At 70.8% G+C, this 56,596-nt stretch carries 49 protein-coding genes, 1 tRNA gene and 1 pseudogene (1 of these 51 cut by a window edge); 17 read left to right on the forward strand and 34 right to left on the reverse strand.

Annotated features, from left to right (window positions below; translation table 11 throughout):
* The 3 genes and pseudogenes from G3I60_RS08990 to G3I60_RS09000 form a co-directional block, all read left to right on the forward strand.
* Positions 1-802: pseudogene (locus tag G3I60_RS08990) on the forward strand (hypothetical protein); the annotation flags it as partial.
* An 82-nt stretch (positions 803-884) separates the two neighbouring features.
* Positions 885-2,096 carry an LCP family protein gene (locus G3I60_RS08995; protein WP_164296754.1) on the forward strand — a complete coding sequence of 404 codons (1,212 nt, stop codon included), beginning with the start codon at positions 885-887 and terminating at the stop codon, positions 2,094-2,096.
* Positions 2,097-2,205: 109 nt separating this feature from the next.
* Positions 2,206-3,402, forward strand: a complete 1,197-nt coding sequence (locus G3I60_RS09000; RefSeq protein WP_239069669.1) for an acyltransferase — start codon at positions 2,206-2,208, stop codon at positions 3,400-3,402.
* 92 nt (positions 3,403-3,494) lie between these two features.
* On the opposite strand, the gene G3I60_RS09005 is transcribed toward G3I60_RS09000, so the two are convergent.
* A complete protein-coding gene (locus tag G3I60_RS09005) occupies positions 3,495-4,670 on the reverse strand; it encodes an acyl-CoA dehydrogenase family protein (RefSeq protein WP_138356131.1) in 1,176 nt (391 codons plus the stop codon).
* Between the two features lie 93 nt (positions 4,671-4,763).
* Complete coding sequence (locus G3I60_RS09010) at positions 4,764-5,981, reverse strand: LCP family protein (protein ID WP_343241724.1); 1,218 nt, start codon at positions 5,979-5,981, stop codon at positions 4,764-4,766.
* A 148-nt stretch (positions 5,982-6,129) separates the two neighbouring features.
* Here G3I60_RS09010 and G3I60_RS09015 point away from each other — a divergent pair, with 148 nt between their 5' ends.
* Positions 6,130-7,473, forward strand: coding sequence for a UDP-glucose/GDP-mannose dehydrogenase family protein (locus G3I60_RS09015; RefSeq protein ID WP_138356129.1), 1,344 nt, complete (start codon positions 6,130-6,132; stop codon positions 7,471-7,473).
* 411 nt (positions 7,474-7,884) lie between these two features.
* Here the strand turns inward: G3I60_RS09015 and G3I60_RS09020 are convergent, their stop codons facing one another.
* Positions 7,885-8,439 (reverse strand): CGNR zinc finger domain-containing protein, encoded by a 555-nt coding sequence (locus G3I60_RS09020; RefSeq protein ID WP_164296760.1) that lies wholly within the window; start codon positions 8,437-8,439, stop codon positions 7,885-7,887.
* Positions 8,440-8,530: 91 nt separating this feature from the next.
* Between G3I60_RS09020 and G3I60_RS09025 the strand changes: the two genes are divergently transcribed.
* Positions 8,531-8,893, forward strand: a complete 363-nt coding sequence (locus G3I60_RS09025; RefSeq protein ID WP_164296762.1) for a VOC family protein — start codon at positions 8,531-8,533, stop codon at positions 8,891-8,893.
* 245 nt (positions 8,894-9,138) lie between these two features.
* Here G3I60_RS09025 and G3I60_RS09030 read toward each other — a convergent pair whose 3' ends face one another.
* Genes G3I60_RS09030 through G3I60_RS09040 form a run of 3 tightly spaced genes read right to left on the reverse strand, consistent with a single transcriptional unit; the run spans position 9,139 to position 12,048 of the window.
* On the reverse strand, positions 9,139-10,323 hold the full coding sequence (locus G3I60_RS09030) for a dipeptidase (protein WP_138356126.1): 1,185 nt from the start codon (positions 10,321-10,323) through the stop codon (positions 9,139-9,141).
* 13 nt (positions 10,324-10,336) lie between these two features.
* Complete coding sequence (gene purE / locus G3I60_RS09035; RefSeq protein WP_138356125.1) at positions 10,337-10,912, reverse strand: 5-(carboxyamino)imidazole ribonucleotide mutase; 576 nt, start codon at positions 10,910-10,912, stop codon at positions 10,337-10,339.
* Positions 10,909-12,048, reverse strand: a complete 1,140-nt coding sequence (locus tag G3I60_RS09040) for a 5-(carboxyamino)imidazole ribonucleotide synthase (RefSeq protein WP_138356124.1) — start codon at positions 12,046-12,048, stop codon at positions 10,909-10,911. The genes purE and G3I60_RS09040 overlap by 4 nt, the downstream gene beginning before the upstream one ends.
* A gap of 160 nt (positions 12,049-12,208) precedes the next feature.
* On the opposite strand from G3I60_RS09040, the gene G3I60_RS09045 reads away from it, so the two are divergent.
* Positions 12,209-12,730: a GtrA family protein gene (locus tag G3I60_RS09045; RefSeq protein ID WP_138356123.1), complete on the forward strand. Its 522-nt coding sequence runs from the start codon at positions 12,209-12,211 to the stop codon at positions 12,728-12,730.
* A gap of 10 nt (positions 12,731-12,740) precedes the next feature.
* Here G3I60_RS09045 and G3I60_RS09050 read toward each other — a convergent pair whose 3' ends face one another.
* On the reverse strand, positions 12,741-14,027 hold the full coding sequence (locus G3I60_RS09050; protein WP_138356122.1) for an ATP-binding protein: 1,287 nt from the start codon (positions 14,025-14,027) through the stop codon (positions 12,741-12,743).
* Positions 14,028-14,049: 22 nt separating this feature from the next.
* Positions 14,050-14,724 (reverse strand): response regulator transcription factor, encoded by a 675-nt coding sequence (locus G3I60_RS09055; protein WP_138356121.1) that lies wholly within the window; start codon positions 14,722-14,724, stop codon positions 14,050-14,052.
* A gap of 344 nt (positions 14,725-15,068) precedes the next feature.
* Between G3I60_RS09055 and G3I60_RS09060 the strand changes: the two genes are divergently transcribed.
* Positions 15,069-16,598 (forward strand): peptide MFS transporter, encoded by a 1,530-nt coding sequence (locus G3I60_RS09060; RefSeq protein WP_138356120.1) that lies wholly within the window; start codon positions 15,069-15,071, stop codon positions 16,596-16,598.
* An 80-nt stretch (positions 16,599-16,678) separates the two neighbouring features.
* On the opposite strand, the gene G3I60_RS09065 is transcribed toward G3I60_RS09060, so the two are convergent.
* Both G3I60_RS09065 and G3I60_RS09070 read right to left on the reverse strand, forming a co-directional pair.
* Entirely contained in the window at positions 16,679-18,100 is a 1,422-nt protein-coding gene (locus tag G3I60_RS09065; protein ID WP_164296764.1) for a hypothetical protein, read from the reverse strand.
* A gap of 78 nt (positions 18,101-18,178) precedes the next feature.
* Entirely contained in the window at positions 18,179-18,337 is a 159-nt protein-coding gene (locus G3I60_RS09070; protein WP_164296766.1) for an Arc family DNA-binding protein, read from the reverse strand.
* Positions 18,338-18,365: 28 nt separating this feature from the next.
* Here G3I60_RS09070 and G3I60_RS09075 point away from each other — a divergent pair, with 28 nt between their 5' ends.
* Entirely contained in the window at positions 18,366-19,550 is a 1,185-nt protein-coding gene (locus tag G3I60_RS09075) for an RNA-guided endonuclease TnpB family protein (protein WP_164296768.1), read from the forward strand.
* A 50-nt stretch (positions 19,551-19,600) separates the two neighbouring features.
* Here the strand turns inward: G3I60_RS09075 and G3I60_RS09080 are convergent, their stop codons facing one another.
* The 6 genes from G3I60_RS09080 to G3I60_RS09105 all read right to left on the reverse strand — a co-directional run bounded on the left by G3I60_RS09080 (position 19,601) and on the right by G3I60_RS09105 (position 25,239).
* Positions 19,601-20,791, reverse strand: coding sequence for a hypothetical protein (locus G3I60_RS09080; protein WP_239069681.1), 1,191 nt, complete (start codon positions 20,789-20,791; stop codon positions 19,601-19,603).
* A gap of 5 nt (positions 20,792-20,796) precedes the next feature.
* A complete protein-coding gene (locus G3I60_RS09085; RefSeq protein WP_203672578.1) occupies positions 20,797-21,876 on the reverse strand; it encodes a DUF916 domain-containing protein in 1,080 nt (359 codons plus the stop codon).
* Positions 21,877-21,915: 39 nt separating this feature from the next.
* Entirely contained in the window at positions 21,916-23,223 is a 1,308-nt protein-coding gene (locus G3I60_RS09090) for a beta-xylosidase (RefSeq protein ID WP_232485697.1), read from the reverse strand.
* Positions 23,224-23,461: 238 nt separating this feature from the next.
* Complete coding sequence (locus tag G3I60_RS09095; RefSeq protein ID WP_239069670.1) at positions 23,462-24,163, reverse strand: LPXTG cell wall anchor domain-containing protein; 702 nt, start codon at positions 24,161-24,163, stop codon at positions 23,462-23,464.
* Between the two features lie 104 nt (positions 24,164-24,267).
* Complete coding sequence (locus tag G3I60_RS09100; RefSeq protein ID WP_138356117.1) at positions 24,268-24,747, reverse strand: ATP-binding protein; 480 nt, start codon at positions 24,745-24,747, stop codon at positions 24,268-24,270.
* 123 nt (positions 24,748-24,870) lie between these two features.
* On the reverse strand, positions 24,871-25,239 hold the full coding sequence (locus tag G3I60_RS09105; protein WP_138356116.1) for an STAS domain-containing protein: 369 nt from the start codon (positions 25,237-25,239) through the stop codon (positions 24,871-24,873).
* Positions 25,240-25,531: 292 nt separating this feature from the next.
* Here G3I60_RS09105 and G3I60_RS09110 point away from each other — a divergent pair, with 292 nt between their 5' ends.
* Entirely contained in the window at positions 25,532-26,422 is an 891-nt protein-coding gene (locus tag G3I60_RS09110; RefSeq protein ID WP_164296770.1) for an RNA polymerase sigma factor SigF, read from the forward strand.
* A 24-nt stretch (positions 26,423-26,446) separates the two neighbouring features.
* On the opposite strand, the gene hutI is transcribed toward G3I60_RS09110, so the two are convergent.
* From hutI to hutU, 4 genes are read right to left on the reverse strand one after another with little or no spacing between them, the layout of a single operon-like run.
* Entirely contained in the window at positions 26,447-27,622 is a 1,176-nt protein-coding gene (gene hutI, locus G3I60_RS09115; RefSeq protein ID WP_164296772.1) for an imidazolonepropionase, read from the reverse strand.
* 53 nt (positions 27,623-27,675) lie between these two features.
* Positions 27,676-29,013, reverse strand: a complete 1,338-nt coding sequence (locus G3I60_RS09120; RefSeq protein ID WP_138356113.1) for a formimidoylglutamate deiminase — start codon at positions 29,011-29,013, stop codon at positions 27,676-27,678.
* Entirely contained in the window at positions 29,004-30,194 is a 1,191-nt protein-coding gene (locus G3I60_RS09125) for an allantoate amidohydrolase (RefSeq protein WP_164296817.1), read from the reverse strand. Before G3I60_RS09125 ends, G3I60_RS09120 begins: the two co-directional genes overlap by 10 nt.
* An 11-nt stretch (positions 30,195-30,205) precedes the next feature.
* Positions 30,206-31,870, reverse strand: a complete 1,665-nt coding sequence (gene hutU / locus G3I60_RS09130; RefSeq protein WP_164296774.1) for a urocanate hydratase — start codon at positions 31,868-31,870, stop codon at positions 30,206-30,208.
* A gap of 118 nt (positions 31,871-31,988) precedes the next feature.
* Between hutU and G3I60_RS09135 the strand changes: the two genes are divergently transcribed.
* A complete protein-coding gene (locus G3I60_RS09135) occupies positions 31,989-33,323 on the forward strand; it encodes a diaminopimelate decarboxylase (protein WP_164296819.1) in 1,335 nt (444 codons plus the stop codon).
* Positions 33,324-33,826: 503 nt separating this feature from the next.
* Here the strand turns inward: G3I60_RS09135 and G3I60_RS09140 are convergent.
* The 3 genes from G3I60_RS09140 to G3I60_RS09150 form a co-directional block, all read right to left on the reverse strand.
* A complete protein-coding gene (locus G3I60_RS09140; protein WP_164296776.1) occupies positions 33,827-34,336 on the reverse strand; it encodes a hypothetical protein in 510 nt (169 codons plus the stop codon).
* Positions 34,337-34,447: 111 nt separating this feature from the next.
* Positions 34,448-35,392, reverse strand: a complete 945-nt coding sequence (locus G3I60_RS09145) for a MurR/RpiR family transcriptional regulator (RefSeq protein WP_164606973.1) — start codon at positions 35,390-35,392, stop codon at positions 34,448-34,450.
* A gap of 146 nt (positions 35,393-35,538) precedes the next feature.
* Positions 35,539-36,915, reverse strand: coding sequence for an acyl-CoA synthetase (locus G3I60_RS09150; protein ID WP_343241932.1), 1,377 nt, complete (start codon positions 36,913-36,915; stop codon positions 35,539-35,541).
* A 211-nt stretch (positions 36,916-37,126) separates the two neighbouring features.
* Between G3I60_RS09150 and G3I60_RS09155 the strand changes: the two genes are divergently transcribed.
* Complete coding sequence (locus tag G3I60_RS09155; RefSeq protein WP_138356108.1) at positions 37,127-37,555, forward strand: hypothetical protein; 429 nt, start codon at positions 37,127-37,129, stop codon at positions 37,553-37,555.
* A 438-nt stretch (positions 37,556-37,993) separates the two neighbouring features.
* On the opposite strand, the gene G3I60_RS09160 is transcribed toward G3I60_RS09155, so the two are convergent.
* Positions 37,994-39,373 (reverse strand): cystathionine beta-synthase, encoded by a 1,380-nt coding sequence (locus G3I60_RS09160; protein WP_138356140.1) that lies wholly within the window; start codon positions 39,371-39,373, stop codon positions 37,994-37,996.
* Positions 39,374-39,570: 197 nt separating this feature from the next.
* Here G3I60_RS09160 and G3I60_RS09165 point away from each other — a divergent pair, with 197 nt between their 5' ends.
* The 3 genes from G3I60_RS09165 to G3I60_RS09175 all read left to right on the forward strand — a co-directional run bounded on the left by G3I60_RS09165 (position 39,571) and on the right by G3I60_RS09175 (position 43,079).
* Positions 39,571-40,599 (forward strand): SGNH/GDSL hydrolase family protein, encoded by a 1,029-nt coding sequence (locus G3I60_RS09165; protein WP_164296780.1) that lies wholly within the window; start codon positions 39,571-39,573, stop codon positions 40,597-40,599.
* 183 nt (positions 40,600-40,782) lie between these two features.
* Positions 40,783-42,003, forward strand: coding sequence for an acetyl-CoA C-acetyltransferase (locus G3I60_RS09170; protein WP_138356106.1), 1,221 nt, complete (start codon positions 40,783-40,785; stop codon positions 42,001-42,003).
* 263 nt (positions 42,004-42,266) lie between these two features.
* Positions 42,267-43,079: a hypothetical protein gene (locus G3I60_RS09175; protein WP_164296782.1), complete on the forward strand. Its 813-nt coding sequence runs from the start codon at positions 42,267-42,269 to the stop codon at positions 43,077-43,079.
* A 50-nt stretch (positions 43,080-43,129) separates the two neighbouring features.
* On the opposite strand, the gene G3I60_RS09180 is transcribed toward G3I60_RS09175, so the two are convergent.
* Entirely contained in the window at positions 43,130-43,453 is a 324-nt protein-coding gene (locus G3I60_RS09180) for a hypothetical protein (RefSeq protein ID WP_164296823.1), read from the reverse strand.
* A gap of 125 nt (positions 43,454-43,578) precedes the next feature.
* Between G3I60_RS09180 and G3I60_RS09185 the strand changes: the two genes are divergently transcribed.
* The gene (locus tag G3I60_RS09185) at positions 43,579-43,809 is read left to right on the forward strand and encodes a DUF4287 domain-containing protein (protein ID WP_138356104.1); all 231 of its coding nucleotides are present in this window, start codon (positions 43,579-43,581) and stop codon (positions 43,807-43,809) included.
* Between the two features lie 90 nt (positions 43,810-43,899).
* On the opposite strand, the gene G3I60_RS09190 is transcribed toward G3I60_RS09185, so the two are convergent.
* Both G3I60_RS09190 and G3I60_RS09195 read right to left on the reverse strand, forming a co-directional pair.
* Complete coding sequence (locus tag G3I60_RS09190; protein WP_138356103.1) at positions 43,900-44,826, reverse strand: Bax inhibitor-1/YccA family protein; 927 nt, start codon at positions 44,824-44,826, stop codon at positions 43,900-43,902.
* 117 nt (positions 44,827-44,943) lie between these two features.
* A tRNA-Leu gene (locus G3I60_RS09195) sits at positions 44,944-45,025 on the reverse strand.
* Positions 45,026-45,482: 457 nt separating this feature from the next.
* On the opposite strand from G3I60_RS09195, the gene G3I60_RS09200 reads away from it, so the two are divergent.
* Both G3I60_RS09200 and G3I60_RS09205 read left to right on the forward strand, forming a co-directional pair.
* Positions 45,483-46,220: an ABC transporter ATP-binding protein gene (locus tag G3I60_RS09200; RefSeq protein ID WP_138356138.1), complete on the forward strand. Its 738-nt coding sequence runs from the start codon at positions 45,483-45,485 to the stop codon at positions 46,218-46,220.
* 195 nt (positions 46,221-46,415) lie between these two features.
* A complete protein-coding gene (locus tag G3I60_RS09205; RefSeq protein WP_164296784.1) occupies positions 46,416-48,962 on the forward strand; it encodes an ABC transporter permease in 2,547 nt (848 codons plus the stop codon).
* Between the two features lie 303 nt (positions 48,963-49,265).
* Here G3I60_RS09205 and G3I60_RS09210 read toward each other — a convergent pair whose 3' ends face one another.
* The 7 genes from G3I60_RS09210 to G3I60_RS09240 form a co-directional block, all read right to left on the reverse strand.
* Positions 49,266-50,576, reverse strand: a complete 1,311-nt coding sequence (locus G3I60_RS09210) for a cyclopropane-fatty-acyl-phospholipid synthase family protein (protein ID WP_164296786.1) — start codon at positions 50,574-50,576, stop codon at positions 49,266-49,268.
* Positions 50,577-50,742: 166 nt separating this feature from the next.
* The gene (locus G3I60_RS09215; RefSeq protein ID WP_164296788.1) at positions 50,743-52,152 is read right to left on the reverse strand and encodes an NAD(P)/FAD-dependent oxidoreductase; all 1,410 of its coding nucleotides are present in this window, start codon (positions 52,150-52,152) and stop codon (positions 50,743-50,745) included.
* Positions 52,153-52,461: 309 nt separating this feature from the next.
* Positions 52,462-53,406: a Ppx/GppA phosphatase family protein gene (locus tag G3I60_RS09220; RefSeq protein ID WP_138356099.1), complete on the reverse strand. Its 945-nt coding sequence runs from the start codon at positions 53,404-53,406 to the stop codon at positions 52,462-52,464.
* Positions 53,403-53,951 carry a DUF501 domain-containing protein gene (locus G3I60_RS09225; protein WP_138356098.1) on the reverse strand — a complete coding sequence of 183 codons (549 nt, stop codon included), beginning with the start codon at positions 53,949-53,951 and terminating at the stop codon, positions 53,403-53,405. Before G3I60_RS09225 ends, G3I60_RS09220 begins: the two co-directional genes overlap by 4 nt.
* 44 nt (positions 53,952-53,995) lie before the next feature.
* Positions 53,996-54,499 carry a septum formation initiator family protein gene (locus G3I60_RS09230; protein WP_138356097.1) on the reverse strand — a complete coding sequence of 168 codons (504 nt, stop codon included), beginning with the start codon at positions 54,497-54,499 and terminating at the stop codon, positions 53,996-53,998.
* A 115-nt stretch (positions 54,500-54,614) separates the two neighbouring features.
* Positions 54,615-55,898: a phosphopyruvate hydratase gene (eno, locus tag G3I60_RS09235; RefSeq protein WP_138356096.1), complete on the reverse strand. Its 1,284-nt coding sequence runs from the start codon at positions 55,896-55,898 to the stop codon at positions 54,615-54,617.
* A gap of 243 nt (positions 55,899-56,141) precedes the next feature.
* A protein-coding gene (locus G3I60_RS09240) for a transglycosylase family protein (protein ID WP_164296790.1) crosses the window boundary here: on the reverse strand, positions 56,142-56,596 show its 3' portion. It continues 244 nt past the right edge of the window; the window shows 455 of its 699 coding nt (coding positions 245-699); the start codon falls outside the window, past its right edge — the gene reads right to left on this strand; its stop codon occupies positions 56,142-56,144.

Here is a 56,596-nt window from a genome sequence, read left to right on the forward strand (position 1 = left end):
CCCGGCGCGGCGGCTGTTCGCGCTCGCGGGCGAGCTGGCGTGCCTCGCCGGCCGCGCCTGTTTCGACACCGGTCACGAGGCCGCGGCCGAGCGGTACTTCAGCGCCGCGCTCTCGGCCGCGCACGCGGCAGCCGACCGGCCGCTCGGAGCACGGGTCCTCGCCGCCATGAGCCTGCAGTGCCTGAGCGCCGGGCGCCCGCAGGAGGCGCTGGCCGTGGCGCGGGCCGCCCGTGCGGGCCTCGCCAGGGAAGCGGCGGGCGACGGCCGCGCCGCCGCCCCGGCCGTGACCACCGCCAAAGTCACCGAAGAGCCCGCCGGCTCCGTACGTCACTCCTCGGCGCTGCTCATGGCCCGGCAGGCCCGGGCCCACGCCGTACTGGGACAGGCCGACGTGTGCCAGCGGCTGCTCGCCGCGGCGGGCGCCATCCTGACCCCGGACGCCCGGAGCAGCGCCGACCACCGTGCCGACTACTGCGCGGAGGCCGCGGCCTGCGAGCTGGCGCTGGGCCGCCCCGCCGCCGCCGACCACTGGCTCCGGCGGACCCTCGCCGCGCTGCCCGAGGGCCGGGCCCGCGACCGGGCCGGCACCCTCGTCCTGCGGGCCGTGGCCGCGCTCGACCAGGGGGCCGCGGACCGGGCGCGGGGGCTGGCCGGCGACGCCGGACGGGCGGTCGAGGGCATCGACTCCCCCCGGGTGCACCGGGCCCTGGCGGCGCTGTGGGAGCGGCTGCACGGCCGTCCCGAGCGGCACGGCGGTGGCCGGGAGACCCCTGGCCGGGACTTCGCGATGACCGCCCTGTGACAACCCGGGGGAAATGCATCGGGTCTGCCACAGAACCGCCTGCGATTGCCGGAGTGCGGCTTCCAGCGGGCACACTTTGGCTATGAGCGGATGGACCAACGAAGCAGAGCAGCGCCGGCGCACCGAGCCGCCACTGCCCCCCGAGCTGTCGCCGCGCCGTGGCGCGGCCGCTTCCCGGGCGGGCGCGGGCGCCGTGGGCGGGGTTCCCCCGCAGCCTTCGTACGGCGGCGGATCCGGCGGCGACGGCTACGGGCCGCCCAGCACCGGCGGCGGACGCGGCCGGGGTTCCGGCCGCCGGCCCGGCAGCCGGGCCCGCATCGTGAAGTTCACGTTGCTGGGTCTGGTCGTGGCGCTGCTGGTGGTGTCCGTGAGCACCTACTTCTGGGCCGACGGCAAGGTGCGCCGCGAGGTGGACCTCAGCAAGGTCGAGGACCGGCCGACCGGCGGCAAGGGCACGAACTACCTCATCGTCGGCTCCGACAGCCGCGAGGGGCTCTCCAAGGAGCAGGAGCAGGATCTGCACACCGGCGCCGCCGAGGGCAAGCGCACCGACTCGATGATGGTGCTGCACGTCGGTGACAACGGGAACACGATGCTCAGCCTGCCGCGTGACTCGTACGTCACCATCCCGGCCTTCACCGGCCAGCAGTCCCACAAGCGCTACCCCGCGGCCACCCACAAGCTGAACCGGGCCTACGCGGACGGCGGCCCCGAGCTGCTCACCCGGACCGTCGAGTTCAACACCGGTCTGCACATCGACCACTACGCCGAGATCGGCTTCTCCGGCTTCGTGAACCTGGTGGACGCGCTCGGCGGGGTCGACATGTGCCTCGACAAGCCGCTCAAGGACAAGGCGTCGGGCGCGGACTTCCCGGCCGGCTGCCAGACGCTGGACGGCAAGCAGGGTCTCGCCTTCGTCCGGCAGCGGCACCAGGAGGCCGACCAGGACCTGGGCCGGATGCGCAACCAGCAGAAGTTCCTGTCGTCGCTCGCCCACCAGGCGGCTTCGCCGGCCACCGTGCTGGACCCGTTCACGCTCTACCCGGTGATCAGCTCCGGCCTCGACACCCTCATCGTCGACAAGGACATGAGCCTGTGGAACATCACCTCGATGTTCTGGGCGATGAAGGGCGTGACCGGCGGCGACGGCAAGTCGATGACCGTTCCGATCTCCACCGCGAATCTGCCGACGCGCAACGACGGTGTCGCGGTGAAGTGGGACTCGGCGAAGTCGAAGCAGCTGTTCGCTCAGCTGAAGAACGACGAGACGGTCACGGTCTCCGGAAAGCAATAGCAGACGTTCCGCCCGATTTGGTCGCTTCATCACCTAGGTGACCCACAGAGTCCGCACAGCATTCCTATATGCTCAGCCGTTCGAACCGGCGGCTCTATAGGGGTGAGGCATGAAGACGGATGTTCCCGTCATAGTTCCCGTACTGGACAGACCGAGGTCCGGGAACGACGCCTCGGCGGCGCCGACGGGAAAACAGCCCGCCGACCGTACCGTCACTCCCATAAGAGTGGACTCGGTAACAGCGCTTCGCTGGTTCGCGGCCGCCGGTGTCTTCTCTTTCCACACCAAGGGCTATTTCAACGAAATACCCTCGCTGACCTCGCTCATGCAAATCGGATACGAAGGAGTGCCTTTCTTCTTCGTACTCTCCGGATTCGTCATGGCGTGGTCGGCGAAGCCCGGCGGGACCGCGCGCCAGTTCTACTGGCGGCGGTTCGCGCGCATCTGGCCGCTGCTGGCGGTGACCGCGGTCGTGGCGGGCCTCCTGGAGAAGCAGTGGTACGGCACGCCCTTCTCGTTCACCGGCCTGCTGTACACCCTGAGCTTCACCCAGGCGTGGACCACCGACCACTTCTTCACCGTCAACATCGTCACCTGGACGCTCTCGGTGGAAGCCTTCTTCTACCTGGCGTTCCCCCTGCTGTACAAGCTGCTCGACCGGTGTGCCTCCTGGTGCCTGGGCCTGATCGCGGTCCTCATGACGGCGGCCACGGCGGGCACCCGGCTGTGGCCCGTGTGGCACCACTACCCGGCCGCGACCGAGCGTCTGATCTTCGCCTCGCCGCTCGCGCTGACCCCGATGTTCGTCCTCGGGATCTGCGCCGCGGTGGCCGCCCGGCGCGGCTGGCGGCCGCCGGTCGGCGCCCGGGTCTCCATCGCCCTGCTGGCCGGAGTGATCGCCCTCTGCTGGGCGTGGACCAGGCATCCGCACTGGGTTTCCCACGTCGTGCCGGCACCCGGAATGTTCGACGCGCTGTTCATGCCGATCTTCGCCCTGACCATAACGACGGTGGCATTGCGCGACGTACGGAGCGGTGCCTCCCTGCTGCGCCGCAAAGCCCTCGTGAAACTCGGGGAATGGTCGTTCGCCTTCTACATGTGTCATGCGATCGTGCTCCGGGCTTTCAGCCACTACGGCTCGGGAGCGAGTCCGGGAGTGCGGCACGATGCCGTCGTGGTCGCCATCATGCTTGTGAGTTCCGTCACCGCTGCGGCATTTCTCCATGAATGTGTGGAGAAGCCTGCCGAGCGCCGGCTGAAACGCCTGTGGACCCCCGGCAGAAAAGCCGCTGCCGTTCCTGCCTGAATGATCATCCCTGAATGATCGTTCAGGGATGATCACGCAAAAAGCCGGAGGCACTCAGCTGAGTGCCTCCGGCTTTTGTGTTCCGTACGGGGTTACTTCGGCAGGTTGCGCGCCATCACGATGCGCTGGACCTGGTTCGTGCCCTCGTAGATCTGGGTGATCTTGGCGTCGCGCATCATGCGCTCGACCGGGTAGTCGCGCGTGTAGCCGTAGCCGCCGAGCAGCTGGATGGCGTCGATGGTGACCTCCATCGCGACGTCCGAGGCGTAGCACTTGGCGGCGGCACCGAAGAACGTCAGGTCCTCGTCCTTGGCACCACCGGAGGTGCGCTCGGACTTGGCGGCGGCCGCGTACGTCAGCTGGCGGGCGGCCTCCAGCTTCATGGCCATGTCGGCGAGCATGAACTGCACACCCTGGAACTCGGCGATGGCCTTGCCGAACTGCTTGCGCTCGTGGACGTACCCCTTGGCGTAGTCCAGGGCGCCCTGCGCGATACCGATCGCCTGGGCGGCGATGGTGACGCGGGTGTGGTCGAGGGTCTTCATCGCGGTGGCGAATCCGGTGCCCTCGGCGCCGATCATGCGGTCGGCGGGGATGCGCACGTTGTCGAGGTAGACCTCGCGGGTCGGCGAGCCCTTGATGCCGAGCTTCTTCTCCGGGGCGCCGAAGGAGACGCCCTCGTCGGACTTCTCGACGACGAAGGCGCTGATGCCCTTGGAGCGCTTCTCGGGGTCGGTGACGGCCATCACCGTGTAGTACTCGCTGACGCCCGCGTTGGTGATCCAGCGCTTCACGCCGTTGAGGACGTAGAAGTCGCCGTCACGCACCGCGCGGGTCTTCATGCCGGCCGCGTCGGAGCCCGCCTCGGGCTCGGACAGGGCGTAGGAGAACATCGCGTCGCCCTTGGCCAGCGGGCCGAGGTACTTCGCCTTGAGCTCCTCGGAGCCGGACAGGATCACCGGGAGCGAGCCGAGCTTGTTCACGGCCGGGATGAGGGAGGACGACGCGCAGACGCGGGCCACCTCCTCGATCACGATCACGGTGGCCAGGGCGTCCGCGCCCGCGCCGCCGTACTCCTCCGGGACGTGCACGGCGTGCAGGTCGGCCGCGATGAGCGCGTCGAGGGCCTCCTGCGGGAAGCGGCCCTCCTCGTCGACCTCGGTCGCGAAAGGTGCGATCTTCGCCTCGGCGAGCGAACGGACCGAGTCGCGGAGCATGTCGTGCTCCTCGGACGTCCGGTAGAGGTCGAAATCGGAAGAACCGGCCAAGGCTGTCTCACTCCCCGAGTGCTAACTACCGTTAAGTAACCCTACGATCGTAGGCCGGATCGAGCCGATCGGCCCGTCCGGCCCACGTGAGCTTCACGACACCTTGTTGCCCAGCCTGTCGAGGGTGTTCGACGCGACGTAGTCCGCCATCGTGTCGTTCCGCATCGCCTCCCACAGGGCCGACGTGCCGTTGCCGTCGAGCAGGACCACCGACTGGCCCTTGATCATGTCGAAGCCGGCGACGGGCGCGTTCATGAACGCCATGTCCGAGGACCTGACGTCCTTCATGCCCCAGATCAGGTCACGCAACTCGCCGTTCGAGAGCGAATCGTCGACGCTCACCGAGTTCGTCACCTCGTCCAGCATCCGCTTCGCCTTGAGCGGGTTGCTGAGGGTGTCCCCCGACAGCACCTTGTTCAGCACCGCGCGCAGGAAGTTCTGCTGCCGGTGGGTGCGGTCCAGGTCGCCGCGCGGCAGCCCGTACCGCTCCCGTACGTAGTCGAGTGCCTCGTCGCCGTCCATGTGGTGGGTGCCCGCGTCCCACATCCCGGCGCCGTTGCGCCGCGAGACGGTCTTGTCGACGGTGATGTCCACCCCGCCGACGGCGTCGGTCAGCTTCCGGAAGCCGCTCCAGTCGACGACCGCGAGATGGTCGATCTTCACCTTGGAGAGCCGCTGCACCGTGTCGATCAGCAGCGGCGGGCCGCCCCAGGAGAAGGCCGCGTTCAGCTTGGCGCTGCCGTGACCCGGGACCGCCACCCAGGAGTCACGGGGCAGCGAGACCACATACGCGTGCTTTCCGTCCTCCGGCAGGTGCACCAGCATCATCGTGTCGCTGCGCTGCGCACCCGGCTGCCACTCCGGCGCCTTCGCGCCCTTGCCGGTGGTCGGCAGGTCCGAGCGCGCGTCTATACCCACCAGGAGAAACGTTTGTCCTCCCTTGCTGGGCGCGGGTATCGCCGCGGCCGGCACATTCGTCGGGAACGCGTTCGGGATCCGGTCGACGCGGCCGGTGTAGTGCTCGTACGCGTACCAGCCCGTGCCGACGATCAGCAGCGCTCCGGTGCACAGCAGCACCACGGCGCTGAGCAGCACCCGACGGGTCCTGCGCCGCCGCCGGGCCCTGCGGACCGCTGTCTCCTGCGGGTCCTCCGCCACGCCGGGGACCAGGCCCCCGGTCTCCTCGGGTCCGTCCCCCTCGGGCTCGGCCGGACCGCCCGGCTCCGCCACCCCATCCGCCTGATCGGCCCGCTCGGCCGCCCCCTCGTCCCGCTGACCCGGTTCGGGTCCCGCTGCCTTGGAGAGACCCACTCCGGGTCTCGGTACCGCATCCCCCTGGCCGGCTCGATCCACGGCCACCACCCCCTCGCACTGTCTACGCATTCTGTCCTTCCCGTGTGGACTCTGGCCATGGCCTCATCCTGGATTTCGCACACCAGGACGCGACTATGCTCTTCGCATGCCTCTGAAGCTCACCGTCATCGGCACCGGTTACCTCGGCGCCACCCACGCTGCCGCCATGGCCGAGCTCGGCTTCGAGGTACTGGGCCTGGACATCGACCCCCGCAAGATCGAGCTGCTGTCGGCCGGCAAGGTCCCGATGTACGAGCCGGGCCTCGAGGACCTGCTCGCCCGGCACGTGGCCGGCATCGCGGGATCCACCGGCCGGTTGAGCTTCACCACTTCGTGGGAAGAGATCGCCGAGTTCGGCGATGTCCACTTCGTCTGCGTCAACACCCCGCAGAAGCACGGCGAGTACGCCTGCGACATGTCCTACGTGGACAGCGCCTTCGAGCTGCTCGCCCCGCATCTGCGGCGGCCCGCCCTCGTCGTCGGCAAGTCCACCGTGCCGGTGGGCAGCGCCGCCCGGCTCGCCGCCCGGCTCGCCGAACTGGCCCCGGCCGGCGCCGACGCCGAGGTGGCCTGGAACCCCGAGTTCCTGCGCGAGGGCTTCGCCGTCCAGGACACCCTGCACCCCGACCGCGTCGTCGTGGGCGTCGCGAGCGCGCACGCCGAGAAGCTGCTGCGCGAGGTCTACGCGACGCCCGTGGCGGAAGGCACCCCGTTCGTCGTCGCCGACTACCCCACCGCCGAACTGGTCAAGACGGCCGCCAACGCGTTCCTCGCGACGAAGATCTCCTTCATCAACGCCATGGCCGAGGTCTGCGAGGCGGGCGACGGCGACGTCGTGAAGCTCGCCGAGGCCATCGGCCACGACGACCGGATCGGCCACAAGTTCCTGCGGGCCGGCATCGGCTTCGGCGGCGGCTGCCTCCCCAAGGACATCCGCGCGTTCATGGCCCGCGCCGGTGAACTCGGCGCCGACCAGGCCCTGACGTTCCTGCGCGAGGTCGACTCGATCAACATGCGGCGGCGCGGCCACATGGTCGAGCTCGCCCGCGAGGCGGTCGGCGGCGACAGCTTCCTCGGGAAGCGGATCGCGGTACTGGGCGCGGCCTTCAAGCCGGACTCCGACGACGTACGGGATTCGCCTGCGCTCAACGTGGCGGGCCAGATCCACCTCCAGGGCGGCCAGGTCACCGTCTACGACCCCAAGGGCATGGACAACGCCCGGCTGCTCTTCCCCACCCTCGGCTACGCGGCGACGGCGCTCGACGCGGTGCGCGGCGCGGACGTCGTTCTGCACCTCACCGAATGGCGCGAGTTCCAGGAACTCGACCCGGCGGCGCTGGGCGAGGTGGCGGCGACGCGGCACATCATCGACGGCCGCAACGCGCTGTCGCCTGCGGCGTGGCGTGCGGCGGGCTGGAAGTTCCGGGCGATGGGCCGGCCGTCCGCCTAGCCGTTGCCACTTGCCTGCCGGCGGCTTCCTGCCGTGCCTGGCTGCTTCGTGGTGGGTGCGGGGACCGGGCCCTCCGGGGCGGGGCTTCGAAATCGACTTGCCTGCCGGCGGCTTCCTGTCATGCCTGGCCGCTTCGTGGTGGGTGCGGGGACCGGGCCCTCCGGGGCGGGGCTTCGAAATCGACTATTTACGGGCGTGGCCGCCCACAAATAGCTCGGCAGCATTTCGAAACCCCACCCCTGCGGACCCGTCCCCCTCACGTCCAAACCGTGAGCGGCTCGGGTTGGCGGACCCCCGACCGCAGGTTGCGGGTGGGTTCCCCGGGCGTCGCCTGCCGCCTGCGAGTTGAGTGGGCGGCGCCCCGGCCGAAGGTGGGGCGGTGACCTGCCGCCTAGGCAGGCACCCCAAGGGTTAGGTCGTACGACTCCGATAGGCGCGCATTTTGGCTCGGCTGCCGCAGATGGCCATCGTGCACCAGCGGCTGCGGCCTGCCGGACTCCGGTCGTAGTAGACCCAGCGGCAGCTGTGGGATGCGCATGCCTTGAGGCGTGGCCAGGTGCCGTCGGCGACGGCGGTGGCTATGCCCGCCGCGATGTGGGCGGTGAGGGCGGCGGCGCCGGTGAGACCGTCGGCGGGGCGTACGCCGGCCCCGCCCTCCGCGTCGATCGCGAGCAGCAGCGGCGCGGCGCGCAGTAGTCGTTCCAGTTCCGCTGCCGCGGGATCCGGCAGCCGTGTTCCCGTGTGGGCCTGGCAGGCATCACGCAGCGCTTCGCGGAGTGCGAGCACGTCCTCGAGGTCGGCCGGGCCGAAGCTCAGGTCGGGCAGATCGTGGTGCCGCGCCCAGGCGTCGAGGTCGGCGGGAACGCGCAGTTGGTCCTCGGCCGACTCCAGGTCGACGGTGTTCGCCAGATCCTGGACCAGAAGGAGGAGTCCAGGAGCGGGGGCGCGTTCTCCGGGCTGCTCCACCCTTGCCACGTTACCTCCACTGGGCCATCATGAAGCAACGGTTACCGGTTGAACGCTCATAGCGGTAACGACATCGAGAGAGGTGTACTCCATGATCGGCAAGCTGGGTTCCGTGGTGCTGGACTGTCCCGACCCCAAGGCACTCGCCGCCTTCTACGCAGCCGTGCTGGGCGGTGATGTGGAGGAGGCCGACGACGACTGGGTGGTGCTGCGCGCCACCGACGGCGTCAAACTCTCGTTCCAGCGCGCCCCGCACCTGGTGGAGCCGCAGTGGCCCGACCCTCAGCGGCCGCAGCAGTTCCACATCGACGTGGCCGTGGAGAACATGGACGCGGCACAGGAAGCCGTACTCGCCCTCGGCGCCAAGCTCCTCGAGGACGACCACGACGGCAAGCGCAACTGGCGCGTCTTCGCCGACCCCGCCGGCCACCCCTTCTGCCTCTGCGTCTGCTGACGATCCCCACCACCTGCTCACGGAGGGAGCAGGAAGAGTGTGGGACCGGCTGATGTGAGGGGCGCCATCACCCGCTCCCCGCAGACGGCAGCGCACGTGAGGGGGCCGGGGCCGCAGGGGTGGGTTTCGAAATGCTGCCGAGCTATTTGTGGGCCGCCAGGCCCGTAAATAGTCGATTTCGAAACCCACCCCGGAGGGCCCGGCCCCCGACCCACCGCACGCCGGTGCAAACCTGCAACCCGGCGCTAACCGTCCAGCTCAGCAAGCGTCGCCAGCGACGGACCCCTCTTCGCCTGCGCCACGACGGCAACCGCTTCCGCGTCCCGCAGCACCCGCACCGCGTTCCGCCACGTCAGCTTCGCCAGGTCCTCGTCCGACCAGCCCCTGCCCAGGAGTTCGGCGATGAGGTTCGGGTAGCCGGCTACATCGTCCAGGCCCGACGGGGTGAAGGCCGTGCCGTCGAAGTCGCCGCCGAGGCCGAGGTGGTCGACGCCGGCCACCTCGCGCATGTGGTCGAGGTGGTCCGCGACCGTGGACGGTGTGGCGACGGGGCGCGGGTTCGCCGCCTCGTAGGCGCGCTGGACGGCCATGCCCGCGGGCGTGGTGTCGAGGTGGTGCAGACCGTTGGCCCGCATGTTCTCGTCGGCGGCCTGGGTCCAGGCGACCGCGTCCGTGAGGATGAACTTCGGGACGAAGGTGGCCATGGCGACGCCACCGTTGGCGGGCAGCAGGGCCAGGACGTCGTCCGGGATGTTGCGCACGTGGTCGCAGACGGCGCGCGCGGACGAGTGCGAGAAGATCACCGGCGCTTCGCTGACGCGCAGCGCGTCCCGCATGGTGTCGGCGGAGACGTGGGACAGGTCGACGAGCATGCCGCAGCGGTTCATCTCCCGGACGACCTCCTCACCGAAGGCGGTGAGGCCGCCCGCGCGACGCTCGTCGGTCGCCGAGTCCGCCCACGGGAGATTGTCGTTGTGGGTGAGCGTCATGTAGCGGACGCCGAGCTGGTGCAGGGCGCGCAGGGTGGCGAGCGAGCAGTTGATGCTGTGGCCGCCCTCGGCGCCCATGAGAGAGGCGATCCGGCCCTCGGCGCGCGCCGTCTCCATGTCGTCGGCGGTGAGCGCGAGCCGCAGGTCGTCGGTGTAGCGCTCGGTCATCCGGCGCACCACGTCGATCTGTTCGAGGGTCGCGGAGACCGCGTCGTCGCCGGCCAGGTCGCTGCGCACGTAGACCGACCAGAACTGCGCGCCGACGCCGCCGGCGCGCAGACGGGGGATGTCGGTGTGCAGCGAGGCGCTCTGGTCGGTGCCGATGTCGAGCCGGTCGAGGTCGTAGCGGACCTGCTCGCGCAGCGCCCACGGGAGGTCGTTGTGCCCGTCCACGACGGGGTGGGCGGCGAGCAGTTCCGTGGCGCGGGCGATCAGGTCCATCGGGTCTCCTTGGTTACTTGCCGAACCCGAAGCCTGCCGCACCCTGGACCTTGGCGCGCAGCCGCTTGCCCTTGTCGGTGGCCTGTTCGTTCAGCTCTTCCTGGAAGTGCCGCATCCTGCCGAGGAGTTCGGGGTCGTGGGCGGCGAGGATGCGGACGGCGAGGAGGCCCGCGTTGCGCGCGCCCGCGACGGACACCGTGGCGACCGGGACGCCGGCCGGCATCTGGACGATGGACAGCAGCGAGTCCATGCCGTCGAGGTACTTCAGCGGTACGGGCACGCCGATGACCGGCAGCGGGGTGACGGAGGCGAGCATGCCCGGGAGATGGGCGGCGCCGCCCGCGCCCGCGATGATCGCCTTGAGGCCGCGGCCGTCGGCCTGCTCGCCGTACGCGATCATCTCGCGCGGCATCCGGTGTGCCGAGACGACGTCGACCTCGTACGGGATCTCGAACTCGTCCAGCGCCTGGGCGGCGGCTTCCATGACGGGCCAGTCGGAGTCGGAGCCCATGACGATGCCGATGACAGGAGAGGTGCGCGCGTCAGCGCTCCCATAGGAGTGGGGGCCGGGCGACGGGTGGGCGGTCATTCGGTGATCGTTCCTCGCAGGTAGTCGGCCGCGTGCCGGGCGCGCTCGCGCACATCCGCCAGGTCGTCGCCGTAGGTGTTGACGTGACCGACCTTGCGGCCCGGCTTCACGTCCTTGCCGTACATGTGGATCTTGAGCTGCGGGTCACGGGCCATGCAGTGCAGGTACGCGGAGTACATGTCGGGGAAGTCGCCGCCGAGGACGTTGGCCATGACCGTCCACTTCGCGCGCGGGCGCGGGTCGCCGAGCGGCAGGTCCAGGACCGCGCGCACATGGTTGGCGAACTGGGAGGTCATCGCGCCGTCCTGGGTCCAGTGGCCGCTGTTGTGCGGGCGCATCGCCAGTTCGTTGACCAGGATCCGGCCGTCCCGGGTCTCGAACAGCTCGACCGCGAGGTGTCCGACGACGCCCAGCTCGGCGGCGATGGTCAGCGCGAGCTGCTGGGCCTGCGCGGACAGCTCGGCGCTGAGGTCGGGCGCCGGGGCGATGACGGTGTCGCACACCCCGTTGACCTGCACGGATTCCACGACCGGGTACGAGACGGCCTGGCCGTGCGGCGAGCGCACCACGTTGGCCGCCAGTTCCCGTACGAAGTCGACCTTCTCCTCCGCGAGCACCGGGACGCCGGCCAGGAACGGGTCCGCGGCCCCGTCCTCGTCGCGCACGACCCACACGCCCTTGCCGTCGTACCCGCCGACCACGGTCTTGAGGACGACCGGGAAGCCGTCACCCTCCGCGGCGAACCGCGCGACGTCCGCCGGGTCCGTGACGATCCGGTGCCGCGGGCACGGCACCCCGATCTCGCTGAGCTTCGCCCGCATGACGCCCTTGTCGTGGGCGTGCTGCAGGGCGTCGGGTCCCGGGCGGACGGCGATGCCGTCCGCCTCCAGGACGCGCAGATGCTCGGTGGGGACGTGTTCGTGATCGAACGTGATCACGTCGCAGCCCTGCGCGAAGGCGCGGAGGGTCTCCAGATCGCGGTAGTCGCCGATGACGACATCGCTCACCACCTGCGCCGCCGAGTCCTGCGGGGTGTCGCTGAGGAGTTTGAACCTGATACCGAGCGGGATGCCCGCTTCGTGGGTCATACGGGCGAGCTGGCCGCCGCCGATCATGCCGACTACCGGGAATGTCACGTTCCCCAGGATATCGGGCGGGCGGACCCCCGAATGACGCCACCCACGGGCAGGCCCTCGGCCCGTGCGGTTAGCATGAAGAGCCAGTACGACTGGACCACGAGACCAGACCACGGGCCCCCGGCGGGTCACACCGACAGACAGGGCCGAGCGGATCATCATGAGCGGACGCCAGACCGTGCAGTCCCGTTTGGGGTCCCTGTACCGCGAGGTCGCCAAGTTCGGTGCGGTCGGTGGCGCGGGCGTCCTGGTGAACCTCGGGGTCTTCAACCTGGTCCGGCACACCACTGGTCTGCAGACGGTGCGGGCGGGCATCATCGCCACCGCCGTATCGATTCTCTTCAACTACATCGGCTTCCGGTACTTCACCTACCGTGACCGCGACCGGAGCAGCCGCTCGAAGGAGCTGGGCCTCTTCCTGGGCTTCAGCGCCGTCGGCCTGGTCATCGAGAACGGCGTGCTCTACGTGGCGACGTACGGGTTCGGCTGGGACAGCTCGCTGCAGAGCAACATCTTCAAGTTCGCCGGCATCGGCGTGGCCACCCTCTTCCGCTTCTGGTCCTACCGGACCTGGGTCTTCAAGGCGCTGCCGGCCCGCGAGGTGGCGGAGCAGGCGGAGTCGATCCTCGCCTCGGCGGAGGCGGACACCGATTCCGCGCCGCACAGCCGCACCACGCAGTAGGTCCCCCGGCCTACGCGGGTGACGAGCCGGCGTCCCCTCGGGGCTTCCGCGGCTGTCCCGACGGATCCTCCTGGGCCAGGAAGAGCGCGAAGACCGGCGGCCGCTGCTGGAGCAGCTCCAGCCGCCCGCCGTCCGCCTCGGCCAGGTCACGGGCCACGGCCAGCCCCAGTCCGGTGGAGTTGCGGCCGCTGACCGTCCGCTCGAAGACCCGGGCGCCCAGGTCCGGCGGTACGCCCGGCCCGTCGTCCGTGACCTCCACGACGGCCTGGTTGCCGGTCACCCGGGTGTGCAGGCCGACCGTGCCGGCGCCGTGCATGAGCGAGTTCTCGATCAGGGTGGCCAGCACCTGGGAGACCGCCCCGGGGGTGCCGACGGCCCGCAGGCCCTGGGTGCCGGAGCGGATGATGGTGCGCCCCTCGCTCTGCGAGGCCGGGCGCCACTCCTCCATCTGCTGCTTGATCACGTCGTCGAGGTCGAAGTCGACCGCCGAGCCGGACCGCGGGTCGCGGGCGTTGGTCAGCAGCCGCTGCACCACATCGGTGAGCCGCTCGACCTGGCCCAGCGCGATCGTCGCCTCCTCCTTGACGGCGTCCTCGTCGTCCGCGGTGGCCACGATCTCCTCCAGCCGCATCGAGAGCGCCGTCAGGGGCGTCCGCAGCTGGTGCGAGGCGTCGGCGGCGAGCCGCCGCTCGGCGGTCAGCATCCGGCCGATCCGCTCCGCGCTCGCGTCCAGGACGTCGGCGATCCGGTCCAGCTCCGGCACCCCATAGCGGCGGTGCCGCGGCCGCGGGTCGCCGGAGCCGAGCCGCTCGGCGGTCTCGGCGAGGTCGGTCAGCGGGCTGCCGAGCCGGCGGGCCTGCCGCACCGCGAGGATCACGGCCGCCAGCACCGCGAGCAGCGCCACGGCCAGGATGACCAGCAGGGTCCTGCCGATCTCCTGGCTGATCTTGGAACGGGACTCCTCGACGACCACGCTCGCGCCGTCGTCGCCGGTCTGGGTCGAGGTGATCACCCGGCCCGAGGGCCGGGTCCCGATCTCGATGGGCGCGCTGCCCGGGATCCGGACCACCGCGAACCGGTCGGCGGCCACCTGCTGCGCCAGCGAGCCGGTGTCGACCTTCTCCCCGCTGGCCCGCCGGCTGTCGACGCTGCCCGCCAGCCGGACCGCCTCGGAGTCGACGCTCTCCTGCGCGCTGCTCTCGATCGTGCGGGTCTCGACGATGACGAGCGAGAGCCCGAAGACCGCGATGACGACGAGGACGACAGCGAGCGTGGAGGAGATCAGTCGGCGGCGCATGGGTGAAGGGTGTCAGCCTTCGCTAGTTCTTCTCGAACCGGAACCCCACACCGCGCACGGTGGAGATGTACCGGGGCGCGGTCGCGTCGTCGCCGAGCTTCTTGCGCAGCCAGGAGATGTGCATGTCGAGCGTCTTGGTCGACGACCACCATGTGGTGTCCCACACCTCGCGCATCAGCTGCTCGCGGGTGACGACCCGGCCCGCGTCGCGCACCAGGACCCGCAGGAGGTCGAACTCCTTCGCGGTGAGCTGCAGCTCGTCGTCGCCCATCCAGGCGCGGTGCGACTCGACGTCGATCCGCACTCCGTGGGTGGAGGGCTGCGGCGCGTCGGTGGTGCCGCGGCGCAGCAGCGCCCGGACCCGCGCCAGCAGTTCGGCGAGCCGGAACGGCTTGGTGACGTAGTCGTCGGCACCGGCGTCCAGGCCGACCACCGTGTCGACCTCGTCGGCACGGGCGGTGAGCACCAGCACCGGGAAGGTGTGTCCCTCGGTACGGATCCTGCGGCATACGTCGAGGCCGTCCATACCGGGCAGCCCCAGGTCGAGCACCACCAGATCGACGGCGCCCAACAGGGCGGCTTCGAGCGCGGTGGGCCCGTCCTCACGCACTTCGACCTCGTAGCCCTCGCGGCGCAGGGCGCGCGCGAGCGGTTCCGAGATGGATGCGTCGTCCTCGGCAAGAAGTACGCGGGTCATGGGCTTGATGGTAGTCCGCGTGGGCAGGGGCCGAGGTAGCGGTGCCAACAGCCCTGTGAGGTAGGTCTCAAGACGCCCTATACCACGTGTTGGACTGCCATAAAGTAATGAATCGCCCGTAGCAGCACCCAGGGTCCTTCCGCGCACAACCTGCGCCGAAGGCCTCTTCTGTGACGGGGCTGGTACAAACCAGCAGTGAGTGATTGACCTGACGGCCGGGTCCGCAGCGCGCACCGCGCGGCGGGCGTGGATCCCGGCGCGCCCCCATAGCGCGTCGGTGCCGGCCACCCCCACCGGGCGCGCGGTCTGTTCCGTCGCGCGTCCCGAGCGAACAAGGATCGACCATGGCGTCCAGCCTGACGAAGGACGCCGCCCCGCAGGGGACCCCTGCTCCGGGCGGCAAGACCTTCTTCGGCCACCCCCGCGGCCTGGCCACTCTCTTCATGACCGAGATGTGGGAGCGGTTCAGCTTCTACGGCATGAAGGCCCTCCTCCCGCTCTATCTGATCGCCGGCGGCCCCGGCGCCGAGAAGGGCTCCCAGGGCGGCGGCCTCGCGATGACGGCGGCCACGGCCGTGGCCATCTACTCCATCTACATGGCGATGGTGTACCTGCTCGCCATGCCCGGCGGCTGGTTCGGCGACCGGGTCTGGGGGCCGCGCAAGACGGTCGCCATCGCGGCGGGCATCATCATGGCCGGCCACCTGACGCTCGCCGTCCCCGGCCAGGCGATGTTCTTCGTCGGCCTGGCACTGGTCGCGCTCGGTTCCGGCCTGCTCAAGGCGAACATCTCGACGATGGTCGGCCACCTCTACGACGGGCCGAACGACCCGCGTCGTGACGGCGGCTTCACCGTCTTCTACATGGGCATCAACATCGGTGCCTTCGCCGCCCCGCTCATCATCGGCACCGTCGGCCAGAACTACAGCTGGCACCTGGGCTTCGCCCTCGCCGCCGTCGGTATGGCCCTCGGCCTGGTCCAGTTCCTGCTCGGCACCCGCCACCTGAGCGAGCGCAGCAGCGTCGTCCCGAAGCCGCTGTCGGTCGAGGAGCGCAACACCACCCTGCGCAAGGGCCTGCTGTGGCTGATCGCCGCCTCGGTCTTCTACGGTGTGGTCGTTCTCACCGGGCACTACACGCTCAACTGGGCGCTGGTGCCGATCACGGTGATCGGCCTGGTCATCCCGGTCGGCGTCCTGGTCCGGATAAAGAAGGACAAGGAGCTGTCGGCCGCCGAGCAGTCCAAGATGAGCGGCTACATCTGGTTCTTCGTCGCCGCCGCCGTGTTCTGGATGATCTACGACCAGGGCGGATCGACGATGTCGATCTTCGGCGAGACAAAGACGCAGGGCTCGATGTTCGGGATCGACTTCCCGTCCTCGTGGTTCCAGTCCGTGAACCCGCTGTTCGTGATGGCGCTGGCCCCGGTCATCGCCTGGGGCTGGATCTGGCTGTCGAAGAAGAACCGCGAACCGAGCACCACGGTGAAGTTCGCCATGGGCCTGTTCCTGATCGGGGCCTCGTTCGTCGTCTTCGTCGTCCCGATGGGCCTGGCCTCGGACGGTACGAAGGTCAGCCCGATGTGGCTGGTCACGATCTACATGATCCAGACCATCGGTGAGCTCTGTCTCTCGCCGGTCGGCCTCTCGGTCACCACGAAGATGGCCCCCGCCAAGTACGGCAGCCAGATGATGGGTGTCTGGTTCCTCGCGGTCACCGCGGGCGACTGCACCACCAGCCTGCTGTCCATCGCGGGTGTGGATCTGAACGGCACCGGCATGGTGGGCCTCGAAGCGGCCCTCGCCATCCTCGCCGGCTTCGCCGTGTGGATGTACCGCAAGAAGGTCGTCGCGTTGATGGGTGACGTCCGCTGACGTCCCTTCCCGCACACGCGTGACGAAGCCCCGGTGACCGTACGGTCGCCGGGGCTTCGTCATGGGGTCAGGTGGTGCGGTCAGTGGCGCAGCCTGCGCCACGGGGTGAAGGTGAAGACGGCGCCGCCGAGGAGGAGGACGGTGCCCGCGACGAGTCCGAGGGCGCGCAGCGAGCCGTTGTTGTCGGCGCCGGTCTGGGCGAGACCGCCGCTGGTGGTGGTCGCGCTGTTGGCGGCGCTGCCGTTGGTACCGCCGGTGCCGCTGCCCTTCTCCTTGATGTCGAGGGTCAGCGAGGCGTCGACGGCCTTCGTCGGCGTGCAGGTCGCGACGGGAGTGCCGCCCTGCGCGAGCTGGACGGCCAGGGCGCCCGGGTGCAGCGTGACCTGCCCGGTCCTGCCCGGCGAGTAGACGCCGGTGAGGGGATCGAGGGTGACCGGGTCGTTCTGGGCGAACGCCTTGGTGTTGGGCGGCGCCTTGACCTGGACCGTGCCGCTGTCCGCGCCCGCCACCTTGACGGCCATGGTCGCGGTGATGAAGCCCTTGGGGAGCGGCGCGGGGGTCTTCATGACCGAACCGATGAACCGCACGGAGAGGTTGTAACCCGCGCTGCTCTTGGTGGCGTCGATGGCCACCTGGCCGGTCGGCTTGCCGAACGACCCGCAGTCGAAGGTCACGGAGACCGGTGTGCCCTTGTGCACGGTGCCGTTGGGCTCACCACCGCCTTCCGGCGGACCACCGGACGTCGTACCGCCGGCGGTCGTACCACCGGTGGTGGTGCCTCCAGTGGTGCCGCCCGAGGTGGTGCCGCCGGACGTGGTGCCGCCGGACGTGGTGCCGCCGGACGTGGTCGTGCCACCCGTGGTGCCCGACGTCGTCGTGCCACCGGTGGTGCCCGAGGTGGTCGTACCGCCGGTCGTCGTCGTGCCGCCCGTGCCGCCGCCCGTCACCTTGATCGTGACCGCGACCGGAACGGTGCCGGTCGGCGCGCAGGCGGTGTCGGTCGACATGATGTAGTTCGCGTTGATGTTGTACGCGCCGGGCGAGAGCGTGACGTCACCGGCGGCGGTCAGCTTCAGCTTGCCCTTCATGTCGGACAGCACCATGGGGCTGTTCTTCGGGATCGCCGGATTGGTCCGGGTCCCCGCGACGTCCAGCGAACCGGTCTGCGCGCCGCCGATCGTGACCTTGCCGGTGGGCAGCACCGAGTTGGCGGGCAGATCCGCGACGCCCGGGTTCTGCGACGCGGCCTGCACCGTCTTCCACGTCACGTCGATCGTGTCGCCGACCTTGGCGGTCGCCGGCGCGGTGATGTCCGCCTTGGTCGTCCCGTTGATGTCGGGCAGGTTGGCGATCTTCGGCGGTATGCACTTGGTCGCGAAAGAGGACTCGGCGGCCTGCGCGGGTGCCGCGATCAGCAGCACCGAGCCGCCGCCGAGCATGAGCGCGACACCGACCGCGGTGGCGGCCCTGCTCCTCCGCGGTCGCGATAGTCGATTCGTCACCAGGAGCCTCCAAGGACGCCCCGGCCCTCAGGCAGGGCACACGCGGCACTGCGGCGGGAAAGGGCAAGGGGATCTTCGTCAGGGCGATTTCTTGCGTTCGAGGGTGGCAGCGCGCTCACCTTCGAGGCGGTACACGATCTCGGAGTTGAGTGATCTGTGAGCGGTTTTCGCCTCGGCGACCAACCAGGCGTGGAGGTCGGCGGGGAGGCGCAGCGTGATGCGTGATTCATGATCCATGTCCCAACTCTAGTGGTAAAGTGACACCATGAAGACACTGCATGTGATGGGGGAGGCCGGGCGTGCCCGGCACACCTACCGCTTGCGCGTGTCGTCTGCAGCACTGGCGGGCCTTGAGGCGGAGTGGGCGCGCTGCCGTTGGATCTGGAACGAATGTGTCGCCCGCTCCCGAAAGGCCCACGCCGAGGAGGAAAATTGCGGCCCTGCCCGCCTCGACAAGATGCTGACCGAGGCCCGCGCCGCGATGGCGTGGCTGCGTGAGGGCAGCAGCGTTCCGCAGCAGCAGACCATCCGCGACTTCGCCAAGTCCCGGGCCAAGGCACTCAAGGACATCGAGGCCCGACTGCCGATGCACCGCCGTGCTGGCCTGCCGAGGGCAAAGAAGAGGCGCGAGGCAATGCCGTCGCTGAACTACACCCGGCGCGGCTTTCGCCTCAAAGACGGTCGCCTCCACCTTGCCGGCGGTATCGCTCTGACCGTGGTGTGGTCTCGGAACCAGCCCGCCGACCCGTCGTCGGTGCGCGTGTACCGCGACAGTCTCGGCCACTGGTACGCCTCGTTCGTCGTGATTGCCACGCCCGAACCGCTGCCCGCCACAGGCCGTGTGATCGGCATCGACTGGGGCGTGAAGGAGACAGCGACGACGACCAGCGACGCCCACGACTTACCCCACCCACAGCATGGGAAGACGGCCGCACAGCGCTTGGCCCGGTATCAGAGGATGATGAGCCGCCGGAAACCGAAGCGCGGGCAGGCCGCTTCCAACAACTATCGCAAGGCCCGCGCGCAGGCCGCGAAGGTTCACCAGCAAATAACCCGGCAGCGCGTGGACACCAGCCGCAAATGGGCCAAGGCGGTGGTCCGCGACTTCGACCACCTTGCCGTCGAGGACTTCCGGCCGAAGTTCCTCGCCAAATCCACCATGGCACGCAAAGCCGCCGACGCCGCTATCGGCGCCGTCAAAGCGGCCTTGCTCGAGATGGGCCGAAAGCACGGCCGGACCGTGCACCTGATCGACCCTGCGCACACCACCATGGACTGCGCATGCTGCGGAGCGAGAGCCAAGCACGCACTTCCCCTCTCTGAACGAACGTATACGTGCACCGCGTGCGGAGCCTCGTCCCCCAGGGACAAGAACTCCGCCCGCGTGATGCTCGTCCGGGCTGGTCTCAACCCGGCTAGTGCTGATCTTGTAAGCCCTGTCACCTGCTAGGCGTCAGGCGAAGTGAGCTAGGAATCCTCTCCCTTCGAGGAGAGGAGGACTCAAGTGCTTCCCTTCGAAGATGGACGTTCGGTACTCGGTGCGGAAGTCGGTGGGGGCTGCTGCCCGTCGTCCGGGGGCGGCGCCGGCAGGGTGCCCTGGCTGAACCAGGGCAGCGTGCCCGTGTCGTCCGGCGGGCGGGAGCCCGGCGGGCGCACGCCGTTGGGCGCCGGCTTGGCCGGCTGGGACGGCGCGGAACGGCGGGGCGGCGGCAGGTGGAGCAGCGCGGCGGGCCGCCAAGGGGCCTTACGGCGGCGGCCGGAGGCGTAGATCGTGCCGGGCAGCCGCGGCCGTGCCTTGTCCACGACGGCCATCCCGATCCGGAAGACCGCGGCCGGCACGACGACGCAGAGCAGGATCCAGAAGAGCGTGACGCCCCAGGGCCGGCCGACGTCCCACGGCTCGGTGACGAGCACCTTGTCGCCGTACTTGAGCTGTACCCGGTAGTCGCCGTGCGCCCCCGAGGTCAGCTCGACGGGCAGCTTGATCTGCTGCTTCATCCCCGGCGCCACGCTGCCGCTCCACTGCTGCTCCTCCCACTGCGGGGCGAAGACACCGTGCGAGACCCCGACCTGGAACACCGGGTTCTTCACCGGTCCCGAGCCGAGATTGCCGACGGTGAAGACCAGTTGGCGCTGCGGCGGGGAGCCGAACCAGGTGAGCAGTCCGCCGCCGCCCTGCAGCCTGGCGGTGAGCACCGCGAGCCGCCCGGCACCGGATGTCTGCGGCAGCTCGGCGACCGGATGCCCGGTGACGACGAACGGCGCGTCGACGGTGACGGAGTCGCCCATCACCGTCGCGACGTGCACGACGCAGGGGCAGGGCTTGGGCGGTGCGGCGGCCGGCAGCTTCTGGGTGAAGCCGCCCTTGGCGTCGGTGGTGACCGCGCGGCCGGACTCGTTGGAGCAGGAGTTGGTGCCGCCGATCGCGTTCTGCCCGCAGACCAGGAGGGTGAGCAGCGTGGTCGGCTTCCAGCCCCGGCCGGTGACGGTGATCTCCGTACCGGGCTTGGCCTGCCGCGGCGACAGCGCCACCGCGGGTTTCTCGTCGGCGGCGGGCGCCTGGACCGCCGCCGGGTTGCGGACCGCCACCGGGGCCGCCGCGTCCGACGGCTGCGCCGTGAGCGCGGACAGCACGAGCAGCGCCGCGGCGAGCACGGCGGCCGCCGTCGCCCGGAGTAGTTCCCTGTGCATCGTGCTCACGCCTGTCCGCCCCTGCTTCCCACGCTCGTCACGCCGACCGCTGTCCCTGCCGTCCCCGCATCGGGATCGGGGTCCTCCTCCACCGGCCGCGGCGGACGGTTCCTGCGGCGCCTGACGACGAACCAGGCGGCCAGCAGCGCCAGTCCGGCGAGCAGTACCCCGGCGGCGAGCCAGGGGACGGCGAAGAAGGAGACGCCGGCCGTCTCGTTGAGTTCGCCCCGGTCGGTGGTGACGGTGAGTTGCACGCTCACCCGGTCGAACTGCGGCGACCCGGCCCACTTCTCGGTCAGTTCGACCTGCTGTCCCGGCAGGAGTTCCAGCGGCAGCCCCTTGGCCTGCCGGTCCAGCAGGGTGTTGCCGAACAGCCCGGTGGCCTTGACCCGCAGGCGCGGCAGCAGGGAAACGTTGCCCCGGTTGACCAGGGTGTAGTGGATGGTGGCGTTGCTCCTGCCGGTGCCGGGCAGCCAGGGCTGGCCGTGGTCGACCCGGACGTTCTCCACGGAGAGCGCGGGGAGGCTGGGGCCGCTCACCCGGAGGTAGATCCGGGCGCCGACGGCCCGCCGGACCCCGACCGCGACGCTCCCCTTGCTCTTGTCGGTCTCGGTGTTGAGGGCGACGATCGCGCCGGGGTGGTCGCCGGGGGTGGCGGTGTCGGGGATGGTGAGGGTGAACGGGATGTCGGCGCGGGTCCTGGGCGGGACGGTGAGGCTGCCCTGGGCGAGCTTCACCCAGGTGCCGATGTCCTTGTTGGTCTCCTCGGGGCCGCGCACGGCGAAGCCGCCGTCGCGCGGGGTGTTGTACGCGTCGGCGCCGTAGATCCTGAACTGCATCGGCGCGTCGGAGAGGTTGGAGACCGAGACCTTGTCCTTGACGGTGGTCCCCGGTCCCGCCTCCAGGGTGAAGAACTGTCGTTCCTGGCTGGTACTCGTCTTGTCCTTGGCCCCGCCCGCCGGGGCGGGGAAGACCGACCAGCGCCCGTTGTCCGCGGCGCCGGCCGGTCCTGCCGCGGGACCGAGACCGATGCCGAGCAACGCGGCGACCGTCAGCAGCACTGCGCACGCCTTGGCCCTCGACATGTCTGGCATCTCCCTCGGTCCGAGTTAACTGACTGTGCGTCAGGTCAGGGTCAGGGTCAAGACTCCGGAATAGGTTCCTGGGCCGGAGTAGGCCGGGACGTTCAGCGACAGGCCCGCGTCTGCGGTGAACTCACCACCGGTCACGGTGCCGTTGGACGTGGTGGCCAGCGTGGCGCCGGCCGTGCCCACGGCGCCGGGCGAACCCGCCGCGCAGACACTGAGGCTGCCCGCCTTGGCGGTGCAGGACGGGGTCCAGCTGAGCTTGTCGGCACCGATGACGGCGCCTCCCGGGCCCTTGAAGTCGGTGACCGCACCGGTCAGGGACCAGCCCGCGGCGCCGCCGCGGAAGTCCTTGACGGTGACCGTCTGCAGTGCGCCGGTCGAAGCGCCGCCGTCACCGAAGTTCACCGGGGTCATCTCCACGGTGTCGCCGGCCTGGGTCATGGAGAGCGTCCCGGCGGTGACCGAGGCGTTCAGCTTCTGGCTCCCCGGCGGGATCGGCGTGTTGTCGTTGACCTTGTACGCGACCGGGCCCGCGGCGGTCGCCGGGTCGTAGCTCGCGCCCTCGAAGGCCACGATGCCGGTGGTCGCGAGGTCGTTGACGACGAGCGAGGCGGTGAAGCCGCCCTGCGCGTCGGCGGTCGCGGAGGCCATGTCCGCGGTCGGGTTGGACCCGGCGATGGCCAGGACCGTGACGGTCGCGCCCGCGGTGAAGTGGCCACCGGTGACGGCGACCGCGGTGCCCGGGTCGCCCTGGGACGAGCCCAGCGCCAGGGTGCGCGGGTTGGGGGTGGTCGCCGGGCTCGCGGTGACGGTCTCGGAGACCGGCGCGGGGCCGTTGGTGACCGTGCAGACGGTGTCCAGCTCCAGGATGTAGCTGGTGTGGATGGTGTAGTCACCGGGCGACAGGGTGATGGCGCCGGGAGCGGTGACCACGAAGGTGCCGGTCATGACCAGCGGCGGGAAGGAGCCCTTGCCCGGGATCGGCGGGTTGCTCTTGGGGCCGGTCACGGCGACGGCGCCGGTCTGGACACCGCCGAGCACGACGCTGGCGCGGGGCGTGACGACATCGGCGGGCAGCGCGATGTCGGTCGGGTTGCTCGCGGCCGCCTTGGTGAGGGTGTAGGTGACGGTGACCGTGTCACCGACCTTCGGGTTCGCGGGCGCGACCGACACGGTCGCGTTGGACACGCCGTCGATGGGCGGCAGCCCGGCCACGGCGGGCGGAATGCAGTGCGTCTGGAAGTCCACGGCCGTCGCCGCCTGGGCGGGCGCCGCGAGCACCGCGCCGCCCCCCACCATGAGTGCGGCGGCCCCGAGCACGGCGGCCAGTCTCCGTCCGCGCATGACGGATCTTCGCGCGTGAGCGATCATCTTGTCCCCTTGATCACGGTCCGGGCGCAGCGTCCCTTTTCCTCTGCGCCGACGCTGGACATTGAGACGGGACGGCCGAAAGAAGTCAATGGAGCCGGACGACCAGATTTGACTGCCCGTCAGATACAACGTCCTTACTGGTCAGGGCAGTTGCGACAGCGGACATGCCGGGCCGCGGCACCGACGCCCGAGTCGGTGCCACGGGCCCGGATCAGCGGGTGCCGGCAGCCCGGCGGGTGAGCCAGAGCACGCCGGCGACCCCGGCGAGCAGTACCGTGCCGCCGAAGGTGCCCAGTGCCACGGCGCTGTCGGCAGGACCGGTCTGCGGCAGCGTGGTGTCCGGCGGGGCCGTGGCACCGCTGTCGCCGCCACCACCCGCCGCCTTGACGTCCAGCGACAGCGAGGGCTTGGGGCTGTTGGTGGCGTTGCAGGTCGTGACCGTGCCGAGGGCCTTGATGGTGAGCACGCCGGCCGTGAAGGTGACCTTGCCCGACTTCTTGGGCGTGTAGGTGCCCGTCAGGTCATTGATCTTGATGGGGGTGTTGGCGGGGATCGCCGCGTCGTTCGCGGTGCCGACCACCGACACCGAACCGGGGTCCGCACCGCCGACCTTGATCGTCGCGCTCGGGTTCATCGCCCCCTTGCCGAGTTCGATCGGGCTGGAGGAGACACCCTTCTTGAAGCTCATCGTGAGTTTGTAGCCGGAGCCGGACGGGACGCTCGTGATGTCGATGGGCGACACCGCGTCCTTCTTCCCGATCGGCGACTGACAGCTGTAGGCGACGTCCACGGTTTCGGCGTGTGCGGCCGGGGCGACCAACAGCGCCGCACCCGCCGCGGTCGCCGTCGCGAGGGCCAGCGCTCCACCGCGGGCGGCCGCTCTGCTGAGGACGCTGTTCATGACGTGTTTCATCGGCTCTTCTCCCTTCCGCCACAAGTTACTGACGGCACATCAGATTCGGCGGCCGACAGTACGCCCGTGATCTTGGAGAGGGAAGGGAAGTGCAGAGGGGGAAATCAGGCGGGAGCTGCGAGTTCGGCCCAGACCGTTTTGCCCGGCTGCCCGGCATGCCGGGCGACGCCCCAGTCCGTGCAGAGCCGCTGCACGATGAACATGCCGTGCCCGCCGGGCCGGCCCGCCCGGTGCGGAACGCGCGGCACCGGCTCACCGGCCCCGCTGTCGGCGACCTCGAGTCGCAGCACCTTGGGACTGTGGATCAGCCGCAGCTCATCGGGGCCGTCCGCGTGCAGACACGCGTTGGTGACCAGTTCCGAGACGACGAGGAGCACATCCTCGGCCGCGGCCCGGCGCTCCGGGGAGGAGGCGGGCAGCCAGCCCCAGGCCTGCAGCGCCTCGCGAGTGAAGTCGCGGGCGCGCGGGACGATGGCACTCTCACCCAGGAGCCGCAGAACCCGCGCGGATCCGGCCTCGGGCACGACAATGTCGCCCGGGTCCGAACCGCGGTCGTCCGCCGCGTGGGGCCGAGTGGTGCTCATCAGCGCCTCACCTCACCGATGTCCGACAGTTTCAGGAGTCTCCTGCCCGACGAATTCCCGGGGACACCTCGGGAGCTCTACCAAACAGGGTGGAGTGGGAGATCGCCACCGGCGATGCTTCCGTCACTCCTGCAATGCCTCGTCCAGGGTTGCGTGGACGGTGAACACGGCTTCGGCACCCGTGATCTCGAACACACGAGCGACCACCGGCAGCATACCCGCCAGATGGACCTTCCCACCGGCCGCCTCGGCCTTCAGCCGGGCGCCCAGCAGGACGTTCAATCCGGTGGAATCACAGAAATCCAGCTGGGAGCAGTCCACCACGAGCTTGGTGCAGCCCGCGGCGACACACGCCTCGAGCGGCTCGCTGAGCAGCTCCGCCGTGTGGTGGTCGAGCTCGCCCGCAGGCGTGACAACGGCGTACGTGCCGTGCTGTCGCACGTCCACGTGCAACCGGTCCCGGCCGGCCGTACCGACCATCCCGCGGTCCATGTGCGCTCCTCTGGAATCTTGGGTCATGCGCACTCCGAACCCTACGCGCATCCCGAATCACGTGGAAGCTACCCCTCAGCTGCCCGGTGGACGCCCCTCGGATGCCTCCCGCCTGCCCCCTCCGCGGCCCGCTAATCGCCCGTGAGGACAGTCGGCCGGAAGTTGCGCCACCAGCGTGAAACGGGGTAGGGGTTGAACAACACCTATCGAAACCCGGCCGCCTCGGAGGCGCAGCACACCGTACTAGCGGCATGGCACCGGCAGCCTGATGCCGTAACCGAGGGAGGAGAGCATGACACCCCGGCCTGACGCGATCACCGCGACGACGACCAGCCCGTCCGTTGGCTCTGAGCAGGAAGACCTGGAAGAGCCGGAGGGGCTGGAGGGCCTCCCCGAGATACCCCCGTTCGAGACGGTGGGTCCGGTCGACGCACGCGCCCTGTCCAAGACACTGTTCCTGCGCCTCGAGACGCTGGACGAGGGCACGTACGAATACTCCTACGTGCGCAACACGCTCGTGGAACTCAATCTCGCCCTGGTGAAGTTCGCGGCTTCCCGGTTCCGCACCCGCAGCGAGCCGATGGAGGACATCATCCAGGTCGGCACGATCGGCCTGATCAAGGCGATCGACCGCTTCGAGCTCAGCCGCGGTGTGGAGTTCCCCACCTTCGCGATGCCGACGATCATCGGCGAGATCAAGCGCTTCTTCCGTGACACCAGCTGGTCGGTACGGGTCCCCCGCCGGCTGCAGGAGCTACGGCTCGACCTGGCCAAGGCCGGCGACGAGCTGGCCCAGCAGCTGGACCGCTCGCCGAACGTGGCCGAGCTGGCCGCCCGGCTGCGGATCACCGCGGAAGAGGTCATCGAGGGCATGGCCGCGAGCAACGCGTACACCGCGAGCTCGCTCGACGCCCAGCCCGACGAGGACGACTCCGAGGGCGCGCTGACCGACCGCATCGGCTACGAGGACCACGACCTCGAAGGCATCGAGTACATCGAGTCCCTGAAGCCGCTGATCGCCGAGCTCCCGGCGCGTGACCGCAAGATCCTCTCGCTGCGCTTCACCGGCAACCTCACCCAGTCGGAGATCGGCGAGGAGCTCGGCATCTCACAGATGCACGTCTCGCGCCTGCTCTCCCGGACACTGGCGCGCCTGCGGCGCGGGCTGCTCGTCGAGGAGTGACGGTGAACGCCGCCCGGTCACGGGTCAGGCGGCGCGGACCCCGCCCTGCCACACCCGGCTGACCAGCGGCACACCGGGCCGGTAGGCCAGATGTACATGGCTGGGGGCGTCGAGCAGCATCAGATCAGCTCGCGCCCCCGCCGTGATCCTTCCGACGTCGTCCCTGCGCAGCGCCCGCGCGCCACCGAGCGTCGCGGCCGCGACCGCCTCGTCGGGCGTCATCCGCATGTCCCGTACGGCGACGGCGATGCAGAACGGCATCGAGCTGGTGAAGCTCGACCCCGGATTGCAGTCCGTGGACAGCGCCACCACCGCGCCCGCGTCGATCAGCCGGCGGGCGTCGGGGTAGGTGGCGCGGGTGGAGAACTCGGCACCGGGCAGCAGCGTCGCGACGGTGGCGCCACCACTGGACGCGAGCGCGTCGACGTCCGCGTCCGTCAGATGCGTGCAGTGGTCGGCGGACGCCGCCCCCAGCTCGACCGCCAGCTGCACGCCGGGCCCGTAGGTCAGCTGGTTCGCGTGCACCCGCGGGATCAGTCCGGCCCGGGCGCCCGCGGTGAGGACCGCCCGCGCCTGGTCGCCGTCGAACGCCCCCTTCTCGCAGAACACGTCCACCCAGCGGGCGTGCGGCGCGCAGGCCTCCAGCATCGGCCCGGTGACCAGGTCGACGTAGCCGGCCGGGTCGTCCGCGTACTCCGGCGCGACGATGTGCGCGCCCAGGTAGGTGGTCTCCGGGGTGTGCGCGGCGGCGATGCGCAGACTGCGGGCCTCGTCCTCCGGGGTCAGCCCGTAGCCGGACTTCGTCTCGATGGTCGTGGTGCCCTGCCGCCGCGCCTCGGCCACATAGCGGGCCACGTTGGCGTCCAGCTCGGCGTCACTGGCGGCGCGGGTCGCGGCGACCGTGGTCCTGATGCCGCCGGCGGTGTACGGCGTGCCGGACATCCGGGCGTTGAACTCCTGGGTGCGGTCACCGCCGAACACCAGATGCGAGTGCGAGTCGACGAATCCGGGCAGCGCCGCCCGGCCCCCCGCGTCGTACACCTCGTCGGCGCCGGGCGCCCGGTCCGCCGGGCCGACCCAGGCGATCAGGCCGTCGGCCATGACCACCGCCGCGTCCGCGACCAGCCCGAGCGGCCCGGTGCCGAGGGACGGGTCGTTGGTGACCAGGCTGCCGATGTTGGTGATGAGGGTCGTGGGCATCGCGCGATCTCCGTGGGTCTGGGGGCACCTCCCAGCGGTAGCTGGGGGAGAAATCAGGAACGGCGCAGACGGGCGACGGCCGCGCCCATCGCGGCCGGCACGTCCGGCACCAGCTGGTGGACACCGTCCCGGACGATGTGCCGCCCGCCCACCACGGTGTGCCGTACGTCCGTGGCGGTCGCGGCGTACACGGCCGTCTCCGCGGCGAGGCGCGGCAGCGTGCCGGCGGTGCGGACCGAGTCCAGGGCGACGGTGGTGAAGTCGGCGAGCGCGCCCGTCTCCAGCTGACCGGCGTCCGCCCAGCCGAGCGAGGCATGGCCGTCCGCGGTGGCGGCCCGCAGCAGTTGGGCCGCGGTCCAGTGCCCGCGGGTGCGGGTGCGCAGCCGCTCGTCGAGTTCCATGGCGCGGGCTTCTTCGAGCAGGTCGATGACGGCGTGACTGTCGCTGCCGAGCGACAGCGGGCTGCCGGCGAGCTGGACCTCGCGCGCCGGGCCGATGCCGTCGGCGAGGTCGCGTTCGGTGGTGGGGCACATGCAGACGACCGTGCCGCTGTCGCCGAGCAGCCGGATGTCCGCACCGGTGAGGTGCGTGGCGTGCACGGCGGAGGTCCGGGGGCCCAGCGCCCCGTGGTCCGCGAGCAGCCGTGTCGGTGTGCGGCCGTGGGCCTTCAGACAGGCCTCGTTCTCGGCAGGCTGCTCCGACAGATGGACGTGCAGCGGGGCCTGCCGCGCCGCCGCCCACTCCGCCGCCCTGGCGATCCCGGCCGGCGGCACGGCGCGCACCGAGTGGATCGCCGCGCCGATCCGGACGTGGTCGCGGTCCTTGAGGGCGTCGGCGCGCTCCGCCCAGGCGTCGGGGCCCGCGTCGGCGAACCGCACCTGGTGCCGGTCGGGGGGCGCGCCGAATCCGGACGAGAAGTAGGCGGTGTCCAGCAGCGTGATCCGGATGCCCGCCTCGCCCGCGGCGGCGATCAGGGCCTCGCCCATGGCGTTGGGGTCGTCGTACGGTGTGCCGCCGGGACCGTGGTGCAGATAGTGGAACTCACCGACGCAGGTGATGCCGGCCAGCGCCATCTCCGCGTACACCGCCCGCGCGAGCGCGTAGTAGGTGTCGGGGTCGAGCTCCGCCGCGATCGAGTACATGATCTCGCGCCAGGTCCAGAAGGTGCCGGACCCGACCTGGACGGTGCCGCGCAGCGCCCGGTGGAAGGCGTGCGAGTGCGCGTTGGCCAGTCCCGGCAGGGTGAATCCGCGCAGCGCGACGGCACCGGGAGGTGGCGTGTCGACCCCGGTCCTGACGCCGGTGATGCGGCCACCGGCCGTGTCGATCGCCACGCCCGGCTCGACGACCCCGTTGAGCCAGGCGTGTTCCGTCCAGTACGTCAGCTGCACGCGAGACCTTCCAGTACGTCGGCGAGCGCGGTCACCCCGGCGAGGCAGTCGTCCTCGGCGGCGGTCTCGGCGGGTGAGTGCGAGACGCCGGTGGGGTTGCGTACGAACAGCATGGCGGTCGGGGCACTCGCCGACAGGATCCCGGCGTCGTGTCCCGCGCCGGTCGGCAGCACCGGAACGACGCCGCCGAGCAGCTTCGCGACCTCGTCGCGCAGCGCGTGCTCGAACTCGACGACCGGGGTGAACGACTCACGGGTGACGCGGACGTCGATGCCGTCGCGGGCCCCCCGCTCGGCCGCGGCGGCCTCGATCCCGGCCACCACCCGGTCCAGCGTCTCCTGGTCGGCGGCCCGGGAGTCGAGCCAACCGCGCACCAGCGAGGCGATGGCGTTGACGCCGTTGGGCTCGACGCTCACCTTGCCGAAGGTGGCCAGCGCCCCGGCGGCCTGGGCCTCCCGGCGGGCGGCCAGCACCGTGTCGGCGTAGTTGAGCATCGGGTCGCGGCGGTCCTCCAGGCGGGTGGTGCCCGCGTGGTTGGCCTCGCCGTGGAAGTCGAACCGCCAGCGGCCGTGCGGCCAGATCGCGGACGCGATGCCGACGGCGTCACCGCTCAGGTCCAGCGCCCGGCCCTGCTCGACGTGGAGTTCCACGAACGCGCCGATGCGGGCGAGCCGCTCCGGGTCCGGGCCGATGCCGGCCGGGTCGTAACCGGCCTGCTCCATGGCCTGCGGCAGGCTGACGCCGTCCGCGTCGCGCAGTGCGTACGCCTTGTCCTTGGTGAGCTGCCCGGCGGCCAGCCGCGATCCGACGCAGGCGAGCCCGAACCGGGCGCCCTCCTCGTCACCGAAGTTGACGATGGCCAGCGGCTTGCCGAACGCCGCACCGCGCTCGCGCAGTTCGTCGAGCGCCGCGAAGGACGAGACGACGCCCAGCGGCCCGTCGAAGGCGCCGCCGTCCGGTACGGAGTCCAGGTGTGAGCCGGTGACGACGGCGTCACCGGCGGCCGGGTCGCCCAGCCAGGCCCACTGGTTGCCGTTGCGGTCGACCTCGTACGTCAGGCCGCGGCCTTCCGCCTGCGCCCGGAACCACGCCCGGCAGTCCAGGTCGGCGCCGCTCCAGGCGTAGCGGCGGTATCCCCCGGAGACGGAGCTGCGGCCGATCGGCAGCAGCTCCGTCCACATGCTGTGGAAACTCACTCGGAGTCGCCCTCGCGCATCGGGATCCGCACACCGCGCTCGTCGGCGATCTCGTCGGCGCGGTCGTAGCCCGCGTCGACGTGCCGGATGACGCCCATGCCCGGGTCGTTGGTCAGCACCCGGCGGATCTTCTCGCCCGCGAGCTTGGTGCCGTCCGCGACCGTGACCTGTCCCGCGTGCAGGGAGCGGCCCATGCCGACGCCGCCACCGTGGTGGATGGAGACCCAGGACGCGCCGGAGGCGACGTTGACCATGGCGTTGAGGAGCGGCCAGTCGGCGATGGCGTCGGAGCCGTCGAGCATCGCCTCGGTCTCGCGGTACGGCGAGGCCACCGAGCCGCAGTCCAGGTGGTCGCGGCCGATGACGACCGGCGCGGCCAGCTCACCGCTGGCGACCATGTCGTTGAAGCGCTCGCCCGCCTTGTCGCGCTCGCCGTAGCCGAGCCAGCAGATCCGGGCGGGCAGGCCCTGGAAGTGGACCTTGTCCTGCGCCAGCTTGATCCAGCGGTGCAGCGACTCGTTCTCGGGGAACAGTTCGAGGATCGCCTTGTCCGTCTTGTGGATGTCGGACGCCTCGCCGGACAGTGCCGCCCAGCGGAACGGGCCCTTGCCCTCGCAGAACAGCGGCCGGATGTAGGCGGGCACGAACCCGGGGAAGTCGAACGCCCGGTCGTACCCGGCGAGCTGTGCCTCACCGCGGATCGAGTTGCCGTAGTCGAAGACCTCGGCGCCGGCGTCCATGAAGCCGACCATCGCCTCGACGTGCCGGGCCATCGACTCACGGGCCCGCAGCGTGAAGTCGGCGGGCTTCTCGGCCGCGTACGTGGCCATCTCGTCGAACGCGATGCCGACCGGCAGATAGGCCAGCGGGTCGTGCGCGGAGGTCTGGTCGGTGACGATGTCGATCGGCGCGCCCTCGGCGAGCATCTGGGGCAGCAGCTCGGCGGCGTTGCCCAGCAGCCCGATCGACAGCGGCTCGCGCTTGTCGCGGGCCTCGGTGGCGAGCTGCATCGCGTGCGCCAGGGAGTCGGCCCTGACGTCCAGGTAGCGGTGCTCGATACGGCGCGAGATCGCGCGCGGGTCCACGTCGATACAGATCACGACGCCGCCGTTCATGGTGACGGCCAGCGGCTGCGCGCCGCCCATGCCGCCGAGCCCGGCGGTCAGCGTGATGGTCCCGGCCAGCGTGCCGCCGAACTTCTTGGCGGCGACCGCGGCGAACGTCTCGTAGGTGCCCTGCAGGATGCCCTGGGTACCGATGTAGATCCACGAGCCGGCCGTCATCTGGCCGTACATGGTCAGGCCCAGCGCCTCCAGGCGGCGGAACTCCTCCCAGTTGGCCCAGTCGCCGACCAGGTTGGAGTTGGCGATGAGCACCCGCGGCGCCCACTCGTGCGTCTGCATCACGCCGACGGGACGGCCGGACTGGACGAGCATCGTCTCGTCCTGCTTCAGCGTCTGCAGGGTGCGGATCATGGCGTCGAACGACCGCCAGTCGCGCGCGGCCTTCCCGGTGCCTCCGTAGACGACCAGCTTCTCGGGGTGCTCGGCGACCTCCGGGTCGAGGTTGTTCTGGAGCATCCGCAGCGCGGCTTCCTGCTGCCAACCCTGAGTGCTCAGTTCCGTACCGCGCGGCGCCCGCACGATCCTCGGTCCCGACATCGGCCCGGCCTCCCTCTGTACATCGATGGATCTATCCATTCACATCCTGTCCTGCTGAATACATCTAGTCAACAGGGTGGGGTGGCATTGCCCCATACCGGGTGATGGGATGGCCGGCATGACGCCGGACGCGACAGCACGACGGGGCCACGCGCTGCGCGCGGCGGTGGATCAGAATCTACTCACTCCGGACAACCCGGTCATCGGGCTCCTCGACGTCACCGGTATCCACGAAGCCGCGGCCGCCCTCCAGGAGGCCTTCGCCACCCCGGGCGTGACCGTCACCCACACCTTCGCCGTCAAGGCCGCCGCGCTCGTCCCGGTCCTGCGGCTGCTCAACGGCCTCGGCCTCGGCGCCGAGGTCGCCAGCCCCGGCGAACTCGCCATCGCCCGCGCCGCGGGCCTCCCGGCCGACCGCATCGTCCTGGACTCCCCCGCCAAGACCGTCGCCGAACTCCGCGAAGCCCTCGCCCTCGGCATCGCCGTCAACGCCGACAACCCGCAGGAACTCGGCCGCCTCGACACGCTGGTCGCCGCGGCCCCCACCACGTCCCCCATCGGCCTGCGGGTCAATCCGCAGATCGGCGGCGGCAGCATCGGCGCCATGAGCACCGCGACCGCCACCTCGAAGTTCGGCGTCGCGCTGCGCGACACCGGCACCGAGGAGTGGATCCTGCGCGCCTACGCCGACCGCCCCTGGCTCAACCGGCTGCACACCCACACCGGCTCCCAGGGCGTACCGCTCGACCTCATGGCGGCGGGCGTCCGGGCCGCCCACGACCTGGCCGAGCGCATCAACACGGCCGCCGGCCGCCGGCAGATCACCACCCTCGACATCGGCGGCGGCCTCCCCGTCAACTTCACCTCCGACGAGGTCACGCCCACCTTCCACGACTACGCGCGGCTGCTGCGCACCACCGTCCCCGGCCTCTTCGACGGCCGCTACACGATCGTCACCGAGTTCGGGCGCTCACTGCTCGCCAAGGCCGGCACCGTGCTGGCCCGCGTCGAATACGCCAAGTCGGCCGGCGGCCGGCCCATCGCGATCACCCACGCGGGCGCACAGCTCGCCACCCGTACGGTCTTCGTCCCCGACGCGTGGCCGCTGCGCGTCGAGGCCCTCGACGCCAAGGGCCGCCCCAAGGGCGGGGACCCCGTCGTCCAGGACGTGGCCGGCCCCTGCTGCTTCGCCGGCGACCTCCTCGCCCAGGCCCGCCCCCTCCCCCTCCTCGAAGCAGGCGACCTCGTCGCCCTCCTCGACACCGGCGCCTACTACTTCTCCAACCACTTCGCCTACAACTCCCTCCCCCGCCCGGCCATCCACGGCTACCACGCGTCCGCGGACGGCTCAGTGACGTTCGCGCGGGTGCGCGCGGCCCAGACCGTGGAGAGCCTCCTCGCAGAGAGCGGCTCGAACGAGAGCGAGGCCCTGACCGGCCTCAGCCGGCCCTGAGCCCACGGGGCACCCACGGCGCTGTTCCGCCACGCGCCTCCGGCAGGGGTACGGGTACACCAGCGCCTGCGGCACCGTTGCCGCCTACGGCGGGCTTTTCCTCACCCACCCGCCCTTCCCGCCCACCGGCGGGACCCGCTCCCACGGGAAGGTGGGCGACGGGGCCCGCGGGGCGGGGACCGAGACGCTGCCGCGATAGGCCGTCAGGTGTTCGGGGGCCGCAGGGGCGGGGCTCAGGCTGCCACTGCCCCGCGCACTGCGGCGCGTAGAAGGGTGGGACGGGGTCCGCAGGGCAGGGGCCCGAGCTGGCGCCGAACCCGCACGGGGCCACGCTCGGAGGGTCGGGGGGGTCGGGGGGTCGGGGCCGGAGGGGTGGGGTTGCGAAATGCTGCCGAACTATGTGTGAGCCGCTGGGGGCACCCCCGGCCGAAGGCTGGGGGACCGTAAACAGTCGATCTCGAAGCCCCGCCCCGCAGGACCGGGCCCCCGACCCGGCCCGTGAACTACCGCCCGGCCAAGAACCCCGTCGTCTCGTACGCCGCCGCCGACAACTCCGGCCGCACCCAATACCGCACGTCCCGCGACCGCTCCAGCCGCTCGAACCACAGCGACTTCACCCAGAGTCCCGCCCCGGCCCCCGCCAGCAGCATTCCCCCCGCGGAAGAAGCGACCAGCGTGGACGCCGCGGCAAGAGCGAACGCCGCGAGCAGCCACCACCGGTGGCCGCGGACCCAGATCCGCGCCGTCACCCGGCGGTCCTGCAGGAAGACGGACTTGCCGGCGCGCGTGGCGTCCGCGCCCAGCGAGACGTAGCGCCCGCGCCGTACCGCGAAAGCGAGGACCGCCGCGACGATGAAGAGGGCGGCGCCGCCGAGTATCCCGATCCTGCGGCCGGTCAGGCCGGGGACGAACACGCCTCCCACGGCGGCCAGCGCACCCGGCCAAAACAGCCAGCGCGCAGCGGCCCGCACCAGCACCCCCACCCGAGCCAGCGTGTAAGCCCCGCGTGCCACGACCGTCCTCCTCCGATGCACCGTGTCCAGTTGCACGGGAGGGTAGTCAGCGATCCTCAGAATTTCATGAGGAATGCGGTCGGAGGAAGAACGGGACGGTTCGGTCCCGGTTCAGTCGGTGAACAGCCCCCGCGCCGCCGCCCGCGCGTCGAACTCCTCCAGGCTCGCCTGGGCGTCCGGCAGGTGGTCGCACATCGACTCCAGCAGGACGCGTCCGAGCAGCATCGGGGCGCACGCCGTGTCGAAGGCGAGCCCGGTACCCACCGCGGCAGGCAGCAGCAGGTCGGAGCAGGCGGCGACCGGGGCGAAGGCGCTGTCGGCGACCGTGACGACCGTCAGACCGGCGTGGCGCGCGTACGTCAGGGCCTCGACGACCTCGCGGGGATGCCGTGGCAGCGCGAAGCAGAGCGGCGCGCTCGCGCCCGCCCGTACCGCGCCGTCGACGCGGTCGGCGAACATCGTGCCGCCCTCGTCGAGCAGCCGGACGTCGGGGTGGACCTTCGCGGCGAAGTACGCGAAGCCGCGCGCCTGCGCGCCCGCCGCGCGCAGGCCGAGGACGGGCAGCGGCCGGGACGCGGCGAGCACCGCGCCGGCGCGGGCGACGGGCGCGGGGTCGGCGAGGAGGGCGGCGAGGTGCCGGAGGTTCTCGATCTCGGCGTGCACGGCCTGCTGGTACTCGTTGTACGGGGCGGCCTCGGGGCCGGGCCGTACCGGCGCGACCTCGCGCAGGTGGCGGCGGAGCGCCGGGTAGCCGTCGAAGCCGAGCGCGACGGCGAAGCGGGTGACGGACGGCTGGCTGACGCCGGCGAGCTCGGCGACCTCGACGCTGGACAGGAACGGCGCGTCGGCCGACCGGCGCACCAGGCAGTGGGCGATCCGGCGCTGCGTCGGGGTCAGCCGGTGCGACTCGAACAGCTTCAGCAGCCGCGCCGAAGCGCCCTCGGCCGCACCCTCACCGGCACCTGCTCCCAGGCCCGCACCCGGAACCGCGCCCAGGCCCGCACCGACGCCGGCGCCCGCCTCCTCGGCGTCGCCCCCGTCCTCCGTCGTACCCATCAACGTCCTCCTGGCCTATTCAGTCGTCGCTGACTCTGCATGAATCCATGCAGCATTGGCAAGGAGTGTCCACCGGACGCACCGGAACCGGCCGCGTAAGAACCGCCCGCGCCGGAACCGGCCGCCTGCGCCGCCACGCATGGCGCCTACACCGGAGGCAGCCGCCCCTTCTGCGGCTTGCCCATCGCGTTCCGCGGCAGCTCGTCCAGGAACCGGACCTTGCGCGGCCGCTTGTGCACCGACAGATGCCCGGCGACGAAGTCCATCAGTTCGGCCTCGGTCACCCCGTCCGCGACGACGAAGGCGACGATCTCCTGGCCCAGGTCCTCGTGCGGTGCGCCCACCACCGCCGCCTCACGGACCGCGGGGTGGTCGAGCAGCGCGTTCTCCACCTCGCCCGCGCCGATGCGGTAGCCGCCGGACTTGATGAGGTCGGTCGAGGCGCGGCCGACGATCCGGTGCATGCCGTCCGGCTCCGCCATCGCCATGTCACCGGTGCGGAACCAGCCGTCGGCGGTGTACGAGGCGGCGGTGGCCTCCGTACGGCCGAGGTAGCCGTCGAAGAGCGTGCCGGAACGGATCTGCAGCTCGCCGACCGTGGCGCCGTCGTACGGGACGGGCCCGCCGTCCTCGTCCACCAGCCGGGTCTCCACTCCCGGCAGCGGCAGCCCGACCGAGCCGGGGCGGCGTTCACCGGCCGCCCGCGTGCTGATCGTGATCAGCGTCTCCGTCATCCCGTACCGCTCCACGGGACGCTGCCCGGTGAGCGTCTCCAGGTCCCGGAAGACGGGCGCGGGGAGCGGGGCGCTGCCCGAGACGAGCAGCCGGGCGCCGGTCAGCGCCCGCGCGGCGGCGGGGTCGCGCACCACCCGCGACCAGACCGTCGGCACGCCGAAGTAGAGGCTGCCGCCGGCCGCCGCGTAGGCCTGCGGTGTCGGCCGTCCGGTGTGCACCAGCCGGCTGCCGGTGCGCAGCGCGCCGAGCACGCCCAGCACCAGGCCGTGCACATGGAACAGCGGCAGGCCGTGCACCAGGGTGTCCCCGGCGGTCCACTCCCAGGCCCCGGCGAGCACGCCGAGGTCGGTGGCGATCGCGCCGCGCGAGACCACGACGCCCTTCGGCGAGCCCGTCGTTCCCGAGGTGTAGAGGATGAGCGCGGCTTCCTTCGGCCCCGGCTCCGGGCCGCTCCAGCCAGCGCGCTCGTCGAAGTCGACGGGGAGCAGCGCCGCGCCCGAATCCCCCAGGATGTGGTTCTGTTCGGACGGCCCGGAGTCCGGCGGCACCGGGACCACGGGCACTCCGGCCAGCAGCCCGCCCACCACGGCGGCCACCGTCTCCAGCGACGCCGTCGCCCGCACCGCGAACGCCGGCGCCCCCGTCACCCGCGCCGCGACCGCGCCCGCCGCGCCGAGCAGCTCCTCGTACGAGCAGGACCGCCCCGCGACGGTCACGGCATCGGGCCGGTCCGCGCCGTCGGACGCGGTGAGGGCCGTCAGCAAGGAGGGGACGGGTGACAGCGGCACGGGTGTGCTCCTCTGAATGTCTCTATCCGAGAGCCGAGAGCCGAGCCCGGGCGGGCTCGACCGGGCTCGTCCGGGCTGGACCGGGCTCGACGGCGCTCGCAGCGCAGTAGCACCGCGACTCTACGCATCGCCCGCTGGGAGGGGGCACCCCCGAAAAGAATCGGGGGTTTCCCCCAGTGTCTGACGCCGCCGGGCTCCGTACGGTGGCGTCATGGACGCCCGCGACCCGGAACTCAAGAAAGAACTCGCCGCCACCCTTCAGGCCCGCAAGGACCTCGGTGCGGAGTACGAGTCGGAACTGGTCGACTCGTTCATGGAGAAAGTGGACCAGCGCCTCGACAGCCATGTCGAGCAGCGGGTCCGCCGCCAACTGGCCGAGCAGCAGACCTCCTTCGCCCGGGCCGGCCGCAGCCCCGGCACGCCGGAGCCCAACGCGCGCTTCGCCCGTTACGGCTTCGCCGGCTTCACGATGATCGCCGCGATCCCGCTCTCCGCGATCGGTGTGGTCAACGCGGGGACCGCCGGACTGTTCATCACCTGGGCCGGCATCGTGGGCGTGAACGTCGCCCAGTCCCTCGGCCACATCTTCACGGGCGAACGCGGCGAGCGCCGCCGGAAGTCCGACGGCGACTGGGAGTAACCGCCGGCCCGCGCCGGAAAGCCGGGCGGCAGGGCAGACGCACAAACGGGAAGCCGGGCGGACGGCGCAGGGAACCCGGGAACCCGCGGAAGAAATGGGAGCGGGGACCGCCGCACCCCCGGTCACCCGGGGGGCGGGACGACGGCGGTCCCCGCATCGGACGTGGGCCGGGTCAGGACCAGACATCACGTCCAGGGAGGGTCACCTCAGAGGTCCGGGAGCCGCTCCGGAGTTCCTGGGTGCCACATCCTGTGTCGCCGGGCTTCTCTTCCCGGCGAACACCAATGTGCCCGACCCGTGTTAAGCGCGTGCTGCGGCCGCGTGACGCCGGTGTAGCACTTTCGAATCCCTGGATGAACAGCCGGAACGGCCCCCCTGCCCGGTCCGGGCAGGGGGGCCGCATCATGCCGGGCCGGACGGGCGCCGGGGCTCCGTCGGTTACTTGGCCAGGAAGGCGAGCAGGTCCTGGCGGCTCACGACGCCGGTCGGCTTGCCCTCGACGAGGACGATCGCCGCGTCGGACTTGGTGCCCAGGACCTTCATCAGGTCGGAGACCGGCTCGCCGGAGCCGACCTGCGGCAGCGGGCCGCTCATGTGCTTCTCCAGCGGGTCGCCCAGCGTGGCGCGCTTGGCGAACAGCGCGTCCAGGAGGTCGCGTTCCATGACGGAGCCGATGACCTCGGCCGCCATCACGTCCGGGTGACCGGCGCCCGGCTTCACGATCGGCATCTGGGAGACGCCGTACTCGCGGAGCACGTCGATCGCCTCGCCGACGGTCTCCTCCGGGTGCATGTGCAGGAGCTGCGGGATGCCGCCGCCCTTGTGCTCCAGCACGTCGGCGACGCTGGCCTGGCCGGTGCCCTCGTCGAGGAAGCCGTGCGAGGCCATCCACTCGTCGCTGAAGATCTTCGACATGTAGCCGCGGCCGGAGTCCGGCAGCAGGACGACGACGACGTCGTCCGGGCCGAGCTTCTCCGCGACGCGCAGCGCCGCGACGACCGCCATGCCGCAGGAGCCGCCGACGAGCAGCCCCTCCTCCTTGGCGAGGCGGCGGGTCATCTGGAAGGAGTCCTTGTCGGACACGGCGACGATGCCGTCCGCGACCTCACGGTCGTAGGCGGTCGGCCAGAAGTCCTCACCGACGCCCTCGACCAGGTACGGACGCCCGGAGCCGCCGGAGTACACCGAACCCTCGGGGTCGGCGCCGATGACCTGGACGCGGCCCTCGCTGGCGTCCTTGAGGTAGCGGCCGGTGCCGGAGATGGTGCCGCCGGTGCCGACGCCCGCGACGAAGTGCGTGATCCGCCCCTCCGTCTGCTCCCACAGCTCGGGGCCGGTGGAGTGGTAGTGCGACAGCGGGTTGTTCGGGTTGCTGTACTGGTCCGGCTTCCACGCGTTGGGGGTCTCGCGCACCAGCCGGTCGGAGACGTTGTAGTACGACTCCGGGTGGTCGGGGTCGACGGCGGTCGGACAGACCACGACCTCCGCGCCGTACGCCCGCAGTACGTTGATCTTGTCGAGCGACACCTTGTCCGGGCAGACGAAGATGCAGTGGTAGCCCTTCTGCTGGGCGACGATCGCGAGGCCGACACCGGTGTTGCCGGAGGTCGGCTCGACGATCGTGCCGCCGGGCTTCAGCTCACCGCTCTGCTCCGCGGCCTCGATCATCCGGACCGCGATGCGGTCCTTGACCGAGCCTCCGGGGTTGAAGTACTCGACCTTGGCCAGGACGGTCGCCTGGATGCCCTCGGTCACGTTGTTGAGCCGCACCAGCGGGGTGTTGCCGACGAGGCTGATCATCGAGTCGTGGAACTGCACCATTGTCTCCGGGTTCTCCGTGAATGTGCGGCAAGCCTATGGCCTAACGCGCCGACTCTCAGCTCGTCCGTGCCTCGATCGCTTCTCCCCTCCTCCCCCCTAATGTCGATCGATCACCACTACGGCACGTTGCAGTGGGCGTGTCACGGGGCAACAAGGTGTTGTACGCACAAAAGCACGGGAGGTGAGCGGGCTCGATGTCGAGGGCGAGGGTGGCACGGCGGATCGCGACCGCGGCCGCATACGGCGGCGGCGGGATCAGTCTGCTCGGCGGGGCGGCCGTGGGGGTACTGCTGGCCGAGGTGAGCCTGGCCAAACGGACGGTCGGCGGCTCCGACGACGTACCGCCGCGCGCCGACGGAAGATACGGGTCGGCTTTTTCGCACCGTACGGGTGAAGTTCCGCTCCGGCTCGGCTTCCTCGGCGACTCGACGGCGGCGGGGCAGGGCGTGCACCGGGCGCGCGAGACCCCGGGCGCGCTGCTCGCCTCCGGGCTCGCGGCGGTCGCGGAGCGGCCCGTCACCCTGGTCAACGTGGCGAATCCCGGGGCGCAGTCCAGCGACCTGGCGCGCCAGGTCGCGCTGCTGCTCGACGTGGGCGCACCGCCCCCGGACGTCTGCGTGATCATGATCGGCGCGAACGACGTGACGCACCGGATGCCGCCCGCCAAGTCCGTCCGGCTGCTGTCGGACGCGGTCCGCCGGCTGCGCGAGGCGGGCAGCGAGGTGATCGTCGGCACCTGTCCCGACCTGGGCTCCGTGGAGCCGGTGTACCAGCCGCTGCGCTGGCTGGCGCGCCGGATGAGCCGCCAGCTGGCCGCCGCGCAGACCATAGGGGTGGTCGGGCTCGGCGGTCGTTCGGTCTCGCTGGGCGATCTGCTCGGACCGGAGTTCGAGGCCCATCCCCGGGAGATGTTCGGCCCGGACAACTACCACCCCTCCGCGGAGGGGTACGCGACGGCGGCCATGGCGATGCTCCCGACGCTGTGTGCCTCCCTGGGCGTGTGGCCCGAGGCGGACGAGCATCCGGACGCGCAGCGCGGCGAGAGCTTCCTGCCGGTGGCGCAGGCCGCCGTGGAGGCCGCGTCCGAGGGCGGCACCGAGGTCGTCGCGGCGATGCACCCCGTGGCCGGGCCCCGCGGCCGCTGGGCGCTGCTCAAGCACCGCCGCCGCCAGCGGCTGCCGCACACGGCCGAACCGGCGTCCAGCCAGCCGTCGTCGGCCTGACGGAGCTGACGGAGCCGCTCCGGCCGGCGCCCACGCACCGGCCGGAGCGAGTACGGAGGGGGCTGGGCTAAGCGCGCGCTCAGAAAGAGTCCCGTGTCACAGCCCACAGCCCGTGACTCCTCGCGATACGTGCAGGTAACTTCCCAGAGAGTCCTGCCGCCTCGACGAGGAGTGTGTGTCGCGATGCCCGAAGCCGTGATCGTCTCAGCCGCCCGATCCCCCATCGGACGCGCCTTCAAGGGATCCCTCAAGGATCTGCGCCCGGACGACCTGACCGCCACGATCATCCAGGCCGCGCTCGCGAAGGTCCCGGAGCTGGACCCGCGGCAGATCGACGACCTGATGCTCGGCTGCGGTCTGCCCGGCGGCGAGCAGGGCTACAACCTCGGCCGCATCGTGGCCGTGCAGATGGGCATGGACCACCTGCCGGGCTGCACGGTCACCCGTTACTGTTCGTCGTCGCTCCAGACGACCCGGATGGCGATGCACGCCATCAAGGCCGGCGAGGGCGACATCTTCGTCTCGGCCGGTGTCGAGATGGTCTCGCGCAGCATCAAGGGCAGCTCCGACGGCCTGCCGGACACCAAGAACCCGCTCTTCGCCGACGCCGAGCTGCGCACGCTGGGCCGCGCCGAGAAGGGCGGCGGCGAGTGGCACGACCCGCGCGAGGACGGGCTGATCCCGGACGCGTACATCTCGATGGGCCAGACCGCCGAGAACCTCGCCGCGATCAAGGGTGTCACCCGCGCCGACCAGGACGAGTTCGGCGTACGGTCCCAGAACCTCGCCGAGGCCGCCATCAAGAACGGCTTCTGGGAGCGCGAGATCACCCCGGTCACGCTGCCGGACGGCACGGTCGTCTCCCAGGACGACGGCCCGCGCGCGGGCGTCACGCTGGAGGGCGTCCAGGGCCTCAAGCCGGTCTTCCGCCCCGACGGCACGGTCACCGCGGGCAACTGCTGCCCGCTCAACGACGGCGCCGCGGCCCTCGTGGTCATGTCCGACGTGAAGGCCCGCGAGCTGGGCATCACCCCGCTCGCCCGCGTCGTCTCCACCGGTGTCTCCGGCCTCTCCCCCGAGATCATGGGCTACGGCCCGGTCGAGGCGTCGAAGCAGGCGCTCAAGCGGGCCGGCCTGGGCATCGGCGACATCGACCTGGTCGAGATCAACGAGGCGTTCGCCGCGCAGGTCATCCCGTCCTACCGCGACCTCGGCGTGGACCTTGACCGGCTGAACATCAACGGCGGCGCGATCGCCGTGGGCCACCCGTTCGGCATGACCGGCGCCCGCATCACCGGCACGCTGATCAACTCGCTGCAGTTCCACGACAAGCAGTTCGGCCTGGAGACGATGTGCGTCGGCGGCGGCCAGGGCATGGCGATGGTCATCGAGCGCCTGAGCTGATCCACTTGTAACTCTTTCGCCGTCACGGCGTGTGATCTAAGTCGCAATCGAACCGCCCCCGGGTTGTTATACGAGCCCGGGGGCGGCTCGTTTTCGCAGGTCAGGGCGGCATCACCCGGATGGCCCAGGACCTCAGACCCGTCCATTTCGTGACGTTCCGCACTGCGAAGGGGAGAGGTTTACAGGCACAGTGATGTGTGGGGGATGTTTCGTCCACTCTCCAGTGGGCACCGCTCGGGATCACGTCAGTCGGGAGTACGTCTGTGAGCGCCCTGTTCTCCATCCTGCTGGTGGTCGCGGTCATCGCCGTGGCCCTAGGTTCCGCCGCCCTGCTGTCCGCCCGCGGCCTGCGCCGTGAGCTCGCCGCCCTGCGCGGGGATCTCGCGCTCGCCGGCACCGCCGCCGGCAGCACCGCCGTACCGGCTGCCCGGCCGGTTCCCGCCGACGAGATACGCGCCGCCGTCGCGGACGCGCTCGCCGACGAGCGGGAGCGTGAGCTCGCCGAGGCGCGGGCCTTCTGGGCCGAGCAGGAAGCCCGCGAGTCCGCGGACACCTCGTTCTTCCGTGGCGGCATGCCCGCCGCGGGCACCGACTACGCCGAGTACGAGATCCCGACGGTGCTGCCGTTCCTGCCCCGGCAGTCCGATCTGGCCGGGCTGGAGTCCGAGCTCGCCCTCCCGGCGCCGGGCTTCTTCCCGCACCCCTCGGCGGCGCAGGACCACGCCGACTACCCGGACTTCCCGGATCTGCACAGCGCCCCCAGCCCCTCCGTCGTCGCCAACCCGGACCAGACCGCCGAGCGCCTCACCGACCTCGCCGAGGGCCGCATACCGCTCTCCGACGTCCGCCCGGGCCCGCTCGGCACGCTGGACGTGTACGTCTTCGCGGACGGCACCACGCTCTGCATGACCCCGGGCCACCGTGAGACCGCCCTCCAGCTCTCCGAGGCCCTGGAGCGCGGTGAGGTCCCCGTCCTCCTCGGCGGCTCCGCCGTGGGCGGCGCGTACGCCCTGACGTTCACCTACGGCGACGAGAGCATCTTCATCCTGGCCGACCGGGTCGTCGCCTCCCTCTGAGCGCACCCGCCCCGTCCGACCCCTCCGACCCGTCAGACCTGTCGGATCCGTCAGACCCCCGAACGCCGAGCGGCCCCGTCGATACGGACGAGGGCCGCTTCGAGCACCTCGCCGCGCTCCGGGCGCTGTTCGAACGCCAGTGCCAGGTCGTTCCCGGCCACCGCGATCTGGTCGCCCACGGTGAAGGCACCGTCGTCCGGGATCAAGGCCGGTTCCCGGCCGGGGAATTCAAGCCGCTGTGCTTCCGCGGCCAGCCATCGTGCCAGCTCAAGGCCGGTTTCGGCGGCCCCGCCGCGCAGCCGGCTCTGGGGCAGGGCGCGAAATCGGCTCGCCAATCGGTCAACGGCGGAGCGCAAAGGAGTGCAGTCGAGCATGTCGGCGAGCGTACCGGGGGCGTGTGTTCCGGCCACGCACTCACATCCGCCTGCCATGGATGGTTGCCAACGCCCCAACAGTCAGGCACGGTGAGATGACCGGACACCGTATACCGGAGGCGCCGATGTCCCAGATCTTCTCCGAGGAAACCCACCGGAACCTGCTCTCCCGCATCCCCCATTGCACCGGCCGAGAGGTACGCGACTGGCTCCGCGCAGTCGATGACGGCCCAGCCTTCCTCCGCTTCGACGAGAAAGTCAGCTGGCTCCGCAGCGAACACGACCTGTCCTACGGACATGCCAAGGCGATCGTCCACGAATACGACTTGAGGCGGGCAGCCCGCAATCTCCGGTAGCCCCGGGCGTACGACGACGGGCCCCCAGGAGGCACTGCCTCCTGGGGGCCCGTCAGGTACGAGGTGCTCGTACGGAGTCCTACCGCCGGATCAATCCCTGAGGATCGAGATCAGCCGCAGCATCTCCAGGTAGATCCACACCAGTGAGAGCGTCAGGCCGAACGCGGCCAGCCACGACTCGTTCTGCGGTGCGCCGTAGCGGACGCCGTCCTCGATCTGCTTGAAGTCGAGCGACAGGAAGAACGCGCCCAGGCCGATGCCGATGATGCCGACGATGATGCCCAGCGGGCCGCTGCTGCGCAGACCGCCCTCGGGAGCGGCGCCGAACGCGACGAACAGCAGGTTCACCAGCATCAGCAGCACGAAGCCGATGGCGACCGCCATGCCGATGCGCTGGTAGCGCGCGGTGACGCGAATCAGCCGGGTCTTGTAGGCGATGAGCATGCCGACGAAGACCGCCATGGTGCCCAGCACCGCCTGGACCGGAGCCCCGGACCAGTACTGGTTGTACATCTTGCTGATCACGCCGAGGAAGACGCCCTCGAAGATCGCGTAGCCGATGATCAGCGCGGGGACCGGCGTCCGCTTGAACGCCTGGACCATGGCGAGCACGAACGCCACGATCGCCGCGCCGAACGCCAGGCCGTAGCTGGTGGTACTCACCGGCAGCACGGACCAGGCGACGATCGCACCGACGATCACGGTGCCCAGCGTCATACCCGTGCGCATGACGACGTCGTCCATCGTCATGCGCCCGGTCTGCGCGGGTCCGGCCGGCGGGGCCTGGTACATCTGCTGGAGCTGCTCGGGGGTGAGTTGCTGCTGGTCCGCCGTGGCGTAAGGATTGCCGCCCTGCGCGTACGGGTTACCACCCTGCGGCGCGTTCGGGTTTCCCTGCTGCGCGTACGGATTTCCCGACCCCTGCGGGGCCGCGCCCTGCTGCTGCGTGCCGAAGCCCGCGTATCCGTCCCCGCGGCTGAAGCCTCGCCGCGAGAAGACCGGGTTGCTGCTCCTCATCTCACTCCTCCATGGCCGCGCGTTACGGCGTTGCCTCAAGAGTAATGGGTTAGCAAAAGAGACGGAGTACCGCCGGAGGAGGATCTTCTGACGGGCGCCCCACGGGAGTTTTTGAGGTGCCCGGAGCCGGACTCGAACCGGCACGGCCATGAGGCCAGCGAGGTTTAAGCTCGCCGTGTCTGCGTTCCACCATCCGGGCGGGGGCGGGGTCTCGACGCAGGACGAGCGTATCGGGGTTACTGGGCCGAACAGGGCACGATCCGCGTCATGTTGTCTGATTTTAGGGGTACCTGACGCAGCCTCAAGTGGGCCTTGAGGGGGTGGATCGCGAGCCCCCGGGCCTTCACATGGCGCACACACGTCATTCGCATATGACGCGAAATCGATCACGCCGGACAGCCTCCCGGACACCACCCGGAGTCCCGCCGCGCCGTCACCGGGACCACGCTGACGGCGGACGGCTCACCGGGCCTCCGGGCCCGGTGTCATCCGCAAGTAGTACAGCGGACCCCCCGGGTCCCTCCCAGGACTGCCCTCGGAACAGCAGTCTGGGCTGATCCCCGGAGCGGATCCGGCCGTCACGATGGAGTAGTCGTCGTTCACCCCACTTCAGGAGCCGCCCCGTGACCCCCACCGGAACCACTTCCCGCACCTCGATGGTGGCGGCCCGTGCCACGGACCTCAGCAAGGTCTACGGCGAGGGAGAGACCCGGGTCGTCGCTCTGGACGGTGTCTCGGTCGAGTTCCGGCGCGCGGAGTACACGGCGATCATGGGTCCGTCGGGCTCCGGCAAGTCCACGCTGATGCACTGCATGGCGGGGCTCGACTCGGTCTCCGCCGGGTCGGCGCGGATCGGTGAGACGGAACTGGCGTCGCTCAAGGACAAGCAACTCACCCAGTTGCGCCGGGACAAGATCGGCTTCATCTTCCAGGCGTTCAACCTGCTGCCGACGCTCACCGCCGCCGAGAACATCACCCTTCCGATGGACATCGCCGGTCGCAAGGCCGACCAGCAGTGGCTCGCCCAGGTGATCGCCACGGTGGGGCTGGCCGACCGGCTGTCGCACCGGCCGAACCAGCTGTCCGGCGGCCAGCAGCAGCGCGTGGCGGTCGCCCGCGCCCTGGCGAGCAAGCCGGAGATCATCTTCGCCGACGAGCCGACCGGCAACCTGGACTCGCGCTCCGGCGCCGAGATCCTCGGCTTCCTGCGGAACTCGGTGCGTGAGCTGGGCCAGACGATCGTGATGGTCACGCACGACCCGGTCGCCGCGTCCTACGCGGACCGGGTGATCTTCCTCGCCGACGGCCGCGTCGTCGACGAACTGCACGACCCGACCTCGGACGGCGTCCTGGAGCGCATGAAGCGTTTCGACGCCAAGGGCCGCACCAGCTGAGCCGGGCGCACCCCGCCGCCCCCTCCGCACCCCAACACGCCCCCGACTCCGGCCTCCGGTTCCCCAGCCCCTCAGTGGCCGCCCGCGCCGCAGCCCTGCCGCGGTGCCGCTCCGCCGTGCCTCCGCGCTGCCGTCGTGCCCCTCACGCACGCCCGCCGCACCGCCGCCCGACCGAACGAACCAGGACTGATCCCCATGTTCCGCACCGCCTTGCGCAACGTCCTCGCGCACAAGGCCAGGCTGCTGATGACCGTGCTCGCCGTCATGCTCGGCGTCGCCTTCGTCTCCGGCACCCTGGTCTTCACCGACACCATCGGCGACGCCTTCAAGAAGAGCTCCGCCAAGAGCTACGAGAACGTCTCCATCGCCGTGAAGCCCGGCTTCGCGGCCCGGTCCACGGGCACGGCCGGCCAGGACGAGCGGCCGCAGCTGACCCAGCGTCAGCTGGACACCGTGCGGGCACTGCCCGGCGCGGCCTCGGCCACCGGCAGCGTCTCCGGGTTCACCGCCGTCGCCGACAAGGACGGCAAGCTGATCGGCAACGGCTGGTCCACGCGGGGCGGGAACTACTCGGCCGGCAAGGACGGCGCCGACTCCCGTTACGCGCTGACGGACGGCCGCGCCCCGCAGAAGCCGGAAGAGGTCGCGGTCGACAGCAAGACCGCCGACCGCGCGGACCTCCAGGTCGGCGACACCGTACGGATGTCCGTCAACGGGCCGGTCATGCACCAGACCGTCACCGGCGTCTTCGACACCGATGACGGCAACGTCGCGGCGGGCGGCAGCCTCGTCCTCTTCGACACCGCCACCGCGCAGAAGCTCTTCGCCAAGCCCGGCCAGTACGACGAGATCGATGTCCGGGCGGCGCCCGGCACCAGCCAGGCCGTGCTCAAGGCCGAGGCCGAGAAGGCACTGCCCGAGGGCACCGAGATCGTCACCGGACAGAAGCTGGCGGACGAGGAGGCCGCGCAGATCTCCCAGGCGATGAGCGGTCTGAACACCGGGCTGCTGGTCTTCGCCGGTATCGCGCTGTTCGTCGGCATCTTCATCATCGCCAACACCTTCACCATGCTGGTCGCCCAGCGCACCAAGGAGCTGGCGCTGATGCGGGCGGTCGGCGCGAGCCGCCGCCAGGTGACGCGCTCGGTGCTGATCGAGGCGTTCGTGGTCGGCCTGACCGCCGCCGTCGTCGGCCTCGTGACGGGCATAGGGATCGCGGTCGGCATGCGGTCGGTGCTCGGCACGACCGGCGCGACGATGCCGGACGGACCGCTGGTGGTCGCACCCGGCACGATCATGGCGTCGCTGGTCGTCGGTGTCGCCGTCACCATGCTCGCCGCCTGGCTGCCCGCCCGCCGGGCGTCCAGGATCGCGCCGGTCGCCGCGATGAGCAGCGTGCACGCCCCGGCCACCACCAGGAGCCTGGTGCTGCGCAACACCCTCGGCGCACTGCTGACCGGTGCGGGCATCGCCCTGGTGCTGGCCGGCGTGGGCATGGGCATGGACAGCGGCAAGCTGCCGCTGGGCGCCGGCGGCGGGCTGCTGCTGATCGGGGTGTTCGTGCTGACGCCGCTGCTGTCGCGCCCGGTCATCGCCGCGGCGGGACCGCTGTTGCGCCCGTTCGGCGTCACCGGCAAGCTCGCCCGGCAGAACTCGGTGCGCAACCCGCGGCGTACCGCCGCCACCGCGTCGGCGCTGATGATCGGCCTGACGCTGATCACCGGTCTCACGGTGATCGCGACCTCGGTCCAGAAGGGCATCGACAGGATCGCCGCGGACTCCATCAAGGCCGACTACACGATCAGCATGGTCAACCGCGTCAACGGCCTCTCCCCCGAGGTGGCGAAGACGCTGAGCGGGCTCGGCGACGTGACCGCGTCCAGCCCGATGCGGGAGGCCTGGATCGAGCTCGGCGGCGGCGACCACCCGGTGACCGGCGTCAACACCCGCTCCATCGCACAGCTCGTCAACCTCGACTTCACCAGCGGCTCGATCGGCGGGCTCGGCGGCACGACCGTCGTCGTGGACGACAAGACCGCGAGGGACGGCGGCTGGAAGGTCGGCGACGCCCTGCCGACCGTCTATGACGACAAGGCCAGGGGCACGCTGACGGTCGGCGGCATCTACCAGGGCAACAACATCCTCAACGGCGTCCTCGTCGACACCGCGACCCTCGACCCGCACCTGTCGAAGATCTCCGACACGCAGGTCATGGTGAAGACCGCCGACGGCGCGAGCGCCGCCACCAAGGACGCCATCGAGAAGGCGCTGGGCGACAACCCGGCGATCAAGGTGCAGGACAAGGCCGATATCTCCAACGAGGCCGGCGGCATGATCAGCATGATGCTGAACATGCTCTACGGGCTGCTCGCGATGGCCGTGATCGTCGCGGTCCTCGGGGTCATCAACACCCTGGCCATGTCGGTCTTCGAACGCTCCCACGAGATCGGCATGCTGCGGGCGATCGGCCTCGACCGCCGGGACGTCAAGCGGATGGTCCGGTTCGAGTCGCTGCTGATCTCGCTGTTCGGCGCGGTGCTCGGGATCGGGCTCGGGGTCTTCCTCGGCTGGGCCGCGGGCCGGCTGATCGCCGGCGGCATGGACACCTACACGATGGTCCTGCCGTGGGACCGGATCGCGATCTTCCTCGGCGGCGCCGCCGTGGTCGGGGTGCTGGCCGCGCTGTGGCCGGCCCGGCGCGCGGCCCGGCTCAACATGCTCAGCGCCATCAAGGCGGAGTAGCGGGCTCCGTGCATCGCCGCCGTGGGCTCTCCCGGATCCGTCCGGGAGAGCCCACGGCGCTGTTCAGGCCTTCGGCTGCTGGGAGTGTCGTCCAATGAGCGTCGTCCGCCCGGAGGGCGGGGCCGGCGGGGCTTGGTGCGTGCGATCGCAAGGCGGAGGAGGGAGTCCATGCAGTGGGGGCACCTCCCAGCGGCAGCTGGGGGCCATCGGCGACCCACGACAACGCCGCGAGCGTGCGTGCCAAGCCCCGCCGCTGGGGGCACCTCCCAGCGGTAGCTGGGGGAGGGAATTCGACGACACGACCTAGGGCCACGGCCGGGCCGGCGGCATGCCCGCCGCCCCGGAGGGCCTGGTCCTGACGGCCAGGACCTGGTTGACGCCGATACGGTTCTGCTCGAAGGACAGCGCGCTGGCGGCCATGTACAGCCGCCACACCCGCGCCCGTCCGGCACCGGCGAGCCGCACCGCCTCCTGCCAGTGGTCCTCCAGATTGCGCACCCAGGCCCGCAGCGTCAGCGCGTAGTGCTCCCGCAGCGCCTCGACGTCCCGCACCTCGAATCCGGCCTCCTCCAGCCGGGAGACGGTCGAGCCGACCGGCGCGAGCTCGCCGTCCGGGAAGACGTACCGGTCGATGAACTCGTCGACGTGGTACGCCTCCTCGTCCGCCCAGGGGCGGCGGGCGATCTGGTGGTTGAGCAGCCGGCCGCCCGGCCTCAGCAGGCCGTAGAGGTGGGCGGCGTACTCGCGGTACAGGTCGCGGCCGACGTGCTCCGCCATGCCGATCGACGAGATCGCGTCGTACGGGCCGTCCGCGACCGCCCGGTAGTCCTGGACGCGGATGTCGATGCGATCGGTGAGCCCGGCCTCCGCGACGCGCTTGCGGGCGTACGCGGCCTGCTCGGTGGAGAGCGTGATGCCGACGGCGCGCACCCCGTAGTGCTCGGCGGCATGCAGCACCATCGAACCCCAGCCGCAGCCGACGTCCAGCAGCGTCTGGTCGGGCCGGAGCGCCAACTTGCGGCAGACCAGGTCGAGTTTGGCGTACTGGGCCTCTTCGAGGGTGGTCTCGGGGTGCTCCCAGTAGGCGCAGGAGTAGACCATCGACGGGCCGAGGACACGCTCGTAGAAGTCGTTGCCGACGTCGTAGTGGTGACTGATGGCCTGCTTGTCGCGGCCCGGGCTGTGCAGCGGGCCGAACCGGCGGCGGGCCTCCTCGGGCGGCGGCGACGGTGGCAGCCCCGGCCCGGCGAGCACGAGGGCCTCGCGGGCCAACCGATAGGTGTGCGGGTTGCGCAACAGGTCCACCGCGCGGCGGAAACCGCCGGGGTGCGGTGCGCCGTCCTCGTCGGTGTCCCAGACGATGCCGGCGATCAGGTCCAGCGCCTCGTACAGATCGCCTTCGATGTCCAGGTCGCCGGCGACCCAGGCGCGGGCCAGTCCCAGCTCACCGGGCTTCCACAGCAGCCGGCGCAGCGCCCGGCGCCGCCGCATGACGAGCATGGGGGCGTCCGGGGGTCCGGCCTCGCTTCCGTCCCAGGCGCGGATGCGCAGCGGGAACGGTTCTCGTAGGGCTTTTTCAGCAAGGTCGCGCATGCGACGGGCCGCATCTGCCATGCGTACGAGCGTACGACGGACGGCCGTCGACGCGAGTGATTTTCCGGCCCAACCACCCGGGCGTCCCCGGGGGGTACGCCGAAGGGGCGCCCGCACCACGGATGGCGGACGCCCCTTCGGCCTTACGTTCGTGCGACCGGACCTGCCGGACCGGTGTGACTCGTCGTCAGGAAGCCTTGGCCTTCCCGGCTGCCTCGGCGGTGGCCGCGTTCGCCGGGACGGCCGCCTTCGCGGGGGCCGGCGCCGGACGGGCCGCCTCGTAGAACTCCTCGCGGGGGTTCTCCATGGCGCCGAGCGAGACGACCTCGCGCTTGAGGAACATCGCGAGCGTCCAGTCGGCGAAGACCCGGATCTTGCGGTTCCAGGTCGGGACGGCCATGCCGTGGTAGCCACGGTGCATGTACCAGGCCAGCCGGCCCTTGAGCTTGATCTTGGTCTTGCCGACCACGATCATCGCCACGCCCTTGTGCAGACCGAGACCGGCGACCGCGCCCTTGTTGGCGTGGGCGTAGGTCTGCTGCGGGAAGCCGCGCATCCCCGAGACCACGTTGTCGCCGAGGACCTTGGCCTGGCGCAGCGCGTGCTGGGCGTTCGGCGGGCACCAGGCGTTCTCGACGCCGGCCTTGCGGGCGGCGATGTCCGGGACCTGGGCGTTGTCGCCCGCGGCCCAGATGTAGTCGGTGCCCTGTACCTGGAGCTTCTCCGAGGTGTCCACATGGCCGCGCGGGCCGAGCGGGAGACCGAAGCGGGCGAGCGCCGGGTTCGGCTTGACGCCCGCGGTCCACACGATCGTGGAGGCGTCGACCTCCAGACCGTTGGCGAGCACCACGTGCTTGTCGACACAGGACTTCATCGACGTGCTGAGGTAGACCTCGATACCGCGCTCGCGCAGGTGCTCAAGGCCCCACTCGCCGAGCTGCGGGCCGACCTCGGGGAGGATCTTGTCGGCGGCGTCGACGAGGATGAAGCGCATGTCCTCGCGCTTGACGTTCGGGTAGTACTTGGCGGCGTCGCGGGCCATGTCCTCGACCTCGCCTATGGTCTCCGCGCCGGCGAAGCCACCGCCGACGAAGACGAAGGTCAGCGCCTTGCGGCGGACGTCCTCGTCCGTCGTGGAGTCGGCCTTGTCGAGCTGCTCGAGGACGTGGTTGCGCAGGCCGATGGCCTCCTCGACGCCCTTCATACCGATGCCGTTCTCGGCCAGGCCGGGGATCGGGAAGGTACGGGAGACCGCGCCGAGCGCGATGATCAGGTAGTCGAAGGGCAGCTCGTAGGTCTCACCCACGAGCGGCTGGATCGACGCGACCTTGCGGTCCTGATCGATGTTCATCACGCGGCCGGTGAGCACCTCCGCACCGGGCAGCACGCGTCGGAGCGGGACGACGACATGGCGCGGGGAGATGCTGCCGGCGGCAGCTTCGGGAAGGAAGGGCTGGTACGTCATGTACGAGCGCGGGTCGACGACAGTGACCGTCGCCTCGCCGTACCGCATCTTCTTCATGATGCGGCGCGCCGCGTACAGGCCGACGTATCCGCCGCCTACTACGAGGATCCGTGGACGCTCCGAAGTGCTCATGGTTCGAGTATCCAGCACCTGATGGGGGGGTGCTCGTGAGCCCCTTCACAAGGTCCTGGACACCCTCTGCTACACTGCCCGGCCGCGTGACCAGGCCCACAGCCCCCAGAGGGAACCTGAGACCCGGACGGGCCGTTGAGCGCACCATCTGATCAGCGAAGATCGGCGCCCTTTGGGCATGTGTCCAAGGGGCTGTAACACCGCGGAAACACCGCGCCACAAGGGTTCCGAGGGGTCCCGGGCCCCACGGCCTTGGAAAACTGGGCCGTAGGACCGGAACTTCATGTGAAGAGTTTCACAAACTTCGTGCTACGCGATGCTCCAGGCGATGCCGTCGAGGATGTCGTGCTCGCTCACGACGACCTCCTGGGCCCCGATCCGCTCCATGATCTGGAGCAGCACGAGCGCTCCCGCGCCGATCACGTCGACCCGTCCCGGGTGCATCACGGGGATGGCCGCGCGCTCCGCGTGGGTGGCCGCGAGGAGCTGTCCGGTGATCTCCCTGACCTGCTCCAGGGAGATCCGTGAATGGTGGATCGCGGACGAGTCGTACTCCGTCAGACCCAGCGCGACGGCCGCGACCGTGGTGACGGAGCCGGCCAGCCCGACGAGGGTGCGGGCCTGCTCCAGCGGGACGGATGCGGCCGCCTCGTCGAGCGCGGCGTTGATGTCGGCCTTGATGGCGGTGATCCGGCCGAGCGTCGGCGGGTCGATGATCGTGCCGTCGTCGGCGGTCAGGTGCCGTTCGGTCATCCGCACACAGCCGATGTCGACGGAGCGGGCCGCGAGCACGCTGTCGTCGCCGACCACGAACTCGGTCGAGCCGCCGCCGATGTCGACCACGAGGTAGGGCTTCGCGTGGCCGTCGTGACCCGTCAGCTCCTTGGTGGCGCCGGTGAAGGAGAACTCGGCCTCCTGGTCACCGCTGATCACCTCGGGCTCGACGCCCAGGATGTCCACCACACCGCGGACGAAGTCCGCGCGGTTCTCGGCGTCGCGCGAGGCGGACGTCGCCACGAAGCGCAGCCGCTCCGCCCCGAGTTCCTTGATGACGGCGGCGTACTCACGGCAGGCCGCGAAGGTCCGCTCCAGCGCCTCGGGCGCCAGCCGTCCGGTGCGGTCCACGCCCTGCCCGAGCCGGACGATCGTCATCCGCCGGTCGAGGTCCTCGATCTCACCCGTGACCGGGTCGGCGTCGGCGACGAGCAGCCGGATGGAGTTGGTACCGCAGTCGATGGCCGCAACGCGTGTCACTTCTGCACCTCGTCGGTGGTCGCGGTGGCGCAGCCGCCGCTGACACAGGGGCCCTTGCGCCACCAGTCGGGCAGCATCGCGATGGCCTCGTCGCCCAGCGGGTTGACCCCGGGGCCGGCGGCGAGCGAGTGACCGACCAGGACGTGCAGGCACTTCACCCGGTCGGGCATGCCGCCCGCGCTCGGGAAGCCCTCCAGCACCTCGATGGCGTCCCGGCGGGTGATGTAGTCGTCGTGCGCGGCCCGGTACGCGGCGGCCAGCTCCGGGTCCTCGGCGAGCCGGGCCGTCATCTCCTTCATGACGCCGTCGGCCTCCAGGGTCCCGATGGCGGACGCGGCGCGCGGGCACGTCAGGTAGTACAGCGTCGGGAACGGCGTACCGTCCTCCAGTCGCGGCTGGGTCTCGACCACGTCCGGCTGTCCGCACGGGCAGCGGTGGGCGATGGCCCGCAGGCCGCGCGGCGGGCGGCCCAGCTGCTCCTTGAACGCGGCGATGTCGGCCTCGGTCGGCGTGGTGCGGGGGGTGGGCGCGGGGTGATCTGTCATGAGCCGTTCTCGATCGTGGAAGGTCAGCGGCGGGCGGTGCCCGGCTACCGCCGGGGGGTCCCGGCGGCGTCGGCGTGGTCGACGCTGTCCCAGAAATTGTCGTACCAGGGGCGGTGCGCGGCGGCCTCGTCCGAGGACCGGCGGCCGGCGGGGTCGCTGTCGGGGGCGCCGCTCGGGGTCGGGCTCACCACCGTATAGCCGGTCTCACCGGGCAGCATGAAGTGCAGCCGCTTGCGGGCCTGGGTCTTCACGTACTCGTTGTCCTGCCAGCGGGCCTTCTCCTCGCGCAGCTGCTCGACGCGCTGCTTGGCCTGCTGGGCCTCCTTGCGCTGGTCGGCGATGTCCGAGCGCTGGGCGATGTACTGCCGCATCGGATAGGCGAGAGCGACGATCAGCGCACAGAGCACGAGCGCCAGCAGCGCGGCCCGCCCGGTGAGCTTGCTGCGCCGGGGGGCGGGGCGCCTGGTCGCCGCGCGGTAGACGCGGGCCTGCGCCTCCTGGCCGATCGCCTTCAGCCGCGCCGCGGTGGAGAACCGATCCGCCCCCACGCCGTCTCCCCTCGTCCGCACGTACCTACGTCCCCGGCCACGGTACGGGACCGGGCGCGGGGACGTAGGTCAGACGTGCGGGCGGTGCCGCCGATCAGCCGTCGGACCGGCCGGGTCAGCCCTTGAAGCGGGGGAACGCGGAACGGCCGGCGTAGACCGCCGCGTCGTCCAGGATCTCCTCGATGCGCAGGAGCTGGTTGTACTTGGCGACGCGCTCGGAGCGGGCCGGGGCGCCGGTCTTGATCTGGCCGCAGTTGGTGGCGACGGCGAGGTCGGCGATGGTGACGTCCTCGGTCTCACCGGAGCGGTGCGACATCATGCACTTGAAGCCGTTGCGCTGGGCCAGCTCGACCGCGTCGAGGGTCTCGGTGAGCGAGCCGATCTGGTTGACCTTGACGAGCAGCGCGTTGGCCGAGCCCTCGTCGATACCGCGCTGCAGGCGCTCCGGGTTGGTGACGAAGAGGTCGTCGCCGACGATCTGGACCTTGTCGCCGAGCTTGGCGGTGAGAGCCTTCCAGCCCTCCCAGTCCTCCTCGTTCAGCGGGTCCTCGATGGAGACCAGCGGGTACGCGGCGACCAGCTCGGCGTAGTAGTCCGAGAGCTCGCCGGCGGAGATCTTCTTGCCCTCGAAGTCGTACGAACCGTCCTCGTTGTGGAACTCGGAGGCGGCGACGTCGAGCGCGAGCGCGATGTCCTGGCCCGGCTGGTAGCCGGCCTTCTTGATGGCCTCGACGATGAGGTCGAGCGCCTCGCGGTTGGAGTCGAGGTTCGGCGCGAAGCCGCCCTCGTCGCCCAGGCCGGTGGACAGCCCGCGCTCCTTCAGCACGCCCTTCAGCGTGTGGTAGACCTCGGCGCCCCAGCGCAGGGCCTCGGAGAAGGACTCGGCACCGATCGGCGCGATCATGAACTCCTGGATGTCCACGTTCGAGTCGGCGTGCGACCCGCCGTTCAGGATGTTCATCATCGGGACCGGCAGCACGTGCGCGTTCGGGCCGCCGAGGTAGCGGAAGAGCGGCAGGTCGGACGCCTCGGAGGCGGCGTGCGCGACGGCGAGCGAGACGCCGAGGATGGCGTTGGCGCCGAGCGAGGACTTGTCCGGGGTGGCATCCAGGTCGAACATCGCCTGGTCGATCAGCCGCTGCTCGGTGGCGTCGTAGCCGACCAGCTCCGGGCCGATCTGCTCGATGACGGCGAGAACGGCCTTCTCGACGCCCTTGCCCATGTAGCGGCTCTTGTCACCGTCGCGAAGCTCCAGGGCCTCGAAGGCTCCGGTCGAGGCACCGGACGGCACGGCCGCACGGCCGGTGCTGCCGTCGTCGAGGCCGACCTCGACCTCGACGGTGGGGTTGCCTCGTGAGTCGAGGATTTCCCGGGCTACGACGACGTCGATGGACGGCACGAGTGTCTCCTTCAGGCTGTGTACAGCTGATGCGTGTCTCTCTGCTCTTGCGGCACGAGCCTAACCGCCCGGGGAGGGTAGACCAGTCGATCGGCCGACTCATGAGACGAAAAAGGGCCCAAAGGCTGACAACAGGTGACCAACGGCGCCTTACGCCGCGGTGGCCGACGCCAAAACCCCGGCCCGGCACGCTCGGGGGGAGTGCGTGCCTGGCCGGGGAGTCTTGGGGTAGGGCTATCGGTCTCAGCTGAGGTGCAGCTGCTGGCCCGGGTAGATCAGGTCGGCGTCGCTGACGATGCTCTTGTTCAGCTCGAACAGCTTCTCCCAGCCGCCGGCGACGTGGTGCGCCTGGGCGATCTCGGAAAGGCTGTCGCCGGTGACGACCTTGTACTCGCCGTTGCCCTGCTGGACCGGGGCGGCCTTCTTGGTCTCGGCCGGCTTGGCGGCGGGCTTGGTCTTCTTGACCGGGGCGCGGTTCTCGGACTTGCCGCGGCTGGCGGTGTCCGAGGTGTCGCGCGAGGTGGTGCTCTTCGACGGGGTGCTCTTCGTCGAGGAACCGGTGTTCACGTCGGCGGCCGGGCCACCGGCGGTCAGGTTGCCGGCGCCGGCGCAGGCCCAGGCACCCGGGCCCTGCAGGGCGAGCAGCTTCTCGGCTACCGCGATCTGCTGGTCCTTGGTGGCGAGGTCGGCACGGGCGG

The sequence above is a fragment of the Streptomyces sp. SID13666 genome, from assembly GCF_010548325.1.
Lineage (GTDB): Bacteria > Actinomycetota > Actinomycetes > Streptomycetales > Streptomycetaceae > Actinacidiphila > Actinacidiphila fildesensis.

Bases quoted from the DNA above. Each gene is read 5' to 3' on its own strand.
- G3I60_RS08995 (WP_164296754.1), top strand. From the start codon at position 885: ATGAGCGGATGGACCAACGAAGCAGAGCAGCGCCGGCGCACCGAGCCG.
- G3I60_RS09000 (WP_239069669.1), top strand. From the start codon at position 2,206: ATGAAGACGGATGTTCCCGTCATAGTTCCCGTACTGGACAGACCGAGG.
- G3I60_RS09015 (WP_138356129.1), top strand. From the start codon at position 6,130: ATGCCTCTGAAGCTCACCGTCATCGGCACCGGTTACCTCGGCGCCACC.
- G3I60_RS09025 (WP_164296762.1), top strand. From the start codon at position 8,531: ATGATCGGCAAGCTGGGTTCCGTGGTGCTGGACTGTCCCGACCCCAAG.
- G3I60_RS09030 (WP_138356126.1), bottom strand. From the start codon at position 10,323: ATGGACCTGATCGCCCGCGCCACGGAACTGCTCGCCGCCCACCCCGTC.
- purE (WP_138356125.1), bottom strand. From the start codon at position 10,912: ATGACCGCCCACCCGTCGCCCGGCCCCCACTCCTATGGGAGCGCTGAC.
- G3I60_RS09045 (WP_138356123.1), top strand. From the start codon at position 12,209: ATGAGCGGACGCCAGACCGTGCAGTCCCGTTTGGGGTCCCTGTACCGC.
- G3I60_RS09050 (WP_138356122.1), bottom strand. From the start codon at position 14,027: ATGCGCCGCCGACTGATCTCCTCCACGCTCGCTGTCGTCCTCGTCGTC.
- G3I60_RS09055 (WP_138356121.1), bottom strand. From the start codon at position 14,724: ATGACCCGCGTACTTCTTGCCGAGGACGACGCATCCATCTCGGAACCG.
- G3I60_RS09060 (WP_138356120.1), top strand. From the start codon at position 15,069: ATGGCGTCCAGCCTGACGAAGGACGCCGCCCCGCAGGGGACCCCTGCT.
- G3I60_RS09070 (WP_164296766.1), bottom strand. From the start codon at position 18,337: ATGGATCATGAATCACGCATCACGCTGCGCCTCCCCGCCGACCTCCAC.
- G3I60_RS09075 (WP_164296768.1), top strand. From the start codon at position 18,366: ATGAAGACACTGCATGTGATGGGGGAGGCCGGGCGTGCCCGGCACACC.
- G3I60_RS09080 (WP_239069681.1), bottom strand. From the start codon at position 20,791: ATGCACAGGGAACTACTCCGGGCGACGGCGGCCGCCGTGCTCGCCGCG.
- G3I60_RS09085 (WP_203672578.1), bottom strand. From the start codon at position 21,876: ATGTCGAGGGCCAAGGCGTGCGCAGTGCTGCTGACGGTCGCCGCGTTG.
- G3I60_RS09090 (WP_232485697.1), bottom strand. From the start codon at position 23,223: ATGCGCGGACGGAGACTGGCCGCCGTGCTCGGGGCCGCCGCACTCATG.
- G3I60_RS09095 (WP_239069670.1), bottom strand. From the start codon at position 24,163: ATGAAACACGTCATGAACAGCGTCCTCAGCAGAGCGGCCGCCCGCGGT.
- G3I60_RS09100 (WP_138356117.1), bottom strand. From the start codon at position 24,747: ATGAGCACCACTCGGCCCCACGCGGCGGACGACCGCGGTTCGGACCCG.
- G3I60_RS09105 (WP_138356116.1), bottom strand. From the start codon at position 25,239: ATGGACCGCGGGATGGTCGGTACGGCCGGCCGGGACCGGTTGCACGTG.
- G3I60_RS09110 (WP_164296770.1), top strand. From the start codon at position 25,532: ATGACACCCCGGCCTGACGCGATCACCGCGACGACGACCAGCCCGTCC.
- hutI (WP_164296772.1), bottom strand. From the start codon at position 27,622: ATGCCCACGACCCTCATCACCAACATCGGCAGCCTGGTCACCAACGAC.
- G3I60_RS09125 (WP_164296817.1), bottom strand. From the start codon at position 30,194: ATGTGGACGGAGCTGCTGCCGATCGGCCGCAGCTCCGTCTCCGGGGGA.
- hutU (WP_164296774.1), bottom strand. From the start codon at position 31,870: ATGTCGGGACCGAGGATCGTGCGGGCGCCGCGCGGTACGGAACTGAGC.
- G3I60_RS09135 (WP_164296819.1), top strand. From the start codon at position 31,989: ATGACGCCGGACGCGACAGCACGACGGGGCCACGCGCTGCGCGCGGCG.
- G3I60_RS09145 (WP_164606973.1), bottom strand. From the start codon at position 35,392: ATGGGTACGACGGAGGACGGGGGCGACGCCGAGGAGGCGGGCGCCGGC.
- G3I60_RS09155 (WP_138356108.1), top strand. From the start codon at position 37,127: ATGGACGCCCGCGACCCGGAACTCAAGAAAGAACTCGCCGCCACCCTT.
- G3I60_RS09165 (WP_164296780.1), top strand. From the start codon at position 39,571: ATGTCGAGGGCGAGGGTGGCACGGCGGATCGCGACCGCGGCCGCATAC.
- G3I60_RS09170 (WP_138356106.1), top strand. From the start codon at position 40,783: ATGCCCGAAGCCGTGATCGTCTCAGCCGCCCGATCCCCCATCGGACGC.
- G3I60_RS09180 (WP_164296823.1), bottom strand. From the start codon at position 43,453: ATGCTCGACTGCACTCCTTTGCGCTCCGCCGTTGACCGATTGGCGAGC.
- G3I60_RS09185 (WP_138356104.1), top strand. From the start codon at position 43,579: ATGTCCCAGATCTTCTCCGAGGAAACCCACCGGAACCTGCTCTCCCGC.
- G3I60_RS09190 (WP_138356103.1), bottom strand. From the start codon at position 44,826: ATGAGGAGCAGCAACCCGGTCTTCTCGCGGCGAGGCTTCAGCCGCGGG.
- G3I60_RS09200 (WP_138356138.1), top strand. From the start codon at position 45,483: ATGGTGGCGGCCCGTGCCACGGACCTCAGCAAGGTCTACGGCGAGGGA.
- G3I60_RS09205 (WP_164296784.1), top strand. From the start codon at position 46,416: ATGTTCCGCACCGCCTTGCGCAACGTCCTCGCGCACAAGGCCAGGCTG.
- G3I60_RS09210 (WP_164296786.1), bottom strand. From the start codon at position 50,576: ATGGCAGATGCGGCCCGTCGCATGCGCGACCTTGCTGAAAAAGCCCTA.
- G3I60_RS09215 (WP_164296788.1), bottom strand. From the start codon at position 52,152: ATGAGCACTTCGGAGCGTCCACGGATCCTCGTAGTAGGCGGCGGATAC.
- G3I60_RS09225 (WP_138356098.1), bottom strand. From the start codon at position 53,951: ATGACAGATCACCCCGCGCCCACCCCCCGCACCACGCCGACCGAGGCC.